Origin of the sequence: Streptomyces sp. NPDC005393 (assembly GCF_040606675.1) — a bacterium.
Taxonomy (GTDB): domain Bacteria; phylum Actinomycetota; class Actinomycetes; order Streptomycetales; family Streptomycetaceae; genus Streptomyces.
This window is the reverse complement of record NZ_JBEXFG010000004.1, coordinates 1-51554: the sequence shown is the minus strand read 5'-3', so window position 1 is coordinate 51554 and position 51554 is coordinate 1. Positions and strand designations below refer to the sequence as shown.

36 protein-coding genes, 1 tRNA gene and 3 pseudogenes are annotated in these 51554 nt (G+C 72.2%); 22 read left to right on the top strand and 18 right to left on the bottom strand.

Translation table 11 applies throughout. The features are described 5' to 3' along the window. The first annotated feature begins 95 nt into the window (after positions 1-95). Complete coding sequence (locus ABZS71_RS06115) at positions 96-1250, top strand: glycosyltransferase family 2 protein (RefSeq protein ID WP_355848383.1); 1155 nt, start codon at positions 96-98, stop codon at positions 1248-1250. Positions 1251-1325: 75 nt separating this feature from the next. After that, a complete protein-coding gene (gene pepN, locus ABZS71_RS06110; RefSeq protein ID WP_356207931.1) occupies positions 1326-3899 on the top strand; it encodes an aminopeptidase N in 2574 nt (857 codons plus the stop codon). Between the two features lie 590 nt (positions 3900-4489). On the opposite strand, the gene ABZS71_RS06105 is transcribed toward pepN, so the two are convergent. From ABZS71_RS06105 to ABZS71_RS06085, 5 genes are all read right to left on the bottom strand, one after another. Continuing rightward, positions 4490-6535: a tetratricopeptide repeat protein gene (locus tag ABZS71_RS06105; protein WP_356207930.1), complete on the bottom strand. Its 2046-nt coding sequence runs from the start codon at positions 6533-6535 to the stop codon at positions 4490-4492. Between the two features lie 21 nt (positions 6536-6556). After that, entirely contained in the window at positions 6557-7531 is a 975-nt protein-coding gene (locus ABZS71_RS06100; protein WP_356207928.1) for an acyl-ACP desaturase, read from the bottom strand. 255 nt (positions 7532-7786) lie between these two features. Next, positions 7787-8029 (bottom strand): hypothetical protein, encoded by a 243-nt coding sequence (locus tag ABZS71_RS06095; protein WP_355854848.1) that lies wholly within the window; start codon positions 8027-8029, stop codon positions 7787-7789. Next, positions 8026-10266, bottom strand: coding sequence for a 4-alpha-glucanotransferase (gene malQ, locus ABZS71_RS06090; protein WP_356207927.1), 2241 nt, complete (start codon positions 10264-10266; stop codon positions 8026-8028). Before malQ ends, ABZS71_RS06095 begins: the two co-directional genes overlap by 4 nt. Then, positions 10266-10556, bottom strand: coding sequence for a hypothetical protein (locus ABZS71_RS06085; RefSeq protein WP_355854842.1), 291 nt, complete (start codon positions 10554-10556; stop codon positions 10266-10268). The genes malQ and ABZS71_RS06085 overlap by 1 nt, the downstream gene beginning before the upstream one ends. A 394-nt stretch (positions 10557-10950) precedes the next feature. Here ABZS71_RS06085 and ABZS71_RS06080 point away from each other — a divergent pair, with 394 nt between their 5' ends. Continuing rightward, on the top strand, positions 10951-13941 hold the full coding sequence (locus ABZS71_RS06080) for a beta-N-acetylglucosaminidase domain-containing protein (protein ID WP_356208147.1): 2991 nt from the start codon (positions 10951-10953) through the stop codon (positions 13939-13941). Between the two features lie 333 nt (positions 13942-14274). Here ABZS71_RS06080 and ABZS71_RS06075 read toward each other — a convergent pair whose 3' ends face one another. Continuing rightward, complete coding sequence (locus ABZS71_RS06075; RefSeq protein WP_355854839.1) at positions 14275-14811, bottom strand: HNH endonuclease; 537 nt, start codon at positions 14809-14811, stop codon at positions 14275-14277. Between the two features lie 457 nt (positions 14812-15268). Here ABZS71_RS06075 and ABZS71_RS06070 point away from each other — a divergent pair, with 457 nt between their 5' ends. Beyond that, the gene (locus tag ABZS71_RS06070; RefSeq protein ID WP_356207926.1) at positions 15269-16351 is read left to right on the top strand and encodes a mechanosensitive ion channel family protein; all 1083 of its coding nucleotides are present in this window, start codon (positions 15269-15271) and stop codon (positions 16349-16351) included. Positions 16352-16393: 42 nt separating this feature from the next. Here the strand turns inward: ABZS71_RS06070 and ABZS71_RS06065 are convergent, their stop codons facing one another. Then, complete coding sequence (locus tag ABZS71_RS06065; RefSeq protein ID WP_356207925.1) at positions 16394-18319, bottom strand: S53 family peptidase; 1926 nt, start codon at positions 18317-18319, stop codon at positions 16394-16396. A gap of 901 nt (positions 18320-19220) precedes the next feature. Next, positions 19221-19550 carry a Scr1 family TA system antitoxin-like transcriptional regulator gene (locus ABZS71_RS06060; protein WP_356207924.1) on the bottom strand — a complete coding sequence of 110 codons (330 nt, stop codon included), beginning with the start codon at positions 19548-19550 and terminating at the stop codon, positions 19221-19223. 93 nt (positions 19551-19643) lie between these two features. Here ABZS71_RS06060 and ABZS71_RS06055 point away from each other — a divergent pair, with 93 nt between their 5' ends. From ABZS71_RS06055 to ABZS71_RS06000, 12 genes and pseudogenes are all read left to right on the top strand, one after another. Further along, on the top strand, positions 19644-20801 hold the full coding sequence (locus tag ABZS71_RS06055) for an ROK family transcriptional regulator (protein WP_356207922.1): 1158 nt from the start codon (positions 19644-19646) through the stop codon (positions 20799-20801). Positions 20802-20913: 112 nt separating this feature from the next. Further along, a pseudogene (locus tag ABZS71_RS06050) lies at positions 20914-21552 on the top strand (extracellular solute-binding protein); the annotation flags it as partial. Next, positions 21551-22162 (top strand): annotated as a pseudogene (locus ABZS71_RS06045) (carbohydrate ABC transporter permease); the annotation flags it as partial. The pseudogenes ABZS71_RS06050 and ABZS71_RS06045, both read left to right, overlap by 2 nt. After that, on the top strand, positions 22159-23421 hold the full coding sequence (locus ABZS71_RS06040) for a 6-phospho-beta-glucosidase (protein ID WP_356207920.1): 1263 nt from the start codon (positions 22159-22161) through the stop codon (positions 23419-23421). The pseudogene ABZS71_RS06045 and the gene ABZS71_RS06040, both read left to right, overlap by 4 nt. After that, positions 23412-24434 carry a BadF/BadG/BcrA/BcrD ATPase family protein gene (locus ABZS71_RS06035; RefSeq protein ID WP_356207918.1) on the top strand — a complete coding sequence of 341 codons (1023 nt, stop codon included), beginning with the start codon at positions 23412-23414 and terminating at the stop codon, positions 24432-24434. Before ABZS71_RS06040 ends, ABZS71_RS06035 begins: the two co-directional genes overlap by 10 nt. A 202-nt stretch (positions 24435-24636) precedes the next feature. Further along, positions 24637-26052: a hypothetical protein gene (locus tag ABZS71_RS06030; protein ID WP_356207917.1), complete on the top strand. Its 1416-nt coding sequence runs from the start codon at positions 24637-24639 to the stop codon at positions 26050-26052. Between the two features lie 28 nt (positions 26053-26080). Continuing rightward, a complete protein-coding gene (locus tag ABZS71_RS06025; RefSeq protein ID WP_356207916.1) occupies positions 26081-27097 on the top strand; it encodes a glutamate ABC transporter substrate-binding protein in 1017 nt (338 codons plus the stop codon). Between the two features lie 154 nt (positions 27098-27251). Beyond that, positions 27252-28580, top strand: coding sequence for a hypothetical protein (locus tag ABZS71_RS06020; protein WP_356207915.1), 1329 nt, complete (start codon positions 27252-27254; stop codon positions 28578-28580). Further along, positions 28573-31062, top strand: a complete 2490-nt coding sequence (locus tag ABZS71_RS06015; protein WP_356207914.1) for a tetratricopeptide repeat protein — start codon at positions 28573-28575, stop codon at positions 31060-31062. Before ABZS71_RS06020 ends, ABZS71_RS06015 begins: the two co-directional genes overlap by 8 nt. Positions 31063-31065: 3 nt before the next feature. Next, on the top strand, positions 31066-32421 hold the full coding sequence (locus ABZS71_RS06010; RefSeq protein WP_356207913.1) for a PP2C family serine/threonine-protein phosphatase: 1356 nt from the start codon (positions 31066-31068) through the stop codon (positions 32419-32421). Positions 32422-32543: 122 nt separating this feature from the next. Next, positions 32544-33914: a VWA domain-containing protein gene (locus ABZS71_RS06005; protein ID WP_356207912.1), complete on the top strand. Its 1371-nt coding sequence runs from the start codon at positions 32544-32546 to the stop codon at positions 33912-33914. A gap of 63 nt (positions 33915-33977) precedes the next feature. Then, positions 33978-35261: an FHA domain-containing protein gene (locus ABZS71_RS06000; RefSeq protein WP_356207910.1), complete on the top strand. Its 1284-nt coding sequence runs from the start codon at positions 33978-33980 to the stop codon at positions 35259-35261. Between the two features lie 38 nt (positions 35262-35299). On the opposite strand, the gene ABZS71_RS05995 is transcribed toward ABZS71_RS06000, so the two are convergent. Then, positions 35300-36322 carry a methyltransferase domain-containing protein gene (locus ABZS71_RS05995; protein WP_356207908.1) on the bottom strand — a complete coding sequence of 341 codons (1023 nt, stop codon included), beginning with the start codon at positions 36320-36322 and terminating at the stop codon, positions 35300-35302. Positions 36323-36498: 176 nt separating this feature from the next. Between ABZS71_RS05995 and ABZS71_RS05990 the strand changes: the two genes are divergently transcribed. Next, entirely contained in the window at positions 36499-36903 is a 405-nt protein-coding gene (locus tag ABZS71_RS05990) for a globin (protein WP_355854800.1), read from the top strand. 99 nt (positions 36904-37002) lie between these two features. On the opposite strand, the gene ABZS71_RS05985 is transcribed toward ABZS71_RS05990, so the two are convergent. From ABZS71_RS05985 to ABZS71_RS05955, 7 genes are all read right to left on the bottom strand, one after another. Beyond that, entirely contained in the window at positions 37003-37803 is an 801-nt protein-coding gene (locus tag ABZS71_RS05985) for a hypothetical protein (RefSeq protein ID WP_356207906.1), read from the bottom strand. Continuing rightward, on the bottom strand, positions 37800-38270 hold the full coding sequence (locus tag ABZS71_RS05980) for a thioesterase family protein (protein ID WP_356207904.1): 471 nt from the start codon (positions 38268-38270) through the stop codon (positions 37800-37802). Before ABZS71_RS05980 ends, ABZS71_RS05985 begins: the two co-directional genes overlap by 4 nt. A 5-nt stretch (positions 38271-38275) precedes the next feature. Beyond that, entirely contained in the window at positions 38276-39940 is a 1665-nt protein-coding gene (ettA, locus tag ABZS71_RS05975) for an energy-dependent translational throttle protein EttA (RefSeq protein WP_356208145.1), read from the bottom strand. A gap of 229 nt (positions 39941-40169) precedes the next feature. After that, the gene (locus tag ABZS71_RS05970) at positions 40170-41570 is read right to left on the bottom strand and encodes an LAETG motif-containing sortase-dependent surface protein (RefSeq protein ID WP_356207902.1); all 1401 of its coding nucleotides are present in this window, start codon (positions 41568-41570) and stop codon (positions 40170-40172) included. Positions 41571-41786: 216 nt separating this feature from the next. Further along, positions 41787-42266: a single-stranded DNA-binding protein gene (locus ABZS71_RS05965; protein WP_356207900.1), complete on the bottom strand. Its 480-nt coding sequence runs from the start codon at positions 42264-42266 to the stop codon at positions 41787-41789. A gap of 141 nt (positions 42267-42407) precedes the next feature. Then, positions 42408-44351 carry a YfjP family GTPase gene (locus tag ABZS71_RS05960; protein WP_356207898.1) on the bottom strand — a complete coding sequence of 648 codons (1944 nt, stop codon included), beginning with the start codon at positions 44349-44351 and terminating at the stop codon, positions 42408-42410. Positions 44352-44357: 6 nt separating this feature from the next. Beyond that, a complete protein-coding gene (locus tag ABZS71_RS05955) occupies positions 44358-45968 on the bottom strand; it encodes a dynamin family protein (protein WP_356208143.1) in 1611 nt (536 codons plus the stop codon). 380 nt (positions 45969-46348) lie between these two features. Between ABZS71_RS05955 and ABZS71_RS05950 the strand changes: the two genes are divergently transcribed. The 5 genes from ABZS71_RS05950 to ABZS71_RS05930 all read left to right on the top strand — a co-directional run bounded on the left by ABZS71_RS05950 (position 46349) and on the right by ABZS71_RS05930 (position 49578). Continuing rightward, positions 46349-46421: transfer RNA gene (locus tag ABZS71_RS05950), tRNA-Arg, on the top strand. Positions 46422-46799: 378 nt separating this feature from the next. Beyond that, entirely contained in the window at positions 46800-47438 is a 639-nt protein-coding gene (locus tag ABZS71_RS05945) for an HAD family hydrolase (RefSeq protein WP_356207896.1), read from the top strand. A 72-nt stretch (positions 47439-47510) separates the two neighbouring features. Then, positions 47511-48683 (top strand): helix-turn-helix transcriptional regulator, encoded by a 1173-nt coding sequence (locus ABZS71_RS05940; RefSeq protein ID WP_356207894.1) that lies wholly within the window; start codon positions 47511-47513, stop codon positions 48681-48683. Between the two features lie 341 nt (positions 48684-49024). Beyond that, on the top strand, positions 49025-49378 hold the full coding sequence (locus ABZS71_RS05935; RefSeq protein ID WP_356207892.1) for a hypothetical protein: 354 nt from the start codon (positions 49025-49027) through the stop codon (positions 49376-49378). Next, positions 49378-49578, top strand: a complete 201-nt coding sequence (locus ABZS71_RS05930; RefSeq protein ID WP_356207890.1) for a hypothetical protein — start codon at positions 49378-49380, stop codon at positions 49576-49578. The genes ABZS71_RS05935 and ABZS71_RS05930 overlap by 1 nt, the downstream gene beginning before the upstream one ends. Before the next feature lie 567 nt (positions 49579-50145). Here the strand turns inward: ABZS71_RS05930 and ABZS71_RS05925 are convergent. Next, positions 50146-50523, bottom strand: a complete 378-nt coding sequence (locus tag ABZS71_RS05925; RefSeq protein ID WP_356207888.1) for a hypothetical protein — start codon at positions 50521-50523, stop codon at positions 50146-50148. Between the two features lie 157 nt (positions 50524-50680). Then, positions 50681-51462 (bottom strand): annotated as a pseudogene (locus tag ABZS71_RS05920) (erythromycin esterase family protein). Positions 51463-51554 lie beyond the last annotated feature (92 nt).

Genomic DNA, 51554 nt, shown 5'->3' with positions numbered 1-51554 from the left:
ACAGGGGGCACCCCCGGCCGAAGGCTGGGGGAGGCTAAGGCGCCCCGGAGGCGAACCGAGCCCAAAAAAAGGGAGAGAACGCAGTGACCGCCAGCGTGCCCGTGCCACCGCCGCATGCCCACATTCCGGCCCCACTGGCCCCGACCGCCCCGGCCGTATCGCTCGTCATCCCCACCTTCAACGAGGCCGACAACATCGAGGCGCTGCTCGCCCGGATCACCGCCGCCGTCCCCGACGGCACCCCGTACGACGTGCTGTTCGTCGACGACTCCACCGACCGCACCCCCGAGGTGATCGCCGAAGCCGCCCGGCACTGCCCGGTCCCGGTCTCCGTCCACCACCGCGCCCGCGCCGACGGCGGCCTCGGCGGCGCGGTCGTCGAGGGCATCGCCCGCACCACCGCGCCCTGGATCGTCGTCATGGACGCCGATCTCCAGCACCCGCCCGAGCTGGTCCCCGAACTCGTCGCGGCGGGCGTACAGGCCGGGGCCGAGCTGGTCGTCGCCAGCCGGTACACGGCCGGGGGCAGCCGCCGGGGCCTGGCCGGCCGCTACCGGCAAGCGGTCTCCCGCACCTCCACCACCGTCGCCAAGGCCCTCTTCCCGCGCGCCCTGCGCGGCATCTCCGACCCCATGAGCGGCTTCTTCGCGATCCGCCGGGAGGCGGTTGCCCGTACGGCGGCACAGGGCGCCGGGCCGCGCCCCCTGGGCTACAAGATCCTGCTCGAACTGGCCGTGCGCTGCCGCCCCCGGGGGGTGAGCGAAGTCCCGTTCGACTTCGGCGAGCGCTACGCGGGCGAGTCGAAGTCCACCCTCCGCGAGGGCCTGCGCTTCCTGCGCCACCTGGCCTATCTGCGCGCCGGGGACGACGCCCGCCTCAGGCTCCTCCTCTTCGCCCTCATCGGCGCGTCCGGCTTCCTGCCCAACCTGGCCGTGCTGTGGCTGCTCACCGAGACGGCAGGCATGCACTATGTGCCCGCGGAGATCATCGCCAACCAGGCCGGGCTGCTGTGGAACTTCGCCCTCGTCGACACGCTGCTCCACCGCCGCCACCGCGCCGAGCGCCCACGCGGGGCGCGGCTCACCGGCTTCGCGCTGCTCGGCAACGCCGATCTGATCGCCCGCATCCCCTTGATGATGGTGCTCGTCTCCGCGTTCGGCCTGTCCGCGCTCCCCGCCACGGCCATCGGTCTCGTCGCGGGGTTCACCCTGCGCTTCCTGCTCGTGGACAAGCTGGTGTACCGGCGATGACCGGTTCCGACGTGCGAGGATGGCAATCCGCCTGACGCATGGCGTACCGCACATGACGAACGGGAGAGAGCCGACGTGCCTGGCACCAACCTCACGAGGGAGGAGGCGCAGCAGCGGGCGCGCCTCCTCACCGTGGACGCGTACGAAATCGATCTGGACCTGAGCGGCGCGCAGGAGGGTGGCACCTACCGCTCGGTGACCACGGTGCGCTTCGACGCCGCCGAGGCGGGCGCGGAGTCGTTCATCGACCTGGTGGCGCCCACCGTGCACGAGGTGGTGCTCAACGGCGACGCGCTCGACCCCGCCAAGGTCTTCAAGGACTCCCGGATCGCGCTGCCGGCCCTGCTGGCCGGGCGCAACGAGCTGCGGGTCGTCGCGGACTGCGCGTACACCAACACCGGTGAGGGGCTGCACCGCTTTGTCGATCCCGTGGACCAGCAGGCGTATCTCTACACCCAGTTCGAGGTGCCGGACGCGCGCCGGGTGTACGCCAGCTTCGAGCAGCCGGACCTGAAGGCCACCTTCCAGTTCACCGTGACGGCGCCCGAGGGCTGGACGGTGATCTCCAACTCGCCGACGCCGGAGCCCAAGGACAACGTCTGGCGCTTCGAGCCGACGCCGCGCCTGTCCACCTACGTCACGGCGCTCATCGTCGGCCCGTACCACAGCGTGCACAGCTCGTACGAGAAGGACGGCCGGTCGGTGCCGCTCGGCATCTACTGCCGTCCCTCGCTCGCCGAGTTCCTCGACTCGGACGCGATCTTCGAGGTGACGCGGCAGGGCTTCGAGTGGTTCGAGGAGAAGTTCGACTACGCGTACCCGTTCGCCAAGTACGACCAGCTCTTCGTGCCCGAGTTCAACGCCGGCGCGATGGAGAACGCGGGCGCGGTCACCATCCGCGACCAGTACGTCTTCCGCTCCAAGGTCACGGACGCGGCGTACGAGACGCGCGCCGATACCATCCTCCACGAGCTGGCCCATATGTGGTTCGGCGACCTGGTCACCATGGAGTGGTGGAACGACCTGTGGCTGAACGAGTCGTTCGCCACCTACACCTCCATCGCCTGCCAGGCCCACGCGCCGGGCAGCAAGTGGCCGCACGCGTGGACGACCTTCGCCAACTCCATGAAGACGTGGGCCTACCGGCAGGACCAGCTGCCGTCCACCCACCCGATCATGGCCGAGATCCACGACCTCGACGACGTCCTTGTCAACTTCGACGGGATCACGTACGCGAAGGGCGCGAGCGTGCTCAAGCAGCTCGTCGCCTACGTCGGCATGGACGAGTTCTTCCAGGGCGTCCAGGCGTACTTCAAGCGCCACGCGTACGGGAACACCCGGCTGTCCGATCTGCTCGGCGCGCTGGAGGAGACCAGCGGCCGCGATCTGAGGACCTGGTCGAAGAAGTGGCTGGAGACGGCCGGCATCAACATCCTGCGGCCCCGGATCGAGACGGACGACTCCGGCACCATCACCTCCTTCGCGGTACGCCAGGAGGCCCCCGCGCTGCCGCCCGGCGCCAAGGGCGAGCCGACGCTGCGCCCGCACCGCATCGCCATCGGCCTGTACGACCTCGACGCGACCGGCAAGCTGGTCCGCTCCGAGCGGATCGAGCTGGACGTGGACGGCGAGCTGACCGAGGTGCCGGAGCTGACCGGCAGGAAGCGCTCCGCCGTGATCCTGCTCAACGACGACGACCTCACCTACGCCAAGGTGCGGCTCGACCCGGAGTCGCTGGCCGTCGTCACCGAGCACCTCGGCGACTTCGAGGCGTCCCTGCCGCGCGCGCTGTGCTGGGCCTCGGCCTGGGACATGGTCCGCGACGGCGAGCTGCCCACCCGCGACTACCTCGCGCTGGTCCTGTCCGGCATCGCCAAGGAGTCGGACATCGGCGTCGTCCAGTCGCTGCACCGCCAGCTGAAGCTCGCCCTGGACCTGTACGCGGCGCCCGACTGGCGCGAGACGGGCCTGGCCGAGTGGACCGAGGCCGCGCTCGAACACCTGCGGGCGGCGGCCCCCGGCAGCGACCACCAGCTCGCCTGGGCGCGGGCGTTCATCGCCACCGCCCGTACGGACGACCAGCTCGCCCTGGTCTCCGGGCTGCTGGACGGCACCGAGACCATCGAGGGCCTGGCCATCGACACCGAGCTGCGCTGGGCGCTGCTGGAGCGGCTCGCGGCGACCGGCCGCGCCGACGAAGCGGCGATCACGGCGGAGCTGGAGCGCGACAAGACCTCCGCGGGCGAGCGCCACGCCGCCACGGCGCGCGCCGCGCGCCCGACGGAGGAGGCCAAGGCGAAGGCCTGGGCGTCGGTCGTCGAGGACGACAAGCTGCCGAACGCGGTGCAGGAGGCGGTCATCGGCGGCTTCGTCCAGACCGACCAGCGGGAGCTGCTGGCCCCCTACACGGAGAAGTACTTCGCCGCGGTGAAGGACGTCTGGGAAAGCCGCAGCCATGAGATGGCGCAGCAGATCGTGGTCGGCCTCTACCCGGCGCTCCAGGTCTCCCAGGACACGCTGGACGCCACCGACGCATGGCTCGCCTCCGCCGAGCCGCCGCCGGCCCTGCGGCGGCTGGTGACGGAGTCGCGGGCGGGCGTGGAGCGTGCGCTGAAGGCGCAGGCGGCGGACGCCGCCGCCGCAGGCTGACTCGGCGCGCGCCGCCGTGCGGGCCTGTGCGGCCCGCACGGCGGCGCGGGGCCCCACTCCCCGGTTGTGGCAATAATCGTTACGCGGGGCGGAACGGGTGGGCACAACCGGCCACCGGCCCCCACCCGGTAACCCGCCCCGGCCCACACCGAGGCGGCCCGCGCTGAACCGAGGTCTCATCGCCCCGTGCACCCCGGTGGCCCGCACCGGCCCCCACCCGGTAACCCGCCCCGGCCCACACCGAGGCGGCCCGCGCTGAACCGAGGTCTCATCGCCCGCTGCACCCCGGTGGCCCGCACCGGCCCCCACCCGGTAACCCGCCCCGGCCCACACCGAGGCGGCCCCCGCTGAACCGAGGTCTCATCGCCCCGTGCACCCCGGTGGCCCCCACCGGCCAGGCCGTCCACGGCCAAGGTTTCGTCGCCGGGTGCGGGCCGGTGGCCGTTTTGTGCCCACCCGTCCCGCCTCGCAGGACGATTGCCCATAAACCGACTGATCTGCCGCCGCGCGGCGAGGGGTCAGGGGCTTGCACCCGGTTTCGGGAAGGAGCGGGGTGGGGGATTGGCCCCGGGCCCGCACGCGGCGACGCCTCAGTGGGGGTGGGTCACGTGGGTCAGGAGGGCGCGGATTTTGGTCAGGCTCATACCGGCCTCGCCGTCGGGGTCATGTTCCGCGGCCTCCTCATAGTGCCGGGCCGCCGCCTCAAGGTCTCCGCGCCGCCGCGCGATACCGCCCGCCAGGCGGTGGGCGGTGCGGTGCCGGGGCGACTCCGCGAAGACCTCCGCCAGCGACTCGCCCGCCGCCTCGTCCCGGCCCAGCTCGACCAGGACCTCGGCCAGATCGAGGCGAGGGTCGGGCAGGTCCAGCCGGGCCATGCCGCCGTACTGGCGCAGGACCGGCGGACGCGCCTCCACCGCGCGGCGCAGCCGGCTCTCGGCCTCCTCGGGCCGCCCCAGCCCGCGCAGCGCCTTGGCGAGCCAGTACGGCGCCTCCATGTGGTCGCCGTCGCACGCCGCCCGCAGCAGCGGTTCGGCGTCCGCGTGGGCGCCGCGCCGGACCATGCTGCGCCCGGCCAGGAAGGCGGGCGGGGTCAGCCCGGCCCTGGCGGCGCGGATGTACCAGCGCTCGGCCTGCTGCGGATCGCCGCCGCGCTCCTCCGAGGTCCGGCCGAGCCACCACGCGGCGCGGCCGTGGCCGAGGTCCGCCGCCCGGTGGAACCAGACCTCGGCGGTGCGCTTGTCCCCGGCCTCGTCGTGGATGCGGCCGATGTCGTACGCGGCCCCGGCGTCGCCCTCGGCCGCCGCGGGCTCGTAGTACCGCACCATCCGTATCCCCTTGGCGCCGCCCACCTCGTACAGCATCCGGCCGAGGTCGAGCAGGGCGCGCGGGGTGCCCGCCTTGCGGTACCACGCGGCGGCCTCGGGGAGCCGGTAGAGCCGGTCGAGGGCGTCGGCGTAGTCGAACCAGGCGTCCGGGCCGCCCTCTTCCGCGCGGACCGCCAGCGCGGGGAGGCGCTCCCGCCACTCCTCGGGGGGCTGCCGGGCGGGGTCGGCGCGGATCGCCGCGATGTCCTCCAGCGCCGTGACGATCCGCTCCTCGCTCTCGTCGAACGGATCCGGGTCCTCCTCGTCGACGCCGGTGGCCCGCAGCCACCGCTCCGCCTCGTCCAGCCGCCGCTGGCGCTTGCACAGCATGCCGAGGTTGAAGCAGGCCCAGATGTGGCCGTCGTCGGCCTCGTCGGCCTTGCGGTACCACTCCTCAGCGGCCCGCAGCTCACCGCGCTCCTCCGACCAGACGCCCAGCACATACGCCGCACCGTCGTACCCCAGCGCATGGGCGCGCTCGGCGAGGGCGTGGGCCTCCTCCCAGCGGCTGTCGTCGCGCGCGACGAGGATGGCCTGGTCGACGAGCGCCTTGGCGCTGCCGATGGCCGCCGCCCTGGCGTAGAGCGCCTCGGCCTCGGCGACCATATGGGGGTAGGTGTCGAACATGCCCTTCCGGTCGGGGTCCAGAAGGTCCCGCAGCGCCTCGTACGCGGCCTCGGGGTCGCCGTCGGCCTCCGCCTCGGCGAGGGTCTCGCTCCAGTCGGCCAGGTCCGCCAGTATGGCCTCGATGACCTGGCGGGTGCGGGTGGCGACGCCGTCGCCCTCGGCGGACGCCTCGGCCAGCCGCTCCAGGGCGGTGTCCCACTCGCCCCGGGCGGCCAGCATCACGGCGCCGTTGGTCTTGCACTCGACGCTGCCGAGCGCGGCCCCGCGCCCGTACCACTCCTCGGCGCCGGCGGTGTCGCCGGACTCCTGCAGCAGCCGGGCGAGCCCGAAGGCGCAGCCGCCGTCGCGGTCGGCGGCGGTGCGGTACCACCGCTCGGCCTCGGGGGAGTCGCCGCGGTCCTTGTGGCAGATCGCGAGTGTGCGCGAGGCGTCCGCGTCGCCGGCGTCGGCGGCCCTGGCCCACCAGGGCAGGGCCTCGTCCAGCTGCCCCCGCCCGGTGAGGAGTTCGGCGTAGGCCCGGTACGCGCCCGGCGCACCGGCCGCCGCCGCGGCCTTCAACTCGGCCGCCACGGCCGCCTCGCCGGCCGCACCGGGCGTTTCACCGGGCGCCGCGCCGGACGTCCCCTGCGATGAATGTTCGACCATCACCCGATGGTGTCAGAGTGATCAACCTTGTTCGGCACGGGCCCTGCGGCGGGCCAGCAGCGCCTCGCGCCGCTCGTCGAACTTGGTGGCCTGGTCGTCCAGACCGCCCATGTACAGGCCAAGCTCCTCCTGCGCCTTGAGCCCGTCGGGGCCGAGGCCGCCGATCTCCAGGACCTTGAGGTAGCGGAGCACGGGCTGCAGCACGTCGTCGTGGTGGATACGGAGGTTGTATATGCCGCCGATCGCCATCTGGGCGGCGGCGCGCTCGAAGCCGGGCATGCCGTGGCCCGGCATGCGGAAGTTGACCACCACGTCACGGACAGCGCCCATGGTCTGGTCGGGTGCGAGCTCGAACGCCTTCCCGAGCAGGTTCCGGTAGAAGATCATGTGCAGGTTCTCGTCGGTCGCGATCCGGGCCAGCATCCGGTCGCAGACCGGGTCACCGGAGTGGTGGCCGGTGTTGCGGTGCGAGATGCGGGTGGCCAGCTCCTGGAAGGCGACGTACGCGACGGTGTGCAGCATGCTGTGCCGGTTGTCGGACTCGAACCCCTCCGACATGTGCTGCATCCGGAACCGCTCCAGCTCGACCGGGTCGACGGCCCGGGTGGTGAGCAGATAGTCCCGCATGACGATGCCGTGCCGCCCCTCCTCCGCCGTCCAGCGGTGCACCCAGGTGCCCCACGCGCCGTCGCGCCCGAACAGGGTGGCGATCTCGTGGTGGTAGCTGGGGAGGTTGTCCTCGGTGAGGAGGTTGACGACGAGCGCGATCCGGCCGACCTGGCTGACCTTGGACTGGTCGGGCGCCCATGCCTCGCCGCCCATGATCCCGTCGAAGTTCCGGCCGTCGCTCCATGGCACGTACTCGTGCGGCATCCATTCCTTGGCGACATTCAGATGCCGGTTGAGTTCGGTCTCGACGACCTCTTCGAGCGCGTACAGGAGCTGAGTGTCGCTCCACGCGGCCTGACCGGTGCGGCTTGAGGGGGCGAGGGTCACGGCGGGGCTCCTGGGGACGAGGGGTCGATCTTTACTTACGGCTCCGTAGGTTACGACAGCGTAGGTTAAAGCGAAAATAAATGTCCCGCGGCATTCGGGTGGCCCGCGGTGAACTCGCCGTGACGCGCTCGGACTTGGCGCGCAAGGGGTGTGTCGCAACGGCAAGGGCGCCCCCGGCCGGATGACCGGAGGCGCCCTTGCAGCGGCGTCTCAGCGCTTCGTCGAATGATCGCGACTCGTCGTCGGTCCGACTCCTCAGTCGGTCTGCTTACGGGACTTCCTGTCTCCCGCGATCACCAGACCCGCGATCACCAGGAAGAGGATGATCGGAGCGGCGACGTAGAGGCCCAGCGTCTCGGCCACGCTCAGGCCCGGACCCGGGTCGTCACCGTCGTCGCGGGTGAGCGCGAACGCGGGGGACGACATCAGCAGCATCACCGTCGTCGCGGCGATGACGGCACCGGCGCGCACGGCGTTCTTTTTGACCTTGTTGCTCACACACTCAAACTATCGGACGCCCCCGCGCCCCGCGTGCGCGGGGTGGCCCTAAGGGAGGCGGCACCAGGGGTGAGTCGGGCCACCTCGGCCATCAGCGCGTGCAGGCGCGGCGAGGCCACCAGCTCCTCCAACGAGACCGCGCGCCCCCGCGCGTCAGCGATGGGCAGCCGCCAGTTGGGGTACTCGTCCCACGTTCCCGGCAGATTCTGCGGCCGGCGGTCCCCCACCGCGTCCGGGAGCCAGACGCCGACCATCATGGCCGGGGTGCGCAGCAGAAAGCGGTGGACGGCCTTGATCGCGGCCTCCTCGTCGCCCGGCCCCTCCGGCAGCAGGCCCAGCCGTCCCAGCAGCGCCAGCCACTCGGCGACCTCGACCGCCTCCGCGGCCCGCTCCTCCGCCGGCGGGCGGGTGAGGAGCCCCAGACGGTGCCGGAGCTCGATGTGGTCGCCGGTGAGGCGGGCGGCCGTGCTCGGCAGGTCGTGGGTCGTGGCGGTGGCCAGGCAGCCGGCCCGCCACTCCTCGGGCGCGAGCGGCCGGGCTCGCCCCGGACGGCCGGCCCCGCCGTCGTAGTCTCGCTCGAACCACATCACGGACGTCCCCAGCACTCCCCGCGCCGCCAGCTCCTCCCGCACCCCCGGTTCGACCGTCCCCAGGTCCTCCCCTATGACGACCGCCCCCGCCCGGTGCGCCTCCAGCGCGAGCACGCCGAGCATCGCCTCCGCGTCGTAGCGGACGTAACAGCCCTCGGTCGGCTCGCGGCCCTCCGGGACCCACCACAGCCGGAACAGGCCCATCACATGGTCGATACGGAGCGCGCCCGCATGCCTCAGGAGGCCACGCAGCAGATCGCGGTACGGGGCGTAGCCGGTGGCCGCGAGGGCGTCGGGGCGCCAGGGCGGCAGGCCCCAGTCCTGGCCGCGGGAGTTGAAGGCGTCCGGCGGCGCGCCGATGGACATCCCGGACGCGAAGACGTCCTGCAGCGCCCATGCGTCCGCGCCCGAGGGATGCACCCCGACGGCCAGATCGTGCACCAGGCCGATGTCCATGCCCGCGTCGCGCGCCGCGCGCTGGGCGGCGGCGAGCTGGACGTCGGTCAGCCAGGCGAGCCAGCAGTGGAAGTCGACCCGGTCCAGATGCTCCCCGCGCGCGCGGTCGGTGCCCGCCGAGCGCGGGTCGGCCAGTTGGTCGGGCCAGGTACGCCACTCGGGACCGTGGGCCTCGGCGAGCGCGCACCACAGGGCGTGGTCCTCCAGGGCCTGGCCCCGTTCGGCGAGGAAGTCGCAGTAGGCGGCGCGCCGGCCGGGGCTGAGCGGCACGGTGCGCACCAGCTCCAGGGCCTCGCTCTTGAGGGCCCACACCGCGTGCCGGTCGATGAGCGCGCCGTCCCGTAATACCGACGTACGCAAGCCGGCCGCGGCCTCCAGCAGCTGGTCGACGCGCTCGCGGGCGGCGCCGCGCAGGTGGGCGTATTCGGGCACGTCCTCGACCCGCAGATGGACGGGGTCGGGGAAGCGGCGCGAGGAGGGGCGGTAGGGCGAGGGGTCGGTGGGTGCGGCCGGGGTGCCGGGCACCGCCGCGTGCAACGGGTTGAGCTGGACGAATCCGGCGCCGAGCGCCCGCCCCGACCAGGCGGCGAGGTCGGCCAGGTCGCCGAGGTCGCCCATGCCCCAGGAGCGGGCGGAGAGCAGGGAGTAGAGCTGGACGAGAAAGCCGTGGCTGCGGACCGGGGGTAACGGCATCCGGTGGGGGGCGACGATCAGGGGCGCGGTGGCGTGACGGCCGTCGGGGGCCTGGGCGATCAGGGTGTGGGCCCCGGGCGGCAGCCCGGCGGGCCCGTCAGCGGCCTCCTCAAGGCCGACCGCGGCGTCCTTGAGGAGGCCATCGGCCATCGGGCGGTCAGCCGCTGACACGCCGACGGCCGGGCCGTCCCCGGCCGCCGGCCCCCACGCGCACGGTGCGCCGCCCTCGGTGCGCACGCGCAGCTCCGTGCCCTCGGGCAGGCTCAGCCGCGGCGCAGCGCCGGGGCGCACCACCACGCAGGGAGGCAGCAGCCGGTCGCGCTGCCGGCGATCGTGCCGGTCCAGCGCTTCGCGTACGGATCGGGGGGTCGAGCCGTCCACGCCGAGCGCGGCGAGTACGGCGACAACAGTGTCCTCGGGCACCCGGACGGTGCGGCCCGGGGCGGGCTCGTAGGAGGTGGCGACACCGTGCAGCTCGGCGAGCCGCGCTCTGCCCATCAGATCTCCATCGGCTCCAAGCCGGCTCCCGCGCCGGTCCCGGCGGCGGTCGGCTCACTCGTCAGGGGAAGCTCGGTGGCGAGCGGGGGCTCGCTGGTCAGGGGAACGTTGTCGGCGAGCGGGGGCTCGCTGGTGAGGGGCGCCTCGGTGGTGCCGCCGGACCCGAAGCCGTCCAGGCCGCACAGTCCGCAGTCGGGGTCGGAGACCCCGGCGAACGGATCCGGTTCGCTGGATGCCTCGGGCACGGGTTTGGACAGGGCGGAGAGCAGAAGCTGAGCTGACGCGGCCACACGGACCTCCGTGGGGTGTCGGCAGTGGGTCAATGTCGAGCCCTACCCACTCGGGGCGGTCGCAGACGTAAACGACCCCCCGACGTGCCGTACGTCACACCCCGCCGGAGCGGGCGATTTCACGGCAGCGAGGGAGCGGGGACACAGAGTTTACGAACAGGAGCACCCTCCATCCGTCAGACTTGCGGGAGCGCGCCGCACACCGCCCCGGCTCGCCCGACTGGTGTCACACGCGGCAATGCCGACAGTTCGGTCACTCGCGTTGACACCCTCACCGGGTGGTGGTGGGCTCAACGCCTATCGGCGACATATCCGACGGGGACCGACTATCTGGATCGAGGAGAGGCCCGTGCAGTTCGGGGGGAAGAGGCCGAGGGCAGCGGGCGCGACGGCGATGGCGGCCGCCGTGATCGGCGGTCTGCTCGGCTGCGCTCCGGCGGCCGCCGCCGCGCCCGTGGACCACGGCACGTCCGGCACCTCCGCACCGGAGCGCGACAGCGGGGCCGGTGTGCCGCCCGTATGGCCGCGCCCGCAGTCACTGCGCGCCCAGGGCGCGGACGTCTCCGTCGGGGACGAGGCCACCCTGATAGCCGACGGCGACGTCGATCCGTACGCGCTGGACGCGCTGCGCGCCCTGCTGCACGACGCGGGGGTGCGCACCGTCAATGAGGCCACTCCGGGGGGCAAACACCCGGCGCGCGGGCTGGTGGTGCACGCCGACGGCCAAGGCGCGCGGAGCGCACTGCGCGCCCTGCGCGCGCCCAAGCGCGGTGACCTCCCGTCCGGCGGCTACCGCCTCGCCACGGGCTCGGTGGACGGGCAGCCCACGGTCGCCCTCTCCGGTGTCGGCCCCGACGGCCTCTTCCACGCCGTCCAGACCCTGCGCCAGCTGCTCGTCAAGCGGGAGGGCCGGGGCTCCGCCTTCGCCGGGGTGACCGTCCGCGACTGGCCCGGGACGGCCGTCCGCGGCACCACCGAGGGCTTCTACGGCTCCCCGTGGTCGCAGCGGGACCGGCTCGCCCAGCTCGACTTCATGGGCCGCACCAAGCAGAACCGCTATCTCTACGCGCCCGGCGACGACCCCTACCGGCAGTCCCGCTGGCGCGACCCGTACTCCGCCGCGCAGCGCGAGGAGTTCCGCGAGCTCGCGGCCGCCGCCCGCCGCAACCACGTCACCCTCGGCTGGGCGGTCTCCCCCGGCCAGCAGATGTGCTTCTCCTCCGACGCCGACCTCAAGGCGCTCATGCGCAAGGTCGACGCCATGTGGGCGCTCGGGGTGCGCTCCGTCCAACTGCAGTTCCAGGACGTCAGCTACAGCGAGTGGCACTGCGGCAAGGACGCCGACGCCTTCGGCTCCGGGCCCGAGGCGGCCGCGAGCGCCCAGGCCGAGGTGGCCAACGCGCTCGCCCGGCATCTGGCCCACCGCCACCCCGGGTCGGTGCCGCTGTCCCTGATGCCGACCGAGTACTACCAGGACGGCCACACCGAGTTCCGGCGCGCGCTCGCCGCCGCTCTCGACGACCGGGTGGAGGTCGCCTGGACCGGCGTCGGGGTCGTGCCCCGGACGATCAGGGGCGGCGAACTGGCGGGCGCCCGGTCGGCGTTCGGCCACCGGCTGGTCACCATGGACAACTACCCGGTCAACGACTGGGCGCAGGACCGCATCTTCCTCGGCCCGTACACCGGCCGCGACCCGGCCGTGGCCACGCAGTCCGCGGCGCTGCTCGCCAACGCCATGGAGCAGCCGACCGCCTCCCGGATCCCGCTGTTCACCGCCGCCGACTTCGCCTGGAACCCGCACGGCTACCGCCCCCAGGAGTCCTGGCAGGCGGCCATCGACGATCTCGCCGGGCCGGACGCGGGGACCCGCGCCGCCCTGCGCGCCCTCGCCGGGAACGACGCGTCCTCGGTGCTCGGCGGCGACGAGTCCGCGTATCTGCGCCCGCTCATCGACGCCTTCTGGACGGCGCTCGGCGGTACGGACGTGGGCCGGCTGGAGCGGTCGGCGGACCGGCTGCGCGCGGCCTTCCGTACGATGCGCGACGCCCCCGAGCGGCTGTCGGGCACGCTGGGTGCCGACGTACGGCCCTGGCTCGACCAGCTGGGGCGGTACGGCGACGCGGGCGTACGCGCCGTGGACATGCTCACCGCCCAGGCGCGCGGCGACGGCGCGGCGGCGTGGAAGGCCCGGCTCGCGGTGGAGGCGCTGCGCGAGAAGACCGCGGACAGCCGGGTGACGGTGGGCAAGGGCGTCCTCGCCCCCTTCCTGACCAAGGCCCTGGACCAGGCGGACGTCTGGGCGGGCGTGGACCGCGCCGGGAAGCAGGGGCTGCGGACCGCCAAGGACGACCGCCCAGCGGCCGACGGCAAGGTGACGACGCAGGTGGCCTCCCCCGGCCGCCCGGTCACGGTGCGCTTCGGCCGCACCCGCCCGCTGTCCTCCGTCTCCGCGCTCACCGCGCGGGTCCCCGGGGCCTCCTCACCGGGCACGGTCGAGGCGCATGTCCCGGGCGAGGGCTGGCGCAGGCTCGGCGCGGTGTCCGGCAGCGGCTTCACCCAGGTCACGGGGGAGTCCGGGGACAAGGACATACCGGCGGACGCGATCCGGCTCAGCTGGGCGGCGGGTGCCACTCCCCCGGCCGTGCACGAGATCACCCCCTGGTTCGCCGACACCCCGGACGCCGAGCTCACGCTGTCCCACAAGACGGCGGACGCGGAGATCGGCGGACGCGCCACCGTGGTCGAGGCCGAGCTCACCTCCCAGCGCCCCGGCGATGTGAACGGCGACCTTACGGTCGACGCGCCGCACGGCATCACCGTCCGGGCCCCGGACGGGGTGACGGCCCCGCGCGGCGGCACGGCGACCGCCCGGCTGGAGGTCTCGGTGGCCCCCGGCACCAAGGCGGGCACGTACACCGTCCCGGTCCGCTTCGGATCGCAGGAGCGCGAGCTGACCGTACGGGCCTTCCCGCGCACCGGCGGCCCCGATCTGGCCCGTGCGCAGGGCACCAAGGCGACGTCGTCCGGCGATGAGACCGCCGACTTCCCGGCGTCCGCCGCCATCGACGGGAAGGCGGACACCCGCTGGTCCTCCCCGGCCGAGGACGGCGCCTGGCTCCAGCTGGAGCTGGCCCGGCCGACCCGGGTCGGCCGGCTGGAGCTGCGCTGGCAGGACGCCCATGCCTCCCGCTACCGGATCCAGGTCTCCGAGGACGGCCGCAACTGGCGTACGGCGGCGACCGTCGGCAACGGCAAGGGCGGCCGGGAGGCGGTCGGCATGGACGCCCCGGACACCCGCTTCATCCGTATCCAGGGCGTCGAGCGCGCCACCCGCTTCGGCTGCTCCCTCTGGTCGGTCGCCGCCTACGCGGTGGCTGATTCTTAGGGGGCTCGGTTCGCCTCCGGGGCGCCGAGCACGCGGGCCCCTCGGACTCCTCATCGCTGTGCGGTCCGCGAAGGGGCGCACCGCGGTCGACCTCACCTCGGTGCTCCGGCTGGGGGCACCTCCCAGCGGTAGCCGGGGGCGAGCCGAAGGGGCGCGCCGCTGTCGAAAGGGAGAGCGCGCGCAGGCCCCTCGGGCTCCCATCGATATGCGGCTACCGCCGCGCGAGTGGCCGGGCACGGTCGACCGTCGACCGTGGGTCCCCCCGGCCGAAGGCTGGGGGGCTGAAGCGCCCCGGAGGCGAACCGAGCCCAAAAAGGGGGAAAGGCCCGGACCTCAGGCAGATTTGCCGTCGATCCGGGCCATGGCATCGTCCGCGCCGTATGCCTGCAGGTATGGCAGCCAGCGCGGGTCCCTATGCCCCGTGCCGATGATCCGCCACGCGAGCCCCGATGGCGGCGCGGGTTGATGACGCAGCCGCCAGCCGATCTCGGCGACATGGCGGTCTGCCTTGACGTGGTTGCAGCGCCGGCACGCGGCGACCACGTTCTCCCAGATGTGCTGCCCGCCACGGCTGCGCGGGATGACGTGATCGACGCTGGTTGCGACGCCACCGCAGTACGCGCATCTGCCGCCGTCACGGGCGAACAGGGCACGGCGGGTGAGCGGAACGGGGCCACGAAAGGGCACCCGCACAAAGCGCTTCAGCCTCACGACGCTGGGAGCGGGGATGGCGCGGGTCGCACTGTGCATCAGGGCGCCTGAGTCCTCAAGACTGATGGCCTTGTCGTTGAGGACGAGAATGAGCGCGCGGCGGAGCGGTACGACGCCGAGCGGCTCGTACGACGCGTTGAGGACCAGGACATGCGGCACGGATGCCTCCTTGTACGCCGGCGGCACGTGGCTCGCGCCGGGACGATCTCCCCCAGTTTCCCCTGAACCCTGGCCGGAACGCCACTATCACCGGGTTAACGGTTGAGAGGCATTTCCGCGTACCTCACGTATACCGTCCGCACACCATGCGCACACCGGCCGTGTGACCACCGACCCGACCGGGCTCCCGACCCCTCACCGGCCCACCGCGCGGGCGGCCCACGACGGCCTCGGAGTGGCAAGAATCACGGCTCTCGGCGACCCGTACCGGAGCGCGGGACCCGGGACGCGGCGGAAAGCGGGAGCTGAGGCCGCTCCGCCCGCTTATATGCGCCCCCTGGGAGCGCTCGCGCGCTCTCGAACACAGGAACGGGACATTCCCGCGCCCGGCTACTGTGTGAGAGGTTGCGCGCGCGGGCGATCCGTGCGGGCATGTCGCACACGAAGGGTTTCTGCTGTGTTCTGGTCCGCTGCTCTGGCCGCTGACTCGACGCCTCGTCCCACGACTCGTCTCGACGACGCGCAGAAAAGCGCCACCAATGCCGCGGGCTGGGTGGAGGAGAACTGGTCCACCTGGCTCAGCATCGGGCTGCGCATCACCCTGATCCTGATCATCGCGTTCGTGCTGCGGTCCGCCATACGGCGGGCGATCACCAAGCTGATAGAGCGGATGAACCGGACGGCCCAGGCCGTGGACGGCACGGCGCTCGGCGGTCTGCTGGTCAATGTGGAGCGGCGGCGGCAGCGGTCCGCGGCGATCGGCTCGGTGCTGCGCTCCGTCGCCTCGTTCCTGATCATGGGGACGGCCGGGCTGATGATCCTCTCGGCCCTGGAGATCAATCTGGCGCCGCTGCTCGCCAGCGCCGGGGTCGCGGGTGTGGCCATCGGTTTCGGCGCCCGCAACCTGGTCACCGACTTCCTCTCCGGCGTCTTCATGATCCTGGAGGACCAGTACGGGGTCGGCGACACGATCGACGCCGGGGTCGCCTCCGGCGAGGTGATCGAGGTCGGGCTGCGCGTCACCAAGCTGCGCGGGGACAACGGCGAGATCTGGTACGTCCGCAACGGCGAGGTCAAGCGGATCGGCAACCTCAGCCAGGGCTGGGCGACCGCGGGCATCGACGTCCAGATCCGGGCCGACGAGGATCTCGACCAGGTCCGCTCCGTCATCACGCAGGTCGGCGTGGACATGGCCAAGGACGAGCCGTGGAACGAGCGGCTGTGGGAGCCGATCGAGGTCCTGGGGCTCAACGCGGTCTATCTGGACTCGATGATCGTCCGGGTCTCGGCGCGGACCATGCCGGGCAAGGCGCTGAGCGTCGAGCGCGAGCTGCGCTGGCGGATCAAGAAGGCGCTGGAGGAGGCGGGTATTCACCTCGTCGGCCGTCCCACGGAGCCGGATCTGCAGACCGAGGACCCCGCGGGCGCGGCGGCGGCCAACGTGTCCGCGCCCTCGGTGCTGGCCAACCCCGACTCCCCGCAGACCGCGGCGGCGAGCCCGCTCGCTCCGGCATCGGTGCCGCCGCCCGCCCAGAAGTGACGAGGCTCCCGCCCGGGAGGGGCGGGAGCCGGCGGGGCCGCGTCAGCGGCGGTGGTGCCGGTCGAACGACGTCAGATAGCCGGCCGCGGGGGTGCCCACGCCGGTCACGTCGTCGTAGCCCACGACCGCGCTGAGCGAGCTGTCCCGCCCGAGGCTGCGCAGCGAGGTCACGAGACCGTCGCCGGCGTCATGGGTGTTGATGTAGTCGACCCGGACCACGCCGAGCGAGACCCCGGCGCCCAGCGGATGGTCGGTCACGTCGTGGTACGAGGAGGTGCCGTACCGGTCGTACAGCGAGGGATTGGCGAAGCCGATCGGCTGGCCGCCACGCGCCTGCTGGGCCAGTGCCTGGACACCCGCGATCACCGGCGCGGCCAGCGAGGTGCCGCCGATGCGGTACTCGCTGTACTGGAGCGAGCCGTCGGGGAAGGCCTGCGTCTGCCCCACCAGGAATCCGGTGTTGGGGTCGGCCACGGCCGCGATGTCCGGGGTCACGCGCTGCTTGGTGGTCCCGCCGTTCGCCAGGGCGAGCGAGTCCGGCACGACGCCGCGCTGGTAGAAGGGGAGCGCGACGGTCTTGCTGGTGCCGCCTCCGGCGCCAGAGGTGTACGCGCCGGGCAGTGAGCCCCAGCTGGTGCCGTCGGCGGAGAGGACGGTCTTGGTGGTGCCCCAGCCGGTCTCCCACTGGTAGGTCTCGCCCTTGCCGACGGCCAGTGAGGTGCCGCCGACCGCCGTCACCCACGCCGAGTTGGCCGGGGTGTCGACCTGCTTGGTGCCGGTGGAGGCGACGTTGTCGCCGCTGTCGCCGGAGGAGAAGTAGAAGCCGATGCCCTCGACCGCGCCCTGCTGGAAGATCTGGTCGTAGGCGGCGGCCACGTCCGGCGTCTCATTGGCCTCCACATCGCCCCAGGAGTTGGAGACGATGTCGGCCAGCCGGTTGTCGACGACCTTGGCGAGCGAGTCGAGCAGATCGTCGTCCGTGCAGGACGCGCCGCCGACATAGACGATGTCGGACGCGGGGGCCACCGCGTGCACGGCCTCGACGTCGAGGGTCTCCTCGCCGTACCAGCCGCTCGCGTCGCACTCCTCGGTGTACCGGTAGTCGGCCGGCAGCACCTGGGTCAGCTGGCCCTTGGCGTAGCCCGGGTCGCCGTTGCGCTTGGCGTACCGCGCGGCGTCGGCGGCGATGGTCGGCGAGGCGAAGGCGTCGGTGATGGCGACGGTGACGCCCTTACCGGTGTTACGGCTCTTGGCCCCGTAGGCGGCGCGCAGCTGCTTCCCGGTGTACCCCTTGATGGCGTACGGCTGCTTGGCGCCGTACGCCGAGGGCAGACTCCTGTTGGTCCTGGAACCGTAGTAGCTGGAGAACGGCCCGGCGTTCTTGAAGACCGCTCCGGGAGGAGGGAGGGTCTCATCGTGCTTGGCCCTCTTGGGCGCGTTGTCGAGGCCGACGACGGTCAGCACGGCGCCGTTCAGCGAGGCGGGTACGGTGGCCGCCTTCGACGGCGCCCGGTAGACCTTGCCGCCCTTGCGGTAGTTGTGCAGCTGGGTGCCGAACGCCTTCTCCGCGGCGGCGACTTCGCCGGACACCGTCACATAGTGCTGATGGTGGCCGGTGACCGTGAGCCCGGCGCCCTTCAGCCACGCGGTGACGGCGGCGGTCTGCTGCCGCGTCGGCCCGAAGCGGGCCTGGGTCTGCCGGGCCGTCAGATACTTGCCGTAACTCGGCGAGGAGGGATCGGCCACCGCCTTCGCGTAGTCGGCCAGCCCCTTGGCGTCCCGCCCGGCGAGATAGACGCGCGCGGTGACCTTATTGCCGTCGGCGGTGGAGCCCTGGTCCGAAGTCACCGTCGCCCAGGCGGGCTTGGTGCCGCTCAGGGTGTCCCGGTCGTGCGGTGCGGAGTCGGCCTGGGCGGCGGGTATGCCCAGGGTGAGCGCACCGGCGGCCAACGGCATTGCTGTCGCCATGACCAGAGCCATGCGCTTTCTGAAAGAGGAAGATCTCACCTAACCCCCAGCGATACGAGTGGTCGCGTTGCGGCGGGCGCCGACGATCACGGACACACCGCCGAGGGTCACTCTCGCGGTGACTTGTCCATGCCAGGTTCATGTCCACGCCAAGAAGCCGCCAAGGAAAGGCCACCGAAGGGCAATGAACGCTCGTCCCCCGCCCCGAGCGCCCCACTTCGCCCCGGGGTCGGAGCGGGCGATGCGCTGCACCGGGGGTGCTCGGTCAGGCGCGGCTTCCGTCTCGCGCCTTCGGCGCATGGAGCATGGGGCCGGCAGGGGGCGAGCTGCGGTCGCGTCGCCGCGGGACGGCCAGTGGGACCGACCGCCGGACAGGGCCCGGCGGGGCGGAGTTCCCGGCCGTTGCCGTCCGGCGGGCCGACGGGCGGCCGGTCGCCTCGCGGTACGGCAGGCGTCGCGGCGGAGCGCGGCGTGCGCGCCTTCGGCGCCTGTGCATTGAGGGGAGGGCAGGGGCGGGAGCGCACGATTGCCCGCCGCTCGGCGGTGGCCGAACCTTGAACGTCTAGGCGGCGCTGTGTTGACGGCCCGGGGTTCGGCGTCCGCGAGCGTGACCTGACACGGTCACCCCGCCGCTCTCGGGCACCCCTCCAAAGAAATCGCTTGATATAGCGCAAGCGTTTAATCAAGCGATTACCCAGGATGTACCTGGTCCGGCGCCACAGGCGGCCCAACGCACGGTGTCGGTCCGAACACCCGCTCCGCTGACCCGTATCCGCCCGTGCGCCCAGCGGGCGCCGGCCGACGACGCGACCGGTCCCGCCCCCTACCTGCTCGATGCTCGGGCGCCGAAGGCGCGAGTCAATGCCCGCACCGGCCGACCTGAACACCGCCCCACCGGGGCTCAGGCGTGGTGACCGGCCTTCACGTCGCGGATAAAGGCGGCCCACGCCTGAGCAGGGAAGATCAGTACCGCACCTGCCGGGTCCTTACTGTCACGTACGGGCAAGACTCCGGGCTCGGTGAGCGCTACGTCCATCGCCGACACCCGCGGAAGGCTCAGCAGCAAGTGCGGTCCGAACATACCCGCGTGCGCCCCACGCGAGAACGGAAGAACCTGCGCGGTCACGTTCGGAAGATCCGCCATGTCCACAAGGTGTTCGAGCTGCGCCCGCATCACGGGGAGCACGCACCCATTGACGCCGACCCGCGCCGCCTCTACCTTCGTGATCATCAATAGGAAAGTTTCTTAACAGAGTGAGACGGGGGCACCCCCATGGCCGCACGACCCGGCAGCACACCCGGGACCCCCCGTGTCCTCCGCGCCATGAACGACCGCGCCGCGCTGGAGCTGCTCGCCGCGCACGGGCCGCTCGCCCGGACCCGGCTCGGGGAGCTGACCGGGCTGTCCAAGCCCACCGCGTCGCAGCTGCTGGCCCGGCTGGAGGCCGCCGGTCTGGTGCGTACGACGGGGAATGTGACCGGACGGCCGGGGCCCAACGCCCAGCTGTACGAGATCAATCCGGCCGCCGCCCATGTCGCCGCGCTCGCCGTCGACCAGGAGGGCATCACCGCCGCGGTCGCCGACATCACCGGTCAGGTGGTCGGCGAGCACCGGGTGACCGCCCCGGCGACCGACGAGACCGTCAGCACCCGGACCGCCGAGCTGGTCGCCGAGGCCGTGGACGGGGCGCTGGCCGCGGCCGGGCTCGGCCGGGGCGATCTGCACGGGACCGTGATCGGCACGCCCGGCGCCCTCGACCCGCGCACCGGCACCCTGCGCTACGCACCGCATCTGCCCGGCTGGCAGTCCCGCACTCTGCGGGACGATCTGGCCGAGGTGCTGCACACCCCGATCGTCATCGAGAACGACGTCAACCTCGCCGCCGTCGCCGAACAGCACCACGGCACCGCGCAGGACTTCGACGACTTCGCGCTGGTCTGGGCAGACAAGGGGGTCGGCGCGGCCATCGTGCTCGGCGGCACGCTGCTGCGGGGGGCCACCGGAGGGGCCGGGGAGATCGGCTATATGCCGCTGCCGGGGGCGCCGCTCGCCCGGGGCGGTCCGGACGCCGCCGCGCGGCCGGACGGGGGCGGCGGGTTCCAGAAGCTGGTCGGCTCCCCCGCCGTCGTGGAGCTGGCCCGCGACCACGGCATCGAGGCCCCCACGGCCACCAAGGCCCTGGCCGCCGCGGCGCGCACGCCCGGCGCGGGCGATGAGGTGCTGACCGAACTGGCCCGCCGGCTCGCCACCGGGCTGGCCTCCGTGGTCGCGGTGGTCGACCCGGAGCTGGTGGTCCTTTCGGGTGAGGTCGCGCAGGCCGGTGGGGAGCGGCTGCGCGAACTGGTCGAGGCCGAGATGACCGGGCTGGCGCTGCCCCAGCCGCAGTTGCGGCTCAGCGCTGTCGAGGGGGATCCGATTCTCCTCGGCGCGCTGCGCAAGGCGCTCGCCGATGCCCGTCACACCGTTTTCGACACCGCATGATTCTCACCTGATTCTGGCCTGATTCCGCCCGCTCCTGACGCAACGCCAACCCCCCTGCCCCGGCGCCCCGCACCGCCGCTTCCCCTGCCGTCCCCGCAGTAAAGGAAGTCCCATGGCACGAAAACTGGCCGTTCTCGCCTCGGTGCTGAGCGCCGGCGCCCTTCTCCTGTCAGGCTGCGCCAATCCCAGCACCGGCAGCGCCGAGGACGATCCGGCCAAACCCGTGACGCTGAAGTTCTGGCACGGCTGGTCGGAGAAGAGCGAAGTCAAGGCGATCGACGACAGCATCGCCCGCTTCGAGAAGCTCCATCCCAATATCACGGTGAAGGCCACCGGAAACGTCACCGACGAGACCGTGAACCAGGCGCTGCGGGCGGGCGGAGGCGACGCCCCCGATGTCGTCTCGTCCTTCACCACCAACAATGTGGGGCAGTACTGCTCGTCCGGCATGTGGGTGAATCTCGACCCCTTCATGAAGAAGACCGGGCTGGACAAGGCCAAGGTCTTCCCCAAGACGCTGCTGGACTACACGAGCTATGAGGGCGACCAGTGCGCCCTGCCGCTGCTCGCCGACGCGTTCGGCATGTACGACAACAAGGACGCCTTCCGGCAAGCGGGCATCGCACGGCCGCCGCATACGATGTCGGAGCTGAAGCGCGACGCCGCCAGGCTGACCAAGCGCACCAAGAGCGGCGGCTATGAGCGGGTGGGCTTCATGCCGAACTTCCGGCTCTACCAGAACAGCCCGGATGTACGCCGTGCTCGGCACCCTCTTCACGCTCTGCTCCTCCCTTCCGGTGGCCTACGCGCTCGCCAAATTCCGCTTCCGCGGCCGGCGCACCGCCATGATCCTGGTCATCTCGACCATGATGCTGCCGCCACAGGTCATCGTGATCCCGATGTATCTGGTCTGGGCCCAGCAGCTCCATCTGTCGGGCTCGCTGTGGCCGCTGATCATCCCGATGGCGTTCGGTGACGCGTACTCCATCTTTCTGCTGCGCCAGTTCCTGCTGACGATTCCCCGGGAGTATCTGGAGTCGGCGAAGGTGGACGGCTGCGGCGAGTTCACCACGCTGCTGTGCATCGTCGTCCCGATGGCGAAGCCGGGCATCGCGGCCGTCGCGCTCTTCCAGTTCTTCTACTGTTGGAACGACTACTTCGGCCCGCAGATCTACGCAGCGCAGAATCCGGGCGCCTGGACGCTCTCGTACGGTCTGGAGAGCTTCAAGAGCGCCCACAGCGTCAACTGGAATCTGACGATGGCCGCGACACTGCTCGTCATGGCCCCCGTCGTCATCGTCTTCTTCTTCGCCCAGAAAGCCTTCGTCGAAGGCGTCACACTGACAGGAGTCAAGGGTTGAAGCTCGCAGTCGTGGGTGGCGGATCCACCTACACCCCCGAACTCATCGACGGGTTCGCCCGGTTGCGGGATGTGCTCCCGATGGAGGAGCTCGTCCTTATCGACCCCGCCGCCGACCGGCTGGAGCTCATCGGCCGGCTGGCCCGCAGGATCTTCGCCAAGCAGGGCCATCCCGGCCGGATCTCCTGGACCGCCGATCTGGACGCGGGCGTGGACGGCGCGGACGCGGTCCTGCTCCAGCTGCGCGTCGGCGGACAGGCGGCGCGCGACCAGGACGAGACCTGGCCGCTGGAGTGCGGCTGCGTCGGGCAGGAGACCACCGGCGCGGGCGGGCTCGCCAAGGCGCTGCGTACCGTCCCGGTCGTGCTGGACATCGCCGAGCGAGTACGCCGCCGCAACCCCACCGCCTGGATCGTGGACTTCACCAACCCGGTCGGGATCGTGACCCGGGCGCTGCTGACGGCCGGGCACCGGGCGGTCGGGCTGTGCAATGTGGCCATCGGCTTCCAGCGGAAGTTCGCGAAGCTGCTGGGCGTGAAGCCCGGGGAGGTGACGCTGGAGCATGTCGGCCTCAACCACCTCACCTGGGAGCGCGCGGTCCGGCTCGGCGGGCCGGACGGCGCGGATGTGCTGCCCAAGCTGCTCGCGGACCACGGCGAGGCGATCGCCGGGGATCTGCGGATGCCGCGCACGCTGGTGGCTCGCCTCGGCGTCGTCCCGTCCTATTACTTGCGCTACTACTACCAGCACGACGCGGTGGTACGGGAGCTGAGGGCCAAGCCGTCGCGGGCGGCTGAGGTCGCGGCGATCGAGCGCGAGCTGCTCGAGATGTACGGCGACCCGGCGCTGGACGAGAAGCCCGAACTGCTCGGCAAGCGCGGCGGCGCCTTCTACTCGGAGGCGGCGGTCGATCTGACCTCGTCCCTGCTGCGGGACACCGGGGAGGTGCGGATCGTCAACACCTTCAACGACGGCACGCTGCCCTTCCTCCCCGACGACGCGGTGATCGAGGTCCCCGCGGCCGTGGACGCGCACGGGCCGACGCCACTGCCCGTGCGCCCTCTGGAGCCCCTGTTCGCCGGTCTGGTCGCGGGCGTCACGGCGTACGAACATCTGGCGTTGGAGGCCGCGTTGAAGGGCGGCCGGGAGCGGGTCTTCCAGGCGCTGCTCGCCCACCCCCTCATCGGCCAGATCGCATACGCCGAGAAGCTGACCGACGACCTGATCGCACACAACCGGGAGCATCTGGCGTGGGCCTGACCCAGTCCGTACCGACCCCTTCCCCGCCGGATGGGTCCGTCCTGGCCATCGACGCGGGCAACAGCAAGACCGATGTCGCGCTCGTCGGCCCGGACGGCTCCGTCCTCGGCGTGGCCCGCGGCGGCGGCTTCCGGCCGCCCGTCGTGGGCGCCGAGCGCGCGGTCGGCTCGCTCGCGCGGCTGGTGGAGGAGGCGGCGCGGCAGGCGGGCGGGGAAGGGCCGCCGCGCGCCGGGCATGTCTCGGCGTGTCTGGCCAACGCCGATCTGCCGGTCGAGGAGGAGGAGTTGACGGGCGCGCTGGCCGACCGCGGCTGGGGCGCCACCGTCACCGTCGCCAATGACACCTTCGCGCTGCTGCGGGCCGGCGTCACGGACGACGGCGAGCCGACCGGCGTCGCCGTCGTCTGCGGCGCGGGCATCAACTGCGCCGGGCTGGGCCACGGCGGCCGTACCGCCCGTTTCCCCGCCATCGGCCGGATCTCCGGCGACTGGGGCGGTGGGGGCCATCTGTCGGAGGAGGCGCTGTGGTGGGCGGCGCGCGCCGAGGACGGCCGCGGCGAGCCGACCGAGCTGGCGCGCGCCCTGCCCGCGCACTTCGGCATGACCACCATGTTCGAGCTGATCGAGGCGATCCATCTGGGTCGGCTGGAGCCCTCCTGCCGCTATGGGTTGACGCCGGTCCTCTTCGCGGTGGCGGCGGCGGGCGACGAGATCGCGCACGCGATCGTCGGCCGCCAGGCGGAGGAGGTGGCCACGATGGCCACGGTCGCCCTCACCCGCCTCGATCTGCTGGGCGAGGAGACGCCGGTGGTGCTGGGCGGCGGGGTGCTCGCGGCCCGGCATCCGCTGCTGGACGACCGGATCCGGGAACTCCTCGCGGAGCGTGCTCCGAAGGCCGACCCCCGGGTGGTCACGGCGCCGCCCGTGCTCGGCGCCGCGCTGCTGGGCCTGGACCGCACGGGCGCGCCCCCGGCGGCGTACGCCAGGCTGCGCGCGCACTACCGCCAGGGGTGACATCACGGCGTTTATGGAACCGAACGGCCGTCCCAGGCGTAAAGAGAGAGGGAGGGGAAGATCGCGATCCGGGCAAGATCCAGGCAGGACCGGTGACCTTGTCAGTGACGGCGGTCATACTGCTGCCCGATAGCTGTCGCCCGCCGCGCCGGGCGACAGCCGCCGACAGCGACCGTGGGATCCGGACCAAGGGGGAGGTCTTGTGTCATACGCGCCGACCACCGGCAGAGCCGCGCCGCCGCCCGCGCCCGCGGCCCCGCCGCGGACCGCTTGGCGCGAGGGCGTCGACCGGGTGCGGGCGGCGGCGACGACCGAGCCCGGCAGGCTGCGCATCATCGGGGCGGTGCTGGCGGCGCTGGTGGTGGCGTTCGGGGCGGTCACGGCCTGGCAGGTCTCCGAGCGGCAGACCGCGGCGGACGCGGTGGCCGAGCACAGCCAGCCGCTGAGCGCCGATGCCGCGCAGGTCTACCGCTCACTGGCCGACGCCGACACCACGGCGGCGAGCGGCTTTCTGGCCGGCGGTAAGGAGCCCGCCCAGGTCCGGCAGCGCTACGAGCGGGACATCAACACCGCCTCCAAGCTGCTGGTGCGGGCCGCGGCCAACACCGAGGGCTCGGCCTCGGCACGCGAGGAGATACGGAAGATCAATCAACTGCTGCCGGCCTACACCGGTCTGGTCGAGTCCGCTCGCGCCAACAACCGCCAGGGCCTGCCGCTGGGCGGCGCGTATCTGCGCTATGCCAACGACACGATGCGCGATCAGCTGCTCCCCGCCGCCGGCAGGCTGTACGAGGCGGAGACCGCCCGCCTCGGGGAGGACTACGGCGACGCGAAGGCGTGGCCGTGGGTGGCGATCGGCACCGGAGTGCTCGCGCTGGGCGCGCTGGGATGGGTTCAGCGCCGTAACTACCGGCGGACGAACCGGGTGTTCAACCACGGTCTGCTGGCCGCGACCGCCGCCTCCACGGTGGTGTTGCTGTGGCTGGTGGTGGGCCACGCCGTCGCCCGAGCCGAGCTCAACGACTCCGATGACCACGGGGCGAAGTCCCTGCGGGTGCTCAACGAGGCGCGGATCGACTCGCTCCGCGCCCGCGCCGATGAGAATCTGACGCTGGTCGCGCGCGGCGCGGTCACCGTCGACAAGGACGGCAGCAACAAGGGCAAGGACGCCTACGAGGTCAGCTACGGCTCCCGGATGGCCGACCTCGTCGGTGACGCGGGCGGCGGTGCGAAGCGCCCCGCCGCGGGCAGCCTGCTGGACCAGGCACGCGGCCTGGCGGACGACGGCGCGGGCCGCGACCCGGTGGAGGCGGCCGCCACCGGGGTCCGGGAGTGGCAGGTGCGGCACAAGGCCGCCCGTAGCGCCGATGACGCGGGCGACTACAAGAAGGCGCTGGAGCAGGTCATCGGCGCCAAGGACAGCACCGGCGAGTCCTTCGACGTGGTGGACACGCAGCTGGCGAAGGCCCTCGACCATGAGCAGCGGGAGTTCCAGCGGGCGGCGGACGACGGGCGGGGAGCGTTCACCGCGATGGCCGTCGGCGCCGGGGTGCTGGCCGCGGTGGGAGCCGCGAGCGCGCTCCTGGGCATAGGCCGCAGGCTTTCGGAGTACCGGTGAGGTTGACGGGTTGATGGGGGGCGGAAGGATGCGATCGGTGCGATCGGGCGCCGCCGTGGCGGTGTGCGCCCTGGGGGTGGCCACGGCGATCCTGGTGCCCGCGGCGATGGACGGCGACGGCGGCGCGGGCGACGGAAGGCGCGGCGCGCGCCATCCGCATACGGTGCGGACCGGCTCCGAGGCGGCGGCCGGGACCTGTGACAAGCCGGAGGCGAGCCTGCGGCCGTCGAGCGCGAGCGGCCCGGCCATCAAGCGGATCAAGAACCGTGAGGTCAATGGCCATAAGCTGAACAAGCTCATAGCCGGCGTCGACCAGAACAGCTACCGCTGGGGCTACCGCGACCCGGCCACCGGCGACCTCACCGGCTTCGACATCGACCTGGTGCACGCCATAGCCAAGGACGTCTTCGGCGATCCGGACGCGGTCATCTTCCGCACCATTCCGACCAGTCAGCGCATCAAGGCCCTGCAGCAGGGCAAGGTGGACGTCGTGGTGCGCACCATGACCATCAACTGCGACCGGATCAGGGACGTCGCGTTCTCCACCGCGTACTTCCAGGCCGGGCAGCAGGTGCTGGTCGCCGACGGCTCGTCCGTCACCGGCTACAACAAGACCCTGCGCGGCAAGAAGGTCTGTACGGCGCAGGGTTCCACCGCCGAGGCCGAGCTGGACAAGCCGGACACCGGCGCCAAGGCCCTGGGCGCGATCAAGGTGAAGCCCGTCCCCAATCAGCTGGACTGCCTGGTCAGGCTGCAACTGGGCGAGGTGGACGCGGTGATCACGGACAACGCGCTGGCGGCGGGCCAGGCGGCCCAGGACCCGTCCGTCAAGCTCGTCGGCTCCCGATTCACCGATGAGCTCTACGGCGTGGCGATGAACAGAGACGATGACGACCTGGTACGCCGGGTCAACAAGGTGCTGGAGGACTACCGCGCGGGCGGTGACAACAGCCCCTGGATGCGCGCCTACCGCAAATGGCTCGCAAAGGATTTCGGCACGGCACAGGGGAATCCGGCACCACCGGACCCCGTGTACAAGGACTAGCGAGAAGAAGGACGAGCGACAGGACGAGCGAAGGACCGGCGGCGGACGACGATCCAAGGATCACGGACCGGCAAGGATTAGCGCCCGGCTCACACGCGTAGGGATGACGCTGCAGACGGATCACGAATCGGATACGGACACGGAGAGGTGATCGATGGGGGTCCCGGGATCCTTCCCCGGCGCCGCGGGGACACCCGACGGTCCGGCCATGGGCCGCGAGGAGGTGGACCGCGCGCTGGCGAAGCTCGCCGCCGAACACGAAGCGATCGAGTCCTCGCTGCTCGCCCTCCAGGACCACGCGGGCAGAAGGCTCCTCGAAGGCGCCGAGCTGACCGGCGTCACCAAGGACCGGTGGGCCACCACCGAGCAGGCCATCTCCCTCCTGTGGAGCTATTTCGACGCCTATACGGACGCGCTCCACAGCGCCCGTGAGGTGCGCGCCCGCCACCGCTGGCCCACGCCCGACGAGCTGGCCGAGCTCACCGGGCTGCTGCGCGGGCCCGGTATCACCCTGCCCAGCAGCGCCACCCTCACCGGATCCCCCCTGCTCAGCGAGCAGTTGAGCCTGGACCAGCTGGTCGACCGGATGAACCGCTGGTACGCCGAGGCCCTTGACGTCATCGTCACCGCCGACGCCGTGTGGTCCGCGCTGCCCGCCCGGATCGACATGCTCGCCGCCGAGCTGCACCGCACCCGCTCGCTGGCGCACTCCGTCGGTGTGCGCCCCGGTGAGCACCCCTCGGGCGACGATCTGGAGCAGATCACCGCCGAGCTGACCGCGCTGCGCGCCGGGGTGGTCTCCGATCCGCTCGCCTTCTGGAAGCCGGCCACCGGCAGCTCCGCGCCCGGCGGCGGCAGCCCCCACACCGTCCGCTACGACCGCGCGGCCCGCGCCCTGGACGACGTACGGCGCGAGATCGAGGCGGTCCTGGACGTTCGGCAGGACGCGGAGCGGCGGCTGATGCGGCTGCGCGATGTGCTCTCCCGCGCCGATCGCACGCTGGCGGAGGCGCGGCAGGCGCGCGGCGAGGTGCTGGCGAAGATCGCGGCGTCCGAGGTGCCCGCGGTCAGCGGTCCGCCGACCGCGCTGCACGAGCAGTTGGTGACCGCCGCCGACTACCGCAGGCGCTCCCAGTGGCACCGGCTCTCCCCGCTGCTGGAGAGCCTGGAGCAGCGCGCCGACGACGAGCTGCTGCGCGCCCGCGAGTCCTTGACCGCGGTGACCGCTCCGCTCGCGGTCCGCGCCGAGCTGCGCGGCCGGCTCGACGCGTACAAGGCGAAGGTCGCCCGACACGGTATGGCGGAGGATCCGCTGCTGGTGGAGCGGTACGACGTCGCGCGCCGGATGCTGTGGAGCGCCCCGTGCGATCTGCGGGCGGCCGAGCAGGCCGTGCTGCGCTATCAGCAGGCGGCGGCCGAGGCCCTGGTTCCGCGCCAGGCGGGCCCGGCCGACCAGAGCACCGAGGGGGCGCGGCATGAGTGACGCGGTCGCCTGCCAGCGGCGTGACTGCGGCGGGTCGTACGAGGACATGGGCGGCGGCGAGCTGTACTGCGGCATCTGCGGGATGGCGCCGGTCGTCTCACCGCGCGGAATGGTGAGCTCACCGCCCACCGGGATCACCGGTGGCGGCCGGGACGGCGGCTCCGCGCCCTCCCAGCCCTCCCAGCCCTCCTCGCGCTCCTCCCGCTCGTCGCGCTCCTCCTCGTCCCGGCGGTCGGTGTCCGGGCGGCTGGCCCGCTCCGTGTCGGGGCGGTCCTCGTCGCGTTCGGTCTCGGTGCGCAACTCCCGCTCCTCCTCGTCCGCCTCCGGGCGGAACGCACTGGGCGCCGGCCTGGTCAGCGTGCCGGAGGTGCCGCGCCCCGATCCGCGGACGGCCGTCCTGGAGAACCCCGAGGTCCCCGAGCGGAAGCGGTTCTGCAGCCGCGGCGACTGCGGGTCGCCGGTCGGCCGGACCCGCGGCGACCGGCCGGGCCGCACCGAGGGCTTCTGCACCAAGTGCGGCCATCCGTACTCGTTCGTACCGAAGCTGCGCCCCGGCGATGTCGTCCACGGGCAGTACGAGGTGGCGGGCTGTCTGGCCCACGGCGGCCTCGGCTGGATCTATCTGGCCATCGACCGCGCGGTCTCCGACCGCTGGGTGGTCCTCAAGGGCCTGCTGGACACGGGCGACGAGGACGCGCTGGCGGTCGCCGTCTCCGAGCGCCGGTTCCTCGCCGAGATCGAGCACGCGAACATCGTCCGGATCTACAACTTCGTCGAACATCTCGACCAGCGCACCAGCAGCCTCGACGGCTATATCGTCATGGAGTACGTCGGGGGCAAGTCACTGAAGGACATCGCCAACAGCCGCCGCACCCCGGACGGCCGGCGCGATCCGCTGCCGGTCGAGCAGGCGTGCGCGTACGGCATCGAGGCGCTGGAGGCCCTCGGCCATCTCCACAGCCGCAATCTGCTCTACTGCGACTTCAAGGTCGACAACGCCATACAGCAGCAGGACCAGCTCAAGCTCATCGACATGGGCGCGGTCCGGCGGATGGACGACCAGGACAGCGCCATCTACGGCACGGTCGGCTACCAGGCGCCCGAGATCTCGGAGACCGGTCCGTCGGTCGCCTCCGATCTGTACACGGTGGCGCGCACGCTCGCGGTGCTCACCTTCGACTTCCAGGGCTATACGAACGTCTTCGCGGACAGCCTGCCCGACCCCGAGAACATCGAGGTCTTCCGGCACTACGAATCCTTCTACCGGCTGCTGGTGCGGGCCACCGACCCGGATCCGAGCCGCCGGTTCGCCTCCGCGCAGGAGATGGCCGACCAGCTGACGGGGGTGCTGCGGGAGGTCGTGGCGCTGCAGACCGGTCGGCCGCGGCCCGCCCTGTCGACGCTCTTCGGGCCGGAAACGCGGGTGGTGGACACCGAGTTGTTCGCCGAGGACGGCCGGGATCCGTCCCTCCTCGGCGCGCGGGCCACCGACCGGGACGCCGCCGCGGGGCCCGGCCGGCCGCCGGGGCTGCTCGCCCTTCCGCTGCCCGCCATCGCCCCGCTGGACGGGCGGGCCACCGCGCTCGCGCTGCCGGTGCCGCTGGTGGACCCGGCCGACCCCAACGCCGGTTTTCTGGCCGGGCTGCTCGCCGCCGCCCCCGCCGAGCTGAGCGCCGCGCTCCAGACCGCGCCCACCGACTCGCCCGAGCTGCGGCTGCGCCGGGTGCGCGCCCAACTGGAGCTGGGGCAGACGCAGGAGGCGGGCATCGCGCTGACCGGTCTGGAGGCGGCGTACAGCGACGACTGGCGGATCGTCTGGTACCGCGGGCTGCACGCGCTGGCGACCGGCGACCACGAGACGGCCGCGCTCTCCTTCGACGCCGTCTACGACGCGTTCCCCGGCGAGCCCGCGCCGAAGCTGGCGCTCGGCGTCTGCGCCGAGGTGCTCGGCCAGTTGGACAACGCGGCGGAGTACTACCGGCTGGTATGGACCACCGACCCGAGCTACGTCAGCGCCACCTTCGGCCTCGCCCGGGTGCGGCTGTGTTCCGGCGACCGGGTCGGCGCGGTCCAAGCCCTGGAGTCGGTGCCGGAGTCGTCCATCCACTACACGGCGGCGCGGGTCGCCGCCGTGCGGGCCCGGCTGCGCCAGCGCGCCCCGCATGACGCGCTGCTGGCCGATCTCGCCGCCTCGGCGGCGCAGGTCGAGCGGCTGGGCGAGTTCAGCCTCGACGCGGTGCGGCGCGAGCGGCTGCGCACGGAAGTGCTGGGCAGCGCCCTGGATTGGGTACTGTCCGGCAGCAGCGGAGCGCCGCCGGGGCACACCCGGCCGCCTCTGCTGGGGAGCAGCCTGGACGAGCGCGGGCTGCGCTTCGGATTGGAGCGCTCGTACCGGGTACTCGCCAGGCTCGCGCAGCGCGGCGAGGAAAGGATCGAACTGGTGGAGCGGGCCAACCGTTTCCGCCCCAGAACGTGGGTGTGATCGATGTCGCAGATGCCGCAGCTGCACCGGCTGCCAGCCTGCCCGACCTGTGAAGAGCCGCCGGAGTCGGGGGACAGATACTGCGACGGGTGCGGCGCCGACCTGTCGGCGGCGGCCCGTACGGCCCAGCCGGTGGGAGCGGCCGGGGACGTCCCGGCGCCGCCCGCGGACGGGGCGGCGCGGCAGGAGCGGCGGCCGGACCAGGAGCCGGAGGACTACCCGTTGGCCGCCCCGGCACCGGCCCCGGCCCCCACCGGGGGCCCCGGCGCGGACGCGCCGGTGGCCGACCCGCGGGCCGCCGCGGCACTCGGCGCCCCCGCCGCACCCGCCGCACCCGAAGCGGCCCCACAGGCCAGTACCAGCACAGCCACAAACACAGGCAGCACGGGCACCGGCACCGGGGCCGACCCCCGGCTGCCCGGCGGCGAGGGCCGCCCCCGGTGCGCCGCGTGCCAGGAGGGCACCATCGACCAGGACGGATACTGCGAGCACTGCGGGCACGCCCAGGCGCGTGCGCGCGACCACATGGAGCGGGAGCTGGAGGGCGTCGCGGCGGCCAGCGACCGGGGCTTGCGCCATCACCGCAATGAGGACGCGTTCTCCGTGTCCGCCGCCGCGCTGCCCGACGGCTCACCGGCCGTCGTCGCGGTCGTCTGCGACGGGGTCTCCTCGGCCACCCGCCCCGACGACGCCTCGGCGGCCGCGGCCCATACGGCGGGCGAGTCGCTGCTCGCCTCGCTCCCCCGCGGCGCCCATCCCCAGCAGGCCATGAACGAGGCGATCGTGGCCGCCGCCGAGGCGGTCAACTCCCTGGCGCTGGAGACTGGTGCGGCCGGCCCGCACGACGAGCATCAGCAGCGCCATCAGAACGCACCGGCCTGCACCATCGTCAGCGCGGTGGTCACCTCCGACATCCTCACGGTCGGCTGGATCGGGGACAGCCGCGTCTACTGGGTGCCGGACGACCGCACGGCACCGGCCGCCCGGCTCACCGAGGACGACTCGTGGGCGGCGCAGATGGTGGCCGCGGGGCTGATGTCCGAGGCCGAGGCGTACGCGGACGAGCGCGCGCACGCCATCACCGGCTGGCTCGGCGCGGACGCCTATGAACTGGACCCGCACACCGCCTCGTTCAAGCCGGACCGGCCCGGTGTCGTGGTGGTGTGCACCGACGGGCTCTGGAACTACGCCGAGTCAGCGGAGGAGATGGCCCGCGCGGTGCCGCCGGACGCCCGGTCCCGGCCGCTGAACAGCGCCCAGGTCCTGGTGGGTCACGCCCTCGGCGGCGGGGGCCACGACAACGTAACAGTGGCGGTCGTGCCGTTCCCCGCTCCGCCGGGCAGGGCAGGCTCCGCCTGACGGTCCGAGGGGGGCGCGGCCCCCGCCGCAGTACGGCGGGGGCGGCACTGCGGACGCCACTGCTCTCAACCCTTTTGTCGACAGACCCATATATCCATATGGAGCGCCAAGGAGCGGAACAGATGGCCACCTTCTCCAAGCCCCACGCGCCGCGGTTCTCGGTCGAGATCTACCAGAACGAGTACCTCCCCGAGGGAGGCCGCGAGGTGAACGCGATCGTCACGGTCACCTCGACCGGCGGCGGGACCACCGGAGGGATACCGATCCCCGCTCCCGTCCTCGCCCCCGCCGCGTACGACCGGGGCGGCGCCTCCGCCGACGCGGCCGTGGTGATCATGGTGGACTGCTCCGGCTCCATGGACCATCCGCCGACGAAGATGCGCAACGCACGGGACGCGACCGCCGCCGCGATCGACACGGTGCGCGACGGCGTCGCCTTCGCCGTGGTCGCGGGCACCCACAAGGCGGTCGAGGTCTTCCCGGGCAACGGGCAACCGGCCACGGCCGATCCGGCTACCCGCGCCGGGGCCAAGGACGCGCTGCGCAAGCTGAGCCCGGGCGGGGGCACGGCGATCGGCACCTGGCTGATGCTCGCCGACCGGCTGCTCGCCTCCGCCGACGTCGCGATCCGGCACGGCATCCTGCTCACCGACGGCCGCAATGAGCACGAGGAGCCCGAGGCTCTGCGGGCGGCGCTCGACGCCTGCGCGGGCCGCTTCACCTGCGATGCCCGCGGGGTCGGCACGGACTGGGAGGTCAAGGAGGTCACCGGGATCGCCTCCGCCCTGCTCGGAACGGCCGACATCGTGGCGAACCCCGCCGAACTCGCCGCGGATTTCAGGCGGATGATGGAGACGGCGATGGGCAAGGAGATCGCCGATGTCAGTCTGCGGCTGTGGACCCCGAGGGGCGCCGAGGTCGCGTTTGTGAAACAGGTCGCACCGACGGTCGAGGATCTGACCGCCCGGCGCACCGACGCCGGTCCGCGCGCGGGCGACTATCGGACGGGGTCGTGGGGCGATGAGTCCCGCGACTACCACCTGTGCGTACGGGTGCCCGCGGCCGAGGTCGGCCGGGAGATGCTCGCGGCGCGGGTGTCCCTGGTCCTGCCCGAGCCGGACGGCGGCGGCAGCCCTCCGCCCCCGCTGGCACAAGGCCTCGTACGGGCGGTGTGGACGGACGACATGGCCGCCTCCACCTCGATGAATCCGCAGGTCGCGCACTATACGGGCCAGGCCGAACTGGCTCAGGTCATCCAACAGGGCATGGATGCCCGCAAGTCGGGCGATATCGAAGGGGCGACCGCGAAGCTCGGCCGGGCCGTACAGCTGGCGAGCGCGTCGGGGAACGAGGACACGGCGAAGCTGCTTGCGAAGGTGGTGGACGTCGTCGACGCGCCGACAGGTACTGTGCGACTGAAAGCGAAGGTCGCGGAGGCGGACGAGATGACACTAGAAACGCGCTCCACTAAGACAGTTCGCGTGAAGAAGTAGCACAAGAAACACGCGCGTTACGGCAGAAAACGCCAAGAACGGCACATGAGGGGGATCACCGACATGCCGACCTGCCCTAACGGCCACCAATCGGCGGCCGACGACTGGTGCGAGGTGTGTGGCCACCGAATGTCGGGGACACCGATGCCCACCGGCGCCGCCCCGCCACCGCCGATGCCGCCGATGCCGGGCGCCCCGGGGGGTTACGGAGGCCCGGGTCCGGGCGGACCGCCACCCCCGCCGCCCGGCGGCCACGGAGGCTATGGCTACCCCGCGCCCCAGCCGGACGCCACCTACCAGGCGGAGCTGTGCCCGCAGTGCCGTACGCCGCGTGAGGCGCAGGCTCCGTTCTGTGAGGAGTGCCGCTTCAACTTCCTGACGCAGACGCCCACCTCGTACGCTCCGCCGCCGCCTCCGCAGGGCGGTTTCGCCCCGCCGCCGCCTCCGCAAGGCGGTTTCGCCCCGCCGCCCCTGTTCCAGCCGGGGCCGCAGCAGTCCGGTCCGCCCGGGGCGCCGCAGCCGCTTCCTCCGCATGCCCAGCACCCGCCGCATCCGACACAGGGCGGCGAGTACCAGGCATCGCGGCCGTCCCAGATCAACCGCCCGGCGGAGCCGCTGTCCCCGGCGGAGCCGGGACAGCCCTCGGGCCCGTCGTTCGGCAACGACGACGACTGGACGCTGCCCCCGCCGCAAGGCGCGGGCCCCGGCCCGGTCGCGCCCCCGGCCCCGCCGCAGTACGGATACGGCTACCCGCAGGCGCCCCAGGCCCCGGCGCCGCCCGCCCCGCCCTTCGGCAATGACGAGTACCGGGGTGCCGCGCCGCCCCCGCCGTCGCAGCCGGGGCCCCCGCCGCCGCAGCAGCACGCGGGTCCGCCGCAGCACGCGACGCCGCCCGCCCCCTTCGGCCAGGGTCACGGTCAGGGCGGGGCGCCGGCGTCCGGCGGAAGCTGGGTCGCGGTCGTCGGCCCGGACCGCGAGTACTTCATGGCGATGATGAACCGCAGCGGCCCGGAGGCGGCCGGCCTCAATCTCCCGGCCTACTCCCCCGAGCAGCAACTGCCGCTCGGAGGCCAGCAGATCACCATCGGCCGGCGCCGCCACAGCACCGGCGAGTCTCCCGACATCGACCTCGGGCGCCCGCCCGAGGACCCGGGCGTCTCGCATCAGCACGCGGTCCTCGTCCCGCAGCCCGACGGCGCCTGGGCGGTCGTCGACCAGGACTCGACGAACGGGACCACGATCAACGGCGGCGAGGAGCCGATCCAGCCGTATGTCCCGATCCCGCTCCAGGACGGCGACCGCGTCCATGTCGGTGCCTGGACGACGATCACCGTGCGCCGCGGCTAGGCCGGCCAGGACGGCGACCGGTGGGTGCCCGACCGCGGTCAGGCACCCACCACCGCGGGCCCCAGCGGCCAGGCGTAGGCGCCCTCCGGGTCGTCCAGCCAGGCCCACTGGCGCTGGCCCCGCACCGTCACCCCGTACCGCTCGCGCCCCGGTCTGCCTTCGTGCTCCCACAGCGCGAGGGCCTCGACCGGCTCCATATGGCCCGTGGCCACGTTCAACAGGAAGCGGAAGGAGTCGTCCAGCAGCGGCCGGGACGGCAGTCCGTGGGTGGGCACCGAGGGCGGCGGGCCGCTGCCGCGCAGCGGGACGAAGTACGCGGGCGTGGCCAGGAAGCGCCCCTCCGCATGCCGGGCGTCGGCGACCCGCAGGGCGATCAGCCCGGTGGCGAGCGGCGTCAGGATGAGCGCGCCCGGCCAGCACTGGCCGAGCCACGCCTGCGGTACGGACGGCACGGCGCAGGTGGCGATGATCCGGTCGTAGGGGGCGCGCGAGGGGCAGCCGCGCGCCCCATCGCCGGTGACGACCGCCGGGCGGAATCCGGCCGCGGCCAGATGGTTACGGGCAGTTTCGGTGATCTCCGGGTCGAGGTCGAGAGTGGTCACCTGTGCGTCGCCGAGCCGATGGGCGAGCAGCGCCGCGTTGTAGCCGGTACCCGCGCCGATCTCCAGCACGCTGTCGCCGTCCCGCACCTGGAGGGCGTGCAGCATCCGCGCCATCAGCGACGGCTGGCTGCTGGAGGAGATCAGCTCACCGTCGCGCACCCGGGTCGCCAGCGGCGCGTCCGCGTAGGCACCGGCCAGCCAGCGGGCCCGCCGCAGCGGATCCCGGTCGTCCCGCCACAGCCGGGTGTAGACCGCCGCCCCGCGCGCCTCTCCTTCGCCGCCCGCCTCGTAGAAGTACGGCACGAACAGATGGCGCGGCACCTCCTCGAAGGCCGCCCGCCAACCGGGGTCCGTCAGCCCGCCCCCCGCCGCGATCTCCCGGACCAGCCCGGCCCGCGCCGCGTCCGCCGCCATGGCGTACGGATCGGCTCCCGGGTCCGTACGGTCTCCCCGGTCCATACGGTCCCTCGGGTCCATACGGTCCCTTCGCTCCCGCCGCCGCGTACGCTCCGTAGCGCCCGGCGCGCTGCGCGTACTACCGCCCGTGCTGCCCATGAGTCCACTCTCCTGCGCCCGCCTCCCGGCCGCGACCCATGCCCCCTTTCCCTGTCCGGACGGTCTGAGAGCATGGAGGCGTGAAAGACATTCCGCGCGGCACACTTCAGGAGCAGACCTTCTACGAACAGGTCGGCGGCGAGCAGACCTTCCGGCGTCTGGTGCACCGCTTCTACCAGGGCGTCGCGGAGGACCCGCTGCTCCGGCCGCTGTACCCCGAGGACGATCTGGGCCCGGCGGAGGAGCGGCTGACGCTCTTCCTCATACAGTACTGGGGCGGCCCCCGCACCTACAGCGACAACCGCGGCCATCCGCGGCTGCGCATGCGCCACGCACCCTTCACCGTGAACCGCGCGGCCCATGACGCCTGGCTGCGCCATATGCGGGACGCGGTCGACGAGCTGGAGCTGGCGCCGGATCTGGACCGCCAGCTGTGGAACTACCTCACCTACGCGGCGGCTTCCATGATCAACGCCGAGGGCTGAGCGAACCGGCTCGCCCAGGCGGGCCTCACGCGCCCAGGCGGGCCCCACGCGCCCAGGCGGGCCCCACGCGCCCTTATGGCTCAGTCACGCAGACGTCGGTCAGGCAGGCGTCACGGACAGCCCGGGAAAGCCCGCCGTACGGACGGCGATCGAGCCGTAAGGCGTCCGCAGCCGCAGCCAGCCGCCCGCGGCGAGCAGCGCCAGCGGCTCGGCCACCGGGGCGAGCGCGGTCATGGGGGCGGTGCCGGCTGCGCCGGGCGCGGTGGTGACGCCCGCCGCCGCCCGCACCGGGCGCAGAAAGCCCAGCGACTGGGCCGCGTGCACGGCGCGCAGCGGCAGCCCGGTGTCGCCGAGCGTACGGGACCAGATCTCATGGCCGATCCGGTCGCGCTCGGCGCGCGTACGGCGCTCCTCGGAAAGCTCCTCGTCACGGGCGCGGAACTCGGCGACGGCAGCGGCGACCGCCCCGCGCACCTCGTCCGCGCCCGGCAGGCCGCTCACCCGGCGCCAGCCGCCGCGCGGCGGCAGCACCCCGGCCCACGGCGGACCGGTGACGGCCTCCGGCACGGTGACCACGAGCCCTCCGTCCAGACCGTCGGACGAGGTCCCCTCGGCCGCCGCGGTCCGCGCCGTGTCCAGCGCGTCCGCGAACTCACCGGCCGAGACCGTCGTGTCCAGCGCCCCCGGCGAGCCCGCCGTGACGGGGGGCTCCAGCCGCGCCGTACGGATGGCGAACACCTCGAAGGACGGCGGCCGGCCGAAGACGGCGAGCACACCGCCCCCCGCCTGCAGCCGCACCGCGGCGGCGCGGTCGTAATGGATCAGCCGGGCCAGAAAGGCGGCCAGGTCGGCCGCCTCCCCGGCGTCGGCGAAGTGGAGCTCATGGCGGAAGGCCGTCATACCGTGACGGCCCCTTCCGGCCGCTGGTCCCTCTTCGCTGCCTTCGTCTTCCCCGGCTCCGCGGGCTCCAGGTAGGCCGTCAGGAAGCTCTCCTCCTCGGGCGTGACCCGGCGCGGCCGGCCCTGTGCGAGGTCGTACGGGACGATACGGGTGGCGGCCCGCACATACAGGGCCTCCTCGTCCTTGATCTCGTACCGGAGGGTCATGTACGCGGCACGGATCTCCGTCACCCAGGTCTCGATGGTCACCGGGGTGTGCCGGTGGACGAGGGGCTTCAGATAGTCGATCTCGTGCCGGGCGACGACCACGCCGCCGGTGAACGCGTCGCTCCCGTTCCCCGGCGCCAGTCGCCACATGAAGTCGACGCGCGCCTCCTCCAGATAGCGGAGGAAGACCACATTGTTGACGTGGCCGAACGCGTCCATGTCGGACCAGCGCAGGGGGCAGGAGTAGATATGGCGGGCCATCCCCCTCAGCCCCGGGTCAGCTTCTTGTAGGTGGCACGGTGCGGACGGGCCGCGTCCGGGCCGAGTCGCTCGATCTTGTTCTTCTCGTACGACTCGTAGTTGCCCTCGAACCAGAACCACTTGGAGTCGCCCTCGTACGCCAGGATGTGCGTCGCGACGCGGTCGAGGAACCAGCGGTCGTGGGAGACGACCACGGCGCAGCCGGGGAAGTCCAGCAGCGCGTTCTCCAGCGAGGAGAGGGTCTCGACGTCGAGGTCGTTGGTCGGCTCGTCGAGGAGCAGCAGATTGCCGCCCTGCTTGAGGGTGAGCGCGAGGTTGAGGCGGTTGCGCTCACCGCCGGAGAGCACCCCGGCCGGCTTCTGCTGGTCCGGGCCCTTGAAACCGAAGGCCGAGACATACGCGCGGGACGGCATCTCGACCTGTCCGACGTTGATGTAGTCGAGCTCGTCGGAGACGACCGCCCACAGCGTCTTCTTCGGGTCGATGTTGGCGCGGGACTGGTCGACGTAGGAGATCTTGACGGTCTCGCCGACCTTGATCTTGCCCGAGTCCTGGGTCTCCAGGCCCTGGATCATCTTGAACAGCGTGGTCTTGCCGGCGCCGTTGGGGCCGATGACGCCGACGATGCCGTTGCGCGGCAGGGTGAAGGAGAGGTCGTCGATGAGGACCTTGTCGCCGAACGCCTTGGAGAGGTTCTCCACCTCGACCACGACACTGCCCAGCCGCGGGCCCGGCGGAATCTGGATCTCCTCGAAGTCCAGCTTCCGGGTCTTCTCCGCCTCGGCGGCCATCTCCTCGTAACGGGTCAGTCGCGCCTTGGACTTGGCCTGGCGGCCCTTGGCGCTGGAGCGGACCCACTCCAGCTCTTCCTTGAGGCGCTTGGCGCGCTTGGCGTCCTTCTGGCCCTCGACCTTGAGACGGGTCTGCTTGGTCTCCAGGTACGTGGAGTAGTTGCCCTGGTAACCGATCGCGCGGCCGCGGTCGAGCTCCAGGATCCACTCGGCGACGTTGTCCAGGAAGTACCGGTCGTGGGTGATGGCCACGACGGTGCCCGCGTACTTGGCGAGGTGCTGCTCCAGCCACTGGACGGACTCGGCGTCCAGGTGGTTGGTGGGCTCGTCCAGCAGCAGCAGGTCGGGAGCCTCCAGCAGCAGCTTGCAGAGCGCGACGCGGCGCTTCTCACCGCCGGAGAGGTTGGTGACCTGCCAGTCGCCGGGCGGGCAGCCGAGGGCGTCCATGGCCTGCTCCAGCTGGGCGTCGAGATCCCAGGCGTTGGCGTGGTCCAAGTCCTCCTGGAGCTTGCCCATCTCCTCAAGGAGCTCGTCGCTGTAGTCGGTCGCCATCTGCTCGGCGATCTCGTTGAAGCGGTCGAGCTTGCCCTTGGTCTCGGCCACACCGTCCTGGACGTTCTCCAGCACGGTCTTGGACTCGTCCAGCGGGGGCTCCTGGAGCAGGATGCCGACGCTGTAGCCGGGCGAGATGAAGGCGTCGCCGTTGGACGGCTGCTCCAGACCGGCCATGATCTTCAGCACCGTCGACTTACCGGCGCCGTTGGGGCCCACGACACCGATCTTCGCGCCGGGCAGAAAGCTCAGCGTGACATCGTCGAGGATCACCTTGTCGCCGTGGGCCTTGCGCGTCTTGCGCATGGTGTAGATGAACTCAGCCAAGAGAAACCGTCCGGCTTTCTGGTAGGTATCGAGCTGCGGCCCCGCCGCGGTGTCCATGGCGGCCCGGCCGCGTGAGGGCAGATACATCCCATCTTGCCGTATGCCAAGCCCAAGGCGGAAACCCATGGGCCCACCGCCCCGGCGCGGCCCCGACGCAAAGGCCGGAACCTCTCCGAGGCTCCGGCCTTCATCACTGTGTGTTATCAGCGATCACTGCATGCTGCGATGTTCACTCACCCGCGGTGGCCTTCTTCTTACGGACGAAGAAGATCGCGCCGCCGCCGACCGCGACGAGCGCCACGGCGATGCCCGCGATCATCGGGGTGTTGCTGCTGCTACCGGTCTCGGCGAGGTCGCCGCCGGTGGTGTCACCGCCGGTGGAGCCGCCGGCCGACGCGGGGCTCGGCTGCGAGGAGGGGGTGTCGCTGCTGCTGCCGCCGCTGCTGGCGGTCTTGCAGTCGAGGACGCCGGAGAAGGTCTTCTCGAAGCCGTTCGGACCCGTGATGGTGAACTTGTAGCTCTGGTCCTCCTTCACCGGGGCGGTGACGGTCTTCGACTGACCGGCCTCCACAGTGTACTTCTGGCCCAGCAGCTCGAAGGTGAACGCCTCGTCGCCCTTGTTGGTCGCGGTGATGTCCACGCCGCCCTTGGCGCAGTCCTTCTCGGCGGAGATCGCCGGGATCGCACCCTTCTTCGCCCAGTTGGCGGTGGCGGTGGCGGAGACGGTGCTCTCGCTGGAGCCGGCCAGGATCTGGGTCTGGCTCTTGGTGTCGCTGGCGAACGCCCGGCCGACCGGAACCTTGGTGGCGGCCTGGACGGTCAGCGAGGCGGAGCCGTCGGACGCGCCGGCCGGGACGTCGAAGTACACCTCGCTGCCGTTGGCGGCGCTGGTGATCGCCTTGCCGCTCTTGTCGACGAGCTTGACGCCGGAGCTCGCGGCATCGGTGCCCGGGGTGAGGGTGACGCTGTCCGCGTTGGTGTTGACTTTGATCGGGCCGAGCCGGTCACCGGCCTTGCCGGAGACGGCGGGCGGGTCCAGGCTCAGCGACGCCTTGGGCTCCCCGAGGTTCTGGGCGTTCTTCTCGAGGTAGTCGGCGAGCTTCTCGGCCGCCGGGTCGACCGCGTCGACCTTCGCGTGGTCGGAGAAGCGCCAGATGGCGACCTGCGTACCGGCGGCGGCGGTCTTCTCACTGAGAGCGTCGGAGCCCGCCTTCTTCGCCAGCGCGGTGAGGTCGTTCACCTGCGGGTACGAGTTCTGGAGAATCCAGTTGATCTTGCCCGCGTCGGAGTTGTTCGCCAGCGAGGTCTGGCTCCAGGACTTCTCGTTGTACTGGGCCTTGCTCTGCGTCGGGTTGTGCAGGTCGATGCAGTACGTCTGGATGGAGCCGCCGTTGTCGACCGCCATCTCGAAGAGGCCGGCCCCGACCTCCTGGTCCTTGCCGTTGTCGTGGATGACGGCCTTGTCGAAGGTCCTGAGACCGCTGAGCGTGGCGGCGGCGCCGCCCTGGCTCGGGGGCGTGTCATCGGCGGCGGCGGTGGATGCGGTGGCTATCGCCCCGGCCGCGACCAGACCGGACGCCAGCACGGCGGCCGCAAGGCGGGCAACGCCCCGCCTCCTTACAGAAATCATGGTTTCCCCTCCGGGCGAGCGCCAGTCAGTAGGTGCGCCTCGCCAGCGAACTCAAAACTCAGGAAGCCCCGTTGGGCACGCACGGATCCTAGGGAGAAAGAAACCCCACGGTCGCCGGGAATACCTGCTCCCAACCGATCCGAATCGGAATCGTTATCTCCACTCAGACCCCGCATGACCTGGGATTATCGACAAATCCCCCCCAATCCGGGCCGATCAATGGGAAGTTGCCCCGGTCGGTACGTTGAGAAGAGGTTTGGCCTGTGAGACCCGCCGAAAGGCGGACGTACCGCGCGACAGGTCATGCCCGACCGCCACCGCGTCGATCTCGGCCGTGATCCACCGTCTGGCCCCGCCCCCGCCCCCGCCCGCGCCTGCACCAGCATCAGCACCAGCTACGTCCCCTTGACGCTGGTCCTTCTCCCGCTCCCGCTCCCGTTCTCGCACGCGCAACGTCCCATGGACGAGGAGCGGTTCGCCGAGCGACACCGACCCGGCCACATTCGCGGCGAGCGTCCGCCACGTCCAGACCGTGTAGAAACTCGTGTACGCGTCCGCCCACGCGTCGCGCCCGCGGTCCCACCGACGCACCGTCACCGCCAGCCGGAACCGGGCCACCGCGACCCCGGCCGCCGTCTCCCAGAAGTCCGGCCGCGTCGCGGCATTGCCCACCACGGTCACCCAGCTCTCGTTCAACGGACCCGCCTCCCCCATCACTTCGCGGCTCTCCCGTGCCGTTCGTCGTCCATGCTGCATGGAATCGCGAAGGCCCGCCGGGCCCTGTGCACGAGCACCCGGTTGTGGACAACCGGGCCACTCGTCCGAGTGAGTGCGCCGTCATCCACCGCCCGTCGCGATGACGTACTGCGCCCGTACCTCCCGGTACCGCGCCAGCTCCGCCCCCACCGGCTCCAGCACCCGCGCCCGTCCGCACCCCACCGCCGCCTCCCGCAGCCGCGCCTCCGCCGCCTGCCCGTGGCGGCGCGCGGGCCCCCGGGCCGCCACCCCGCAGCACCACGCCAGCCCCGATCCGACCGCCGCACCGCCCGTCGTCAGCAGCGCGGGCAACCACCACTCCACCCCGCCGAACAGCCCCGCCACTACCCCCAACAGCCACACCACCCCCACCACTTGCACCACCAGCAACGCCACCTGCGCCGCCGCCACCACCGACCACCATGGGGGCCGGGCCGGACGCCGGCCCGCCGTCGCGGCCGCCACCGCCTCGTCCACCGCCTCCGGCAGCCCTCTGCCGCCCCATCCGGCTGCCTCCCGCACGGCCTGGGCCCACGGTCCCGGCAGCCCCGCGGTCGCCTCGTCCGCGAGCGTCCGTACGGCCTCCTCCACCGCGGGCCGGGCGGTGACCGCCTCCACCGCCGACGCCCTCGCCCCCGGGATATCCGTCCGGTCCGCGGCCCGCGCGGCTCTCCCCGTCCGTCCCAGGGCCCTCCCCCGTGCGAGCCGCCCCCATGGCGTCCCGCACGCCCATGCCGCGTCCCGCAGCCAGGCGCGCTCCGCCGCCTGCCCGGCCGCCGCCGCGCCCGCCGCCTCCGCCAGCCGGTCCTCGAACTCCGCCCGCGCCCGCTCGCTGAACCCGACCGGCGCGCCGTCCGCCACGTACTGCGGCCGCAGCCGCGCCATCGTGCCGTCCACGTCCGCCGCCAGCCGCCGCTCGGCCGCCCCGCACTCGGCCGCGAGCCGGCCCAGCATCTCCCGCAGCTCCCCGACGCCCTCGCCGGTCAGCGCGGACAGCGCGAGGACGGCCGCCCCCGGCTCCCCGTGCTCGCCGAGCGCGAGCCCGTCCTCGTCCAGCAGCCGCCGCAGATCGTCCAGCACCTGAACGGCGGCCTCGCCCGGCAGCCGGTCCACCTGGTTGAGCACGACAAAGGTCACCTCGGCATAACCGGCGAGCGGCCGCAGATAGCGCTCATGAAGCACCGCGTCCGCGTACTTCTCCGGATCCACCACCCACACCACCGCGTCGACCAGCCCCAGCAGCCGATCCACCCGCTCCCGGTGCCCCGAGGCCGCCGAGTCGTGGTCGGGCAGGTCGATAAGGACGAGCCCGCGCAGCGCGGGGTCGTACGGATGGGCCGGCCGACGCCGGTCCGCCACCGGGATGCCGAGCCGGTCCAGCAGACCCTCGGCGTGATCGGTCCACGCACAGGCGAGCGGCGCGGCGGTGGTCGGACGGCAGATCCCGGCCTCGGACAGATGCGCCCCCGCAAGCGCGTTGAAAAGTGTCGACTTACCGCTTCCGGTGGCTCCGGCGAAGGCGACGACGGTGTGACCGAGCGGATGCCGCCCCCGCGCGTCGGCCTCGTCGAGCACCCTCACGGCCCCGGCGAGCGTGCGCCCGTCCAGCCGGGTACGGGAGAGCCCCACGAGCTGGCGCAGGGCGTCCAGGCGGGGCCGCAGAGCGCCCGCGGCGAAGCTCCGGGCCCCGGGTCCGTACGCGCCGCCGCCGGGTTCATACGCGGCGCCGCCGGGTTCATACGCGCCGCCCGGGTCGTACGCGCCGTACGACGGACCGCCGTACGCCCGCTCCCCGGCCTCCGCCGTTTCCCGGCGTCCCCGCTCCCCGCGCGGGCCCTCCCCCGGGCCGCAGGAGGCGCCCGTCGCCCCCTCGCCCGCACCGGCTGCCGAACCGCCCTGGGCCCGTCCCTGCGTCCGCCCTCCGACCCGCCGCTGCGCCCGCCGGGCGATCAGACCGTCGTCCCACGTCTGGCGTGGCCGCGCCCCCGCCCCATGACCTCCTCCATGGTCCTCAGTGGCCGTCACCTTCGGTCACCTCTCCTTCTGTAGTACGGACAGCGCGGCGATCAGCTGGACCTGGTGGTCCGGGCTCACGTCCAGGACGTCCAGGGGCGCCAGCCGCCGGTCCCGCTCCGCCTCCATGGCGCGCGCGACACAGTCGTCGAGCAGCCGACCGCCGCGGTCGCCCAGACGCAGCGCCCCATGCGCGCCCAGGGTCTCAGCGAGCTTCTCGCCCGCCTTACGGGCGCGGCGTCCGCCCAGGAGGGACGCCACAAGCAGGGCGGCCACCTCCTCCGGCGCGCAGGGGCCGCCGCATTCGGCGCCCCGTCCCCGCGCCTCCTCCTCGGCCAGCTCCTCCACGCAGCGCCGCCAGTGCCGTACGGCCACGCCGATCCGTTCGGCGGCGCCGCGCGCGTCGCACGGCGCGAGCCCGGCCCGCGCGGCCGGATCCCGCTTCCCGGCCACCGCGACCCGCTCGTCGGCCGCCGCGGCCGCGCTGCGCAACAGGGTGGCCAGGGAGTCGGCGAGCGCGGTGAGAAGCTCCTCGGGCGTGCTGTCGTGCCGCCGGCCGTGCCAGTGGGTGAGCGCGGCGCCCGCGAGCGCCGCGCCCCCGGCGATCTCGCGCCGCACCCGCTCGGCCGCCTCCCCGTACGCCCCCTCGACCCGCTGCACCAGCCGTACCGCCGCCGCGTGCTGGGCCGCCGCCGCCCCGGCCAGCGCGGGCATCCGGGAGCGCAGTGAGGCGAGCGCCCCGGCAGCGGTACGGGCGGCGGCGACGGTACGGGCGTACGGGTCCTGGGCGTGCTGGGTGAGCCAGGCGCGCAGCGCGGCGACGGCGGTGGCCGGGAGCAGCCCGCTGCCGCCGCCCGCGGACTCGGGAAGCTCGGGGATGGTGAAGCGCGGGATATCGCCGAGCCCGGCCGCCGTAAGGAGCGCGGCGTACTGCCGGGAGACCTCGGCGGCCACCTGGTGCGGCACCCGGTCCAGGACGGTGACGAGCGTGACGTCGTACTCCTTCGCGGTCCGCAGCAGATGCCAGGGAACGGCGTCGGCGTAGCGGGTGGCCGTGGTGACCAGCACCCAGATGTCGGCGGCACAGATCAGCTCGGCGGCCAGATCGCGGTTGCGGGCGACGAGCGAGTCGATATCGGGCGCGTCGAGCAGCGCGAGCCCCCGCGCGAGCCCCGGATCCGTCTCCACCCGCAGCGCCCCCGACCCCTCCTGCGCCCGCTCCTCCTCGTCGTACGCCCCCTCCGCCCGGTCCCCCTGCGTCGGCACCCACACCCGCGTGAGCTGCGGCAACACCCGCTGCCCGGCGAACCAGGGATGATCGTCGGGATGGCACACCAGCACCGGCGTACGCGTCGTGGGCCGCAACACCCCGGCCTCGGTGACCCGCCGCCCCACCAGCGAATTGACGAGCGTGGACTTGCCCGCCCCGGTTGATCCCCCGATAACCGCCAGCAAGGGCGCTTCAGGGGCGTGCAACCGGGGCACGAGGTAGTCGTCCAGTTGAGCGAGCAACTCGGCACGGCTGCGGCGAGCGCGGTCGGCGCCGGGAAGGGGGAGCGGAAACCGCGCGGCATCGACGCGGTCACGCAGTGCGGTCAGCGCGTCGAGCAGCCGGGGCCGTACGTCCAAGATCGCCACGTGGTGAAGAATGCCCGCTTTTGTTGTCATTTTGAAGCGTATGCTCACTCGTGCGCGTCAAAGAGACCCACCCGGATCACCCCAAAAGGGGCACGAGGCAGACGTGACAACAGAGGCTCAGGCATAACGAGTGCACAACACCCGTCCTCTGAGGCGTGAAAAACGATGCAAGTTTCGCACCTGCCTGCGATTATCGGACCGCTTCACTGAACCTCCACAACGTGCCACGGAGGTGAAGCAACCGGGGCGAGGCGCAGGGAGCCCTATCCTTGTCCCCGGCAAGGTCACGGTCCGCCGAGCCCGGCCACCCGCACCACGGCCGCACGTCGGTACCGCAGGCACCCGGGGGCTCACCAGCTCCACGACCACCGGCCCCCGTAGCTCAGTGGATAGAGCAGGCGCCTTCTAAGCGCTTGGCCGCAGGTTCGAGTCCTGCCGGGGGCGCAGCGGACCCTCTCCTCTACGCACGTAGCGGAGGGGGTCTTTGCCCTGTTCAAGGGGACTTTAGCGGGGTCGCCGTAGCGGTGGCGTAAGCCGGGCCCGCCGCTCCCCGAGGATGCGGGCCGGCTGTGTCCGGATGTCACCGGGGCTCTGCGGGTGACCACGGTGAATACGCGGTGAAGCGCGTCATACCCAGCTGTCGGCCCCACGGCCGGTCCGGCTCAGCCACTCGTTGTACCGCCGGGCCAGCGCGTCCCTCCAGCGAGCCGATGCTCGCGGAGTCACTGGGCGTGAATTGTTCTCGGCCTTCGTTAACGCTTGCCCCCTCGTCTGGCCTTCGGGCCAGGTAAGGGGACCTTGGTGCTGTTCTACGCTGCCCGCATGATTCGCGCAGTGGTACTCGACGTCGGGGAGACCTTGATCCGGGACGACCGCGGATGGGCAGCATGGGCCGACTGGTTGAGCATCCCCCGTCACACCCTCTCCGCCCTCGTCGGTGCGGTCGTCGCTCAAGGGCGCGACAACGCGGAGGCACTGCAACTCATCCGGCCCGGTATCGACATCGCCGCCGAGCGCGCCGCCATGGAGGCCGCAGGGGTCGGCGAGCATCTGAGCGAGTCCGATCTCTACCCAGATGTACGTCCAGCCCTCGCAGCTCTCCGCGAGACGGGCGTCCACGTCGTCATCGCAGGCAACCAGACCGCATGCGCCGGCGCCTTGCTGCGGGACCTCGACCTGCCGGTCGACGGGGTCGCCACCTCGGGAGAGTGGGGCATCGCCAAGCCCGACCCCCGCTTCTTCGCCCGCGTCCTGGACCTCGCGGGGACCGTGCCCGACGAGACGGTGTACGTCGGCGACCACCCCGCGAACGACACGCGGCCGGCGAAGGCCGCGGGCCTGCGCACCGTACACCTGCGCCGTGGGCCCTGGGGGTACTTCTGGTCGGGCACGCCCGAGGCGGCCGCCGCCGACTGGCAGGTCGATTCATTGCACGACCTCGTGCGCCTCGCAGCCACCTGATGAGGCGAGCGGCCCCGAAGGCAGGGAGCGCTCGCTACCGTTCGGAGTGGACGCACCGGACGGAGCACCGCCATGCCCACCGATCTTGCCCGGCGCCTGGCCTATCAGCGCCGCATCGCACGCATGACGCAGCAAGAGCTGGCGGACGCTGCCGGGGTACACGTCGCGACCTTACGGAAGATCGAGCGCGGCGCCAGGGGCGCCAGCGACAACGTGGTTGAGGCCCTCGCTGCCGCTCTCGGAGTCGATCCGTCCCGCTTGCTGGGAAGCCGGGACCGAGCAGAGGCCCGTGTGCACGTCGCCATGCCGACATTGTCGGCTGTGATCGCCGCGTACGACGTACCGGACGATGGGCCGGTCCGCCCACTGGCCGAGCTGCGAACAGCGGTGGACGAGGCGGTGACGTGGCGCCTGGCTGCCCAGTACGTCCGGATCGCCCGTCATCTGCCGAAGCTCCTCGGAGAGCTGATCCGCGCCTTCCACCTCGCTCCAGCCGAAGAGCAAGCCGAGACTGCGGGCCTGCTGGTCGCCGCGCTCCGGACTGCGGACGCCGTGGCGTACAAGTACGGCGCCCGGGACCTCTCTGCCCGCCTGGTGGACCTGATGCGGTGGGCAGCACCGCACGCCGAGAACGCTTTGCTGGACGCGGCTGTCGCGTACGTCCGCACCGAGACCTTCTTCGCAGCCCGCGCGTACGCCCCTGGCCTGCGCGCCATTGAGGCCGCTGCGGACAGGGTTCCTGTCGGACGTGCTGCCGCGGCCCTCGCTGCGCGGGGGGCCTTGCACATGCGGGCTGCTGTGATCGCGGGGCGCGCCGGTCTGGCAGAGGCTGCGGATCAGCACCTCGCGGAGGCCCGGCGCCTGGGGGAGGCTGTACCTGAGAGCGTCTATCAGGGCACGGCGTTCGGCCCAGACAGCCTCCGCATCCATGAGGTGTCGGTCGCGGTCAGCCTTGGTGATGACCACGTGCGGCGCGCCCTCGACGTCGCCGGCGAATGGGCGCCGCCGCGGGACCTGCCTGCCGAGCGCCGGAGCGGGTTCTACATCGAGATGGCTCGTGCGCAGCTGTGGGTGGGACTCCCGCATGATGCGTTCGAGTCGCTGAAGGTCGCTCGTCGGATCGCGCCGCAGCACACGCGTGACCACCCGTGGGTGCGTGAAGATGCCGGGACGTTGCGCCGTCTGCGGCGCGCTGACGCCGAGAGCCTCAGCAACTTCGCCGAGTGGTGTCACGCGGGCGAGTGACCACGACTGACCCTCACTGGGTCACTTGCGGCTCTCGCAGCGGAGAACCATCTACCTGTCCACACCGATCAGGCAGATGGGACAGCACCAGCCATGGCCAAACCCGCCCGGGGTCCCGTAGGCGAGCACATCAGCATCGTCCGGCTCCACGGCGAGGCGTGCTTCCGATGCGCAGCCGTGGCCCCGGACGCTGTACACCGCCGGGCACATCAACCTCCCCGGCCATGACCGCGTGTGACCTGTCGTCGTCTGTGAAGATCACCGCGACTAAGGCGAGCCGAATGAATACGGACTTTCTAACCCCCAGATTATGGGCACCGCCGAACGGTACCGACGTAGAGATGATCGAGGTCGGCCCCTACTGGGACGCCGTCCGTGCCCCCGTCGCCGTCGGAGACCGCGCCCTGGAACTGCTCGGCAGCGTGAGCGGCGCCGTCATCGCCGACTACAGCCTCATGTACTGGCTGGTCCATCCGCAGGACGCCGATCACTGGCCTCGCCTCCCGGGCGTGCAGGTTCTCAACGCGGGCAGCGCAGAAACCACCTATGTCGGCGTGCCGCCCGTCTCGCACACGGCCGGCCCCCGCCTGCACTGGCGCCTACCGGTGGGACCCGACACTTACTTCACCAACGCCGAGCTGCTTTACGAGGCCCTGGCGCGGGCGATCGTGGCTGAGGAGGTGACAGCCCGGTGATGTTCCAGATCTGCACCCCCGTCCTCGGGCGCGCCACTGAAGAGGCGTGGCGAGCGGCCCTCGAACACGCCGCAGGCTGCCGGGACTGCTGGGCGTCGGACGAGGCTTGCAAGACCGGCAGCACCCTGCTGGACGCCTACCGCCGCGCCCGACGCGAGAGCGGACGGGCATTCCAGCAGCCAGGGGGCTGGAAGCGATGACCGACCCGTTGTCCCGGTCGGGGCTCGTCCGTACATCGTCACGTGGAGCGGGGAGCAGCACATCAAGCGTCGGCTGATACAGGGCCAGCGGGGCATCGCCTATGCCGACGAGCTGCCGCACGATCGCGACAGCCGCGGCGCTCTGCGGCACCGCTGCGCGCTCCAGCGCGGGCAGGGGAGGCCGAAGCTCGGCGCCGTCCACCCGCAGCGGCAGCGTCGTGCCATGCGCAGCCTCCTGTGCCAGGTCTGCGCCGGCCCGGCCCACAGCGACGAACGAGGCGTGCTGTACCTCACCGAAGACCACCGCGGCGACTGGCCCGACTGGCCCAACTGGCCCGAAAGGCTGACGACCACACACCCCCCGCTGTGCCTCCCCTGCGCTGCAAGGCGGTCAGGCACTGCCCGCACCTCCTCTCTGGCCACGTGGCCGTGCGCTCGACGGCATCCGAGGTCTGTGCGGTCTACGGCAGGCGGTACTACCCCGGCCCGGTGCTGCCCTTCCCGGGAGGCAAGGAGATTCGGCGGGGCCGTCGCTGTCGAGCCCAGCGGTGAGGTTGACGTTCCTCGTCAGGCACCAACGTGTTCTGTGAGGCAAACGTACGTCGGCGGCTGCTCGTCGCCGAGACTGCTGTAGTCGAGTTTGGCTGGGTAGGTCAGGCGGCTGCCCGGGTAAAGGGGCGCGCACTCCTGCGGGGCGTCGTAGAACACGCCGGAATTGCCATCCGGGTGAACAGCTTGCGCGTCGACGGCGCCCAACAAGTCGGCGCCGCACTGATACCCGGGGGCATTCATGAGGAGCGCGCCGTTGCGGCCGGTGCCATCGCTGCTGCCAGTCCAGGCGATGCAGTACGAGACGCCAGGGTCCCCGCCAGTGGATGGCTCGGAGACGAGGTGCACCATCTGCGTGGAAGAGGGGCCGCCACACAGGGTGTTGATGTCGGACACGTACCACGGGGCGCCGGCCGCGCAAATCGCGGTCTTGGATTTGCAGCTTGCGTCGCCCTCAGGAGATTTCTAGGTGACGGGCAGGCATGTGGCTGATGCGCTAGGACTCGGCGAGGCGGTAGGTCTCGGGAGCCTCGCCCCTCTCCCAGCGGGCGGTTCACTCCAGGGGCTCGACGGCTCGCGTCTCATCCATGTGGATGACCGCGTCGAACTGGTCCGCGACACGCGCCAGGAAGTAGTGGCTCTGCCGCTCAGTCTCCGGGCGGTAGATCAGCCCGATCGCACGTTCCAGACGCGTTGAGGCCAGACGTTCGGCGGCGGAGGGCGCCTTGCCGAAGTCAAGCAGGAACTCCTGCTCTCCCAGCTCGTGGAAGAGCTCCTCGGCGCTCTCCCCGAGTGCGGGTCGCACCCGCTTCCGTTCGGCCGGGCCTCCCCAGTCGTCCGCTGCTGTCACGGTGCCCGTGTAGGTGGTGAAACCCAGCAGGCGGCAGTCGCCGGGGTGGGTTTCGCGCACCAGCTGGCCGACGTTGAGTTCGCCGCGCATCGCGGACTCCGTGGCCCGGGCGTCGCCCAGGTGCGAGTTGTGCTCCCACACCACGATCTTCGCCGGTTCGCCTCGCCGGCCGCTCAGATGCTCGGCGAGCGCGCCCAGGGTTCGACCATGTGCCGGTCCCGCAGATTCCACGAGGAGACCCTTCCGCCGAACATCGAGCGGTAGTACTCGGCGGCGTTCCGCACCGTGACCGCGTTGCGCTGTGCGTAGAAGAGGTCGTCCTCGGCCAGCAGCCCGTCCCTGCGGGCGTACTCCAGCCCGTGGCGCTGCAGATCCTCCAGCTGCTCCACGATCTCCTGCTCGCATGTCTCGCCCGCGCCGAAAGCCGCTCGGAATCCGTAGATCTGATTCCGTTGGCGAAGTCGCTGAGTGTGGTTGTAGGGCATTGGTGGCGCTCGTCCGCCGGGGGTGAGCGTGGCCTGTGTTGGGGGCGGACTGTGTTGCGGCCGGTGGGTGTGGGGGAGATCCCGGAGGACAC

Coding starts and splice junctions, on each gene's coding strand:
- ABZS71_RS06105 (WP_356207930.1), bottom strand. CDS start 6,535: ATGGTCGAACATTCATCGCAGGGGACGTCCGGCGCGGCGCCCGGTGAA.
- malQ (WP_356207927.1), bottom strand. CDS start 10,266: ATGGGCAGAGCGCGGCTCGCCGAGCTGCACGGTGTCGCCACCTCCTAC.
- ABZS71_RS06080 (WP_356208147.1), top strand. CDS start 10,951: ATGGCGGCCGCCGTGATCGGCGGTCTGCTCGGCTGCGCTCCGGCGGCC.
- ABZS71_RS06065 (WP_356207925.1), bottom strand. CDS start 18,319: ATGGCGACAGCAATGCCGTTGGCCGCCGGTGCGCTCACCCTGGGCATA.
- ABZS71_RS06060 (WP_356207924.1), bottom strand. CDS start 19,550: ATGATCACGAAGGTAGAGGCGGCGCGGGTCGGCGTCAATGGGTGCGTG.
- ABZS71_RS06055 (WP_356207922.1), top strand. CDS start 19,644: ATGAACGACCGCGCCGCGCTGGAGCTGCTCGCCGCGCACGGGCCGCTC.
- ABZS71_RS06025 (WP_356207916.1), top strand. CDS start 26,081: ATGCGATCGGTGCGATCGGGCGCCGCCGTGGCGGTGTGCGCCCTGGGG.
- ABZS71_RS06020 (WP_356207915.1), top strand. CDS start 27,252: ATGGGGGTCCCGGGATCCTTCCCCGGCGCCGCGGGGACACCCGACGGT.
- ABZS71_RS06015 (WP_356207914.1), top strand. CDS start 28,573: ATGAGTGACGCGGTCGCCTGCCAGCGGCGTGACTGCGGCGGGTCGTAC.
- ABZS71_RS06010 (WP_356207913.1), top strand. CDS start 31,066: ATGTCGCAGATGCCGCAGCTGCACCGGCTGCCAGCCTGCCCGACCTGT.
- ABZS71_RS06005 (WP_356207912.1), top strand. CDS start 32,544: ATGGCCACCTTCTCCAAGCCCCACGCGCCGCGGTTCTCGGTCGAGATC.
- ABZS71_RS06000 (WP_356207910.1), top strand. CDS start 33,978: ATGCCGACCTGCCCTAACGGCCACCAATCGGCGGCCGACGACTGGTGC.
- ABZS71_RS05995 (WP_356207908.1), bottom strand. CDS start 36,322: ATGGACCGGGGAGACCGTACGGACCCGGGAGCCGATCCGTACGCCATG.
- ABZS71_RS05985 (WP_356207906.1), bottom strand. CDS start 37,803: ATGACGGCCTTCCGCCATGAGCTCCACTTCGCCGACGCCGGGGAGGCG.
- ABZS71_RS05980 (WP_356207904.1), bottom strand. CDS start 38,270: ATGGCCCGCCATATCTACTCCTGCCCCCTGCGCTGGTCCGACATGGAC.
- ABZS71_RS05970 (WP_356207902.1), bottom strand. CDS start 41,570: ATGATTTCTGTAAGGAGGCGGGGCGTTGCCCGCCTTGCGGCCGCCGTG.
- ABZS71_RS05945 (WP_356207896.1), top strand. CDS start 46,800: ATGATTCGCGCAGTGGTACTCGACGTCGGGGAGACCTTGATCCGGGAC.
- ABZS71_RS05940 (WP_356207894.1), top strand. CDS start 47,511: ATGCCCACCGATCTTGCCCGGCGCCTGGCCTATCAGCGCCGCATCGCA.
- ABZS71_RS05935 (WP_356207892.1), top strand. CDS start 49,025: ATGATCGAGGTCGGCCCCTACTGGGACGCCGTCCGTGCCCCCGTCGCC.
- ABZS71_RS05930 (WP_356207890.1), top strand. CDS start 49,378: ATGTTCCAGATCTGCACCCCCGTCCTCGGGCGCGCCACTGAAGAGGCG.